Origin of the sequence: Rhizobium sp. CB3060, from assembly GCF_025200735.1 — a bacterium.
Taxonomy (GTDB): Bacteria; Pseudomonadota; Alphaproteobacteria; order Rhizobiales; family Rhizobiaceae; genus Rhizobium.
In genome coordinates, this window is sequence record NZ_CP104159.1 from 403,700 (window position 1) to 460,758 (window position 57,059).

Annotated in this window: 53 protein-coding genes and 1 riboswitch (2 of these 54 running past the window's edge); of the genes, 24 read left to right on the plus strand and 29 right to left on the minus strand. The window is 59.2% G+C overall.

Annotated features, from left to right (window positions below; all coding sequences use genetic code 11):
- Positions 1-85, plus strand: the 3' end of a protein-coding gene (locus tag N2601_RS21340) for a response regulator (RefSeq protein WP_260304803.1). It extends 308 nt beyond the left edge of the window; the window shows 85 of its 393 coding nt (coding positions 309-393); its start codon lies beyond the left edge, outside the window; the stop codon is at positions 83-85.
- A 50-nt stretch (positions 86-135) separates the two neighbouring features.
- Here the strand turns inward: N2601_RS21340 and soxR are convergent, their stop codons facing one another.
- Positions 136-570, minus strand: a complete 435-nt coding sequence (soxR, locus tag N2601_RS21345; protein ID WP_104826265.1) for a redox-sensitive transcriptional activator SoxR — start codon at positions 568-570, stop codon at positions 136-138.
- 86 nt (positions 571-656) lie between these two features.
- On the opposite strand from soxR, the gene N2601_RS21350 reads away from it, so the two are divergent.
- Both N2601_RS21350 and N2601_RS21355 read left to right on the plus strand, forming a co-directional pair.
- Entirely contained in the window at positions 657-1,379 is a 723-nt protein-coding gene (locus tag N2601_RS21350) for an SDR family NAD(P)-dependent oxidoreductase (RefSeq protein WP_260304804.1), read from the plus strand.
- Entirely contained in the window at positions 1,376-2,428 is a 1,053-nt protein-coding gene (locus tag N2601_RS21355) for an S-adenosylmethionine:tRNA ribosyltransferase-isomerase (RefSeq protein ID WP_260304805.1), read from the plus strand. The genes N2601_RS21350 and N2601_RS21355 overlap by 4 nt, the downstream gene beginning before the upstream one ends.
- Positions 2,429-2,499: 71 nt before the next feature.
- Here the strand turns inward: N2601_RS21355 and N2601_RS21360 are convergent, their stop codons facing one another.
- The 13 genes from N2601_RS21360 to N2601_RS21420 all read right to left on the minus strand — a co-directional run bounded on the left by N2601_RS21360 (position 2,500) and on the right by N2601_RS21420 (position 16,920).
- A complete protein-coding gene (locus N2601_RS21360) occupies positions 2,500-3,951 on the minus strand; it encodes a CYTH and CHAD domain-containing protein (protein WP_260304807.1) in 1,452 nt (483 codons plus the stop codon).
- Positions 3,952-4,165: 214 nt separating this feature from the next.
- On the minus strand, positions 4,166-5,512 hold the full coding sequence (locus N2601_RS21365) for an NAD(P)/FAD-dependent oxidoreductase (RefSeq protein WP_260305286.1): 1,347 nt from the start codon (positions 5,510-5,512) through the stop codon (positions 4,166-4,168).
- A 2-nt stretch (positions 5,513-5,514) separates the two neighbouring features.
- Entirely contained in the window at positions 5,515-6,402 is an 888-nt protein-coding gene (locus N2601_RS21370) for a dihydrodipicolinate synthase family protein (protein WP_260304808.1), read from the minus strand.
- A gap of 151 nt (positions 6,403-6,553) precedes the next feature.
- On the minus strand, positions 6,554-7,249 hold the full coding sequence (locus tag N2601_RS21375; RefSeq protein WP_260305287.1) for a GntR family transcriptional regulator: 696 nt from the start codon (positions 7,247-7,249) through the stop codon (positions 6,554-6,556).
- A gap of 354 nt (positions 7,250-7,603) precedes the next feature.
- Positions 7,604-8,689, minus strand: a complete 1,086-nt coding sequence (locus N2601_RS21380) for a hybrid-cluster NAD(P)-dependent oxidoreductase (RefSeq protein ID WP_260304809.1) — start codon at positions 8,687-8,689, stop codon at positions 7,604-7,606.
- Positions 8,679-9,932: an aromatic ring-hydroxylating oxygenase subunit alpha gene (locus N2601_RS21385; protein ID WP_260304810.1), complete on the minus strand. Its 1,254-nt coding sequence runs from the start codon at positions 9,930-9,932 to the stop codon at positions 8,679-8,681. Before N2601_RS21385 ends, N2601_RS21380 begins: the two co-directional genes overlap by 11 nt.
- 237 nt (positions 9,933-10,169) lie before the next feature.
- Entirely contained in the window at positions 10,170-10,754 is a 585-nt protein-coding gene (locus N2601_RS21390; RefSeq protein WP_260304811.1) for a TadE/TadG family type IV pilus assembly protein, read from the minus strand.
- A 1-nt stretch (position 10,755) separates the two neighbouring features.
- Complete coding sequence (locus N2601_RS21395) at positions 10,756-11,286, minus strand: TadE/TadG family type IV pilus assembly protein (RefSeq protein ID WP_260304812.1); 531 nt, start codon at positions 11,284-11,286, stop codon at positions 10,756-10,758.
- Positions 11,283-12,644 carry a TadE/TadG family type IV pilus assembly protein gene (locus tag N2601_RS21400; RefSeq protein WP_260304813.1) on the minus strand — a complete coding sequence of 454 codons (1,362 nt, stop codon included), beginning with the start codon at positions 12,642-12,644 and terminating at the stop codon, positions 11,283-11,285. The genes N2601_RS21395 and N2601_RS21400 overlap by 4 nt, the downstream gene beginning before the upstream one ends.
- Before the next feature lie 315 nt (positions 12,645-12,959).
- Entirely contained in the window at positions 12,960-14,435 is a 1,476-nt protein-coding gene (gene mctP, locus N2601_RS21405) for a monocarboxylate uptake permease MctP (protein ID WP_260304814.1), read from the minus strand.
- Positions 14,425-14,622, minus strand: coding sequence for a DUF3311 domain-containing protein (locus N2601_RS21410; protein WP_260304815.1), 198 nt, complete (start codon positions 14,620-14,622; stop codon positions 14,425-14,427). The genes mctP and N2601_RS21410 overlap by 11 nt, the downstream gene beginning before the upstream one ends.
- A gap of 271 nt (positions 14,623-14,893) precedes the next feature.
- Positions 14,894-15,538 carry a response regulator transcription factor gene (locus N2601_RS21415; RefSeq protein WP_260304816.1) on the minus strand — a complete coding sequence of 215 codons (645 nt, stop codon included), beginning with the start codon at positions 15,536-15,538 and terminating at the stop codon, positions 14,894-14,896.
- Positions 15,535-16,920: a cache domain-containing protein gene (locus N2601_RS21420; protein WP_260304817.1), complete on the minus strand. Its 1,386-nt coding sequence runs from the start codon at positions 16,918-16,920 to the stop codon at positions 15,535-15,537. Before N2601_RS21420 ends, N2601_RS21415 begins: the two co-directional genes overlap by 4 nt.
- Before the next feature lie 560 nt (positions 16,921-17,480).
- Here N2601_RS21420 and N2601_RS21425 point away from each other — a divergent pair.
- Entirely contained in the window at positions 17,481-17,711 is a 231-nt protein-coding gene (locus tag N2601_RS21425) for a DUF1127 domain-containing protein (protein WP_260304818.1), read from the plus strand.
- Between the two features lie 120 nt (positions 17,712-17,831).
- Here the strand turns inward: N2601_RS21425 and ribB are convergent, their stop codons facing one another.
- The 7 genes from ribB to N2601_RS21460 form a co-directional block, all read right to left on the minus strand.
- Positions 17,832-18,473 carry a 3,4-dihydroxy-2-butanone-4-phosphate synthase gene (ribB, locus tag N2601_RS21430; RefSeq protein WP_260304819.1) on the minus strand — a complete coding sequence of 214 codons (642 nt, stop codon included), beginning with the start codon at positions 18,471-18,473 and terminating at the stop codon, positions 17,832-17,834.
- 119 nt (positions 18,474-18,592) lie between these two features.
- Positions 18,593-18,738: riboswitch (FMN riboswitch) on the minus strand.
- Between the two features lie 107 nt (positions 18,739-18,845).
- A complete protein-coding gene (locus tag N2601_RS21435) occupies positions 18,846-19,628 on the minus strand; it encodes a glucose 1-dehydrogenase (RefSeq protein ID WP_260304820.1) in 783 nt (260 codons plus the stop codon).
- Between the two features lie 105 nt (positions 19,629-19,733).
- A complete protein-coding gene (tpiA, locus tag N2601_RS21440; RefSeq protein WP_445945026.1) occupies positions 19,734-20,474 on the minus strand; it encodes a triose-phosphate isomerase in 741 nt (246 codons plus the stop codon).
- A gap of 5 nt (positions 20,475-20,479) precedes the next feature.
- The gene (locus tag N2601_RS21445) at positions 20,480-21,268 is read right to left on the minus strand and encodes an SDR family oxidoreductase (protein WP_260304822.1); all 789 of its coding nucleotides are present in this window, start codon (positions 21,266-21,268) and stop codon (positions 20,480-20,482) included.
- Positions 21,269-21,292: 24 nt separating this feature from the next.
- Positions 21,293-22,771, minus strand: a complete 1,479-nt coding sequence (locus N2601_RS21450; RefSeq protein ID WP_260304823.1) for a sugar ABC transporter ATP-binding protein — start codon at positions 22,769-22,771, stop codon at positions 21,293-21,295.
- A 22-nt stretch (positions 22,772-22,793) separates the two neighbouring features.
- Positions 22,794-23,723 carry a sugar ABC transporter substrate-binding protein gene (locus tag N2601_RS21455; RefSeq protein WP_260304824.1) on the minus strand — a complete coding sequence of 310 codons (930 nt, stop codon included), beginning with the start codon at positions 23,721-23,723 and terminating at the stop codon, positions 22,794-22,796.
- Between the two features lie 115 nt (positions 23,724-23,838).
- Positions 23,839-24,819, minus strand: a complete 981-nt coding sequence (locus tag N2601_RS21460) for an ABC transporter permease (RefSeq protein WP_104826370.1) — start codon at positions 24,817-24,819, stop codon at positions 23,839-23,841.
- Positions 24,820-25,044: 225 nt separating this feature from the next.
- On the opposite strand from N2601_RS21460, the gene N2601_RS21465 reads away from it, so the two are divergent.
- The 4 genes from N2601_RS21465 (at position 25,045) to N2601_RS21480 (ending at position 29,332) form a co-directional block, all read left to right on the plus strand.
- Entirely contained in the window at positions 25,045-25,854 is an 810-nt protein-coding gene (locus tag N2601_RS21465) for a transketolase (protein ID WP_260304826.1), read from the plus strand.
- Complete coding sequence (locus N2601_RS21470) at positions 25,854-26,810, plus strand: transketolase family protein (RefSeq protein ID WP_260304827.1); 957 nt, start codon at positions 25,854-25,856, stop codon at positions 26,808-26,810. Before N2601_RS21465 ends, N2601_RS21470 begins: the two co-directional genes overlap by 1 nt.
- Before the next feature lie 71 nt (positions 26,811-26,881).
- Entirely contained in the window at positions 26,882-28,351 is a 1,470-nt protein-coding gene (locus N2601_RS21475) for an FGGY family carbohydrate kinase (protein WP_260304828.1), read from the plus strand.
- 21 nt (positions 28,352-28,372) lie between these two features.
- Entirely contained in the window at positions 28,373-29,332 is a 960-nt protein-coding gene (locus N2601_RS21480) for a sugar-binding transcriptional regulator (RefSeq protein ID WP_260304829.1), read from the plus strand.
- 54 nt (positions 29,333-29,386) lie between these two features.
- On the opposite strand, the gene N2601_RS21485 is transcribed toward N2601_RS21480, so the two are convergent.
- Positions 29,387-31,513: a bifunctional diguanylate cyclase/phosphodiesterase gene (locus N2601_RS21485; protein ID WP_260304830.1), complete on the minus strand. Its 2,127-nt coding sequence runs from the start codon at positions 31,511-31,513 to the stop codon at positions 29,387-29,389.
- A 372-nt stretch (positions 31,514-31,885) separates the two neighbouring features.
- On the opposite strand from N2601_RS21485, the gene N2601_RS21490 reads away from it, so the two are divergent.
- The 12 genes from N2601_RS21490 to N2601_RS21545 all read left to right on the plus strand — a co-directional run bounded on the left by N2601_RS21490 (position 31,886) and on the right by N2601_RS21545 (position 43,701).
- Positions 31,886-32,581 (plus strand): GntR family transcriptional regulator, encoded by a 696-nt coding sequence (locus N2601_RS21490; RefSeq protein WP_260304831.1) that lies wholly within the window; start codon positions 31,886-31,888, stop codon positions 32,579-32,581.
- A gap of 502 nt (positions 32,582-33,083) precedes the next feature.
- A complete protein-coding gene (locus tag N2601_RS21495; protein WP_260304832.1) occupies positions 33,084-33,686 on the plus strand; it encodes an amino acid synthesis family protein in 603 nt (200 codons plus the stop codon).
- A gap of 16 nt (positions 33,687-33,702) precedes the next feature.
- Positions 33,703-34,545 (plus strand): alpha/beta fold hydrolase, encoded by an 843-nt coding sequence (locus N2601_RS21500; RefSeq protein ID WP_260304833.1) that lies wholly within the window; start codon positions 33,703-33,705, stop codon positions 34,543-34,545.
- On the plus strand, positions 34,542-35,477 hold the full coding sequence (locus N2601_RS21505; protein WP_260304834.1) for a flavin reductase family protein: 936 nt from the start codon (positions 34,542-34,544) through the stop codon (positions 35,475-35,477). The genes N2601_RS21500 and N2601_RS21505 overlap by 4 nt, the downstream gene beginning before the upstream one ends.
- Positions 35,474-36,514: an LLM class flavin-dependent oxidoreductase gene (locus N2601_RS21510; protein WP_260304835.1), complete on the plus strand. Its 1,041-nt coding sequence runs from the start codon at positions 35,474-35,476 to the stop codon at positions 36,512-36,514. Before N2601_RS21505 ends, N2601_RS21510 begins: the two co-directional genes overlap by 4 nt.
- Before the next feature lie 6 nt (positions 36,515-36,520).
- Positions 36,521-37,984, plus strand: coding sequence for an aldehyde dehydrogenase (locus N2601_RS21515; RefSeq protein ID WP_260304836.1), 1,464 nt, complete (start codon positions 36,521-36,523; stop codon positions 37,982-37,984).
- A gap of 5 nt (positions 37,985-37,989) precedes the next feature.
- Positions 37,990-38,322 carry an NIPSNAP family protein gene (locus tag N2601_RS21520; RefSeq protein ID WP_104826382.1) on the plus strand — a complete coding sequence of 111 codons (333 nt, stop codon included), beginning with the start codon at positions 37,990-37,992 and terminating at the stop codon, positions 38,320-38,322.
- Between the two features lie 39 nt (positions 38,323-38,361).
- Entirely contained in the window at positions 38,362-39,372 is a 1,011-nt protein-coding gene (locus N2601_RS21525; RefSeq protein WP_260304837.1) for a polyamine ABC transporter substrate-binding protein, read from the plus strand.
- Between the two features lie 119 nt (positions 39,373-39,491).
- Positions 39,492-40,364, plus strand: a complete 873-nt coding sequence (locus N2601_RS21530; protein WP_260304838.1) for an ABC transporter permease — start codon at positions 39,492-39,494, stop codon at positions 40,362-40,364.
- 1 nt (position 40,365) lies between these two features.
- On the plus strand, positions 40,366-41,166 hold the full coding sequence (locus N2601_RS21535; protein WP_260304839.1) for an ABC transporter permease: 801 nt from the start codon (positions 40,366-40,368) through the stop codon (positions 41,164-41,166).
- Complete coding sequence (locus tag N2601_RS21540; protein ID WP_104826386.1) at positions 41,163-42,239, plus strand: ABC transporter ATP-binding protein; 1,077 nt, start codon at positions 41,163-41,165, stop codon at positions 42,237-42,239. The genes N2601_RS21535 and N2601_RS21540 overlap by 4 nt, the downstream gene beginning before the upstream one ends.
- Positions 42,240-42,249: 10 nt before the next feature.
- Positions 42,250-43,701, plus strand: a complete 1,452-nt coding sequence (locus N2601_RS21545) for an NAD-dependent succinate-semialdehyde dehydrogenase (protein WP_260304840.1) — start codon at positions 42,250-42,252, stop codon at positions 43,699-43,701.
- A gap of 92 nt (positions 43,702-43,793) precedes the next feature.
- Here N2601_RS21545 and mug read toward each other — a convergent pair whose 3' ends face one another.
- A complete protein-coding gene (gene mug, locus N2601_RS21550; RefSeq protein WP_260305222.1) occupies positions 43,794-44,300 on the minus strand; it encodes a G/U mismatch-specific DNA glycosylase in 507 nt (168 codons plus the stop codon).
- 282 nt (positions 44,301-44,582) lie between these two features.
- Between mug and N2601_RS21555 the strand changes: the two genes are divergently transcribed.
- The gene (locus N2601_RS21555) at positions 44,583-46,229 is read left to right on the plus strand and encodes an acetolactate synthase large subunit (RefSeq protein WP_104826388.1); all 1,647 of its coding nucleotides are present in this window, start codon (positions 44,583-44,585) and stop codon (positions 46,227-46,229) included.
- Between the two features lie 33 nt (positions 46,230-46,262).
- On the opposite strand, the gene N2601_RS21560 is transcribed toward N2601_RS21555, so the two are convergent.
- Together N2601_RS21560 and N2601_RS21565 are read right to left on the minus strand one after the other, a co-directional pair.
- The gene (locus tag N2601_RS21560) at positions 46,263-47,639 is read right to left on the minus strand and encodes an ATP-binding protein (protein WP_104826389.1); all 1,377 of its coding nucleotides are present in this window, start codon (positions 47,637-47,639) and stop codon (positions 46,263-46,265) included.
- On the minus strand, positions 47,636-48,358 hold the full coding sequence (locus N2601_RS21565; protein WP_104826390.1) for a response regulator: 723 nt from the start codon (positions 48,356-48,358) through the stop codon (positions 47,636-47,638). Before N2601_RS21565 ends, N2601_RS21560 begins: the two co-directional genes overlap by 4 nt.
- A 452-nt stretch (positions 48,359-48,810) precedes the next feature.
- On the opposite strand from N2601_RS21565, the gene N2601_RS21570 reads away from it, so the two are divergent.
- The gene (locus tag N2601_RS21570; RefSeq protein WP_260304841.1) at positions 48,811-49,428 is read left to right on the plus strand and encodes an outer membrane protein; all 618 of its coding nucleotides are present in this window, start codon (positions 48,811-48,813) and stop codon (positions 49,426-49,428) included.
- 202 nt (positions 49,429-49,630) lie between these two features.
- Here the strand turns inward: N2601_RS21570 and N2601_RS21575 are convergent, their stop codons facing one another.
- The gene (locus N2601_RS21575; RefSeq protein ID WP_260304842.1) at positions 49,631-50,440 is read right to left on the minus strand and encodes an EF-hand domain-containing protein; all 810 of its coding nucleotides are present in this window, start codon (positions 50,438-50,440) and stop codon (positions 49,631-49,633) included.
- Between the two features lie 470 nt (positions 50,441-50,910).
- Between N2601_RS21575 and N2601_RS21580 the strand changes: the two genes are divergently transcribed.
- Entirely contained in the window at positions 50,911-51,669 is a 759-nt protein-coding gene (locus N2601_RS21580; protein WP_104826394.1) for a hypothetical protein, read from the plus strand.
- 72 nt (positions 51,670-51,741) lie between these two features.
- Here the strand turns inward: N2601_RS21580 and fhuB are convergent, their stop codons facing one another.
- Genes fhuB through N2601_RS21595 form a run of 3 tightly spaced genes read right to left on the minus strand, consistent with a single transcriptional unit; the run spans position 51,742 to position 55,416 of the window.
- A complete protein-coding gene (fhuB, locus tag N2601_RS21585) occupies positions 51,742-53,712 on the minus strand; it encodes a Fe(3+)-hydroxamate ABC transporter permease FhuB (RefSeq protein WP_260304843.1) in 1,971 nt (656 codons plus the stop codon).
- Complete coding sequence (locus tag N2601_RS21590; protein ID WP_260304844.1) at positions 53,709-54,557, minus strand: iron-siderophore ABC transporter substrate-binding protein; 849 nt, start codon at positions 54,555-54,557, stop codon at positions 53,709-53,711. The genes fhuB and N2601_RS21590 overlap by 4 nt, the downstream gene beginning before the upstream one ends.
- A gap of 46 nt (positions 54,558-54,603) precedes the next feature.
- Complete coding sequence (locus N2601_RS21595) at positions 54,604-55,416, minus strand: ABC transporter ATP-binding protein (RefSeq protein WP_445945027.1); 813 nt, start codon at positions 55,414-55,416, stop codon at positions 54,604-54,606.
- Between the two features lie 242 nt (positions 55,417-55,658).
- Between N2601_RS21595 and N2601_RS21600 the strand changes: the two genes are divergently transcribed.
- Positions 55,659-57,059, plus strand: the 5' portion of a protein-coding gene (locus tag N2601_RS21600) for a TonB-dependent siderophore receptor (RefSeq protein WP_104826397.1). 759 nt of this gene lie beyond the right edge of the window; only the first 1,401 of its 2,160 coding nucleotides appear in the window; its start codon is at positions 55,659-55,661; its stop codon lies off the right edge, out of view.

A 57,059-nucleotide genomic window follows, 5' to 3' on the forward strand; every position in this document is an offset into this window, starting at 1 on the left:
TGCAATCCTTGCCAATGCTGTCAACGTGGGAAAGCCGACCGATATGAAAGGCCTGCTCGGTGTGATCCAGGCTCTCACGATGTAGGCCTGCAGCCGAATGCCGTCACGCATCGCTCCGGGGATGCGGCCGCCTATTCACCCCAGCCAATATCTCGGCCCTGGCCCCTTGCGTCCCGCCACATCGGCAGGGTTGGCGAGGCTGCATCGGTCGATCGACAGGCAGCCGCAGCCGATGCATTCGGTAAGCCCCGACCGCAGCCGCTGCAGCTCGGCAATGCGCTCATCGATGCGCTTTGCCCATTCGCCCGATAACTCCGACCAATCCCGACGCGATGGCATACGGTCGGCCGGCAGCTTGTCGAGTTCCGCGCCGATCTCCTCAAGCGTCAGCCCGATCCGCTGCGCAAAGATGATGAAGGCGATCCGGCGCAATATGGATCGGTGATAGCGCCGGTGCCCCGAGCCGGCGCGCTCTGAGGCGATCAGCCCGCGCTCCTCGTAGAAACGCAAGGCAGATGAGGCAACGCCGCTGCGCCGCGATACGTCCGTGATGGTGAGCATCGGATCCATGCGTAAACAAGAGCACGATTCCCGCTTGACTTCAAGTTAACTTGAACTTGTAGCAGTTGTTGGTACCCATTGAAGGAGCACCAGCAATGCAGATGAATATCGATCTTCAGGGACTTCGCGTGGCGATCACGGGCGGCACGTCGGGGTTGGGACTGGCCCTCGTGCGCCAGCTTGCGGCGAAGGGGGCGCGTGTCGCCTTCGTCGCTCGCACGGCAGCGAATGTCGAACGCATCGCAGCCGAGACGGGCGCGCACGGCATCGTGGCCGACATCGGCAAGAAGGGCGATATCTATCCGGCCGCGATGCAGGTCACCGCCAGCCTGGACGGGGTCGATGTCCTGATCAACAATGCGTCGAGCCTCGGCCCTGTCCCACTGGCGCTTCTGGCCGATACCGAGTGCGAGGAGCTGGAGGCGGCGCTTGCGGTCAATCTCCTTGGTGCGTTCCGGCTGACGAAGGCGCTGTTCGGCGCGCTTGCCGCGTCTGCACGCGAGGGCCGCGGCTCACTGGTGATCAACATCTCCAGCGATGCGGCGGTCAATGCCTATCCCGGCTGGGGAGTGTATGGCGCGAGCAAGGCCGCTCTTGCCCATCTGACGGCGATTTGGGACGAGGAAGCGAAGCCCGACGGTATAAGGTTCCTCGCGCTTGACCCTGGCGATATGGACACCCCGCTTCACGCACTGGCACTTCCCGACGCCGATCCGTCGACCTTGAAGGCTCCCGAGCTCGCCGCTGCCGAGATCATCGAGAAGATGCTCACCGCGTTGCCGGTCCGTGCCGCGCTTATAGCCGGAGGACAGGCATGATCGCCGATGACCAATCCGACCGCCACTCCGCCAAGCTGCTTGTCATCGAGGCGGATGGCACGATGCGCGACATGCCGCGCAGCAAGCTCGCGGCGCTGTTCAATCCCGGCGATCTTGTTGTCGCCAATGATGCCGCGACCTTGCCTGCCAGCTTGCACGGAATCCATGCGCCAAGCGGGAAGGCGGTCGAGATCCGCCTCGCCGGCTGGCTATCACCTCCCGATCCTACTCGCTTCGTGGCAATCGCCTTCGGCTCGGGCGATCATCGGGCACGCACGGAAGACCGGCCGGCACCGCCACCGCTGTCGCCGGGCGATCAGCTTCGGCTCGGCCCGCTCGAGGTCGTCATAGAGCGCCTTTTCGACCATCCTCGCCTTCTTGAACTGCGTTTCCTCAGCAACCAAGCGGCGGTGTTTGCCGGTCTGGCGCAATATGGCCGGCCGATCCAATATGCGCATGTTCCCGAACCGTTGGCGCTGTGGGATGTATGGACGAAGATTGCAGCCCGACCGTTCGCCTTCGAGGCGCCGTCGGCAGGCTTTGCGCTCGACTGGCGCACGCTTCAGGCATGGCGCCGGCGCGACATTGGCTTCGCGTCGCTCACGCATGCTGCGGGCATTTCCTCGACCGGCGATCCCGCACTCGACTCACGTCTTCCCTTCGACGAGCCTTACAGCATCCCCGAGCGCACCGCAGAGCAGATCGCGCGGGCGAAGCTCCAGGGCAGGCGCATCATCGCGATCGGCACGAGCGTCGTGCGCGCCCTCGAGGCGGCGGCCAATCCCGACGGCAGCGTTCGCGCCGGAAATGGCGTTGCGACGGGGCGCATCGCCCAGGGCACGCCGCTCCGCGTGGTCGATACGATTTTGACGGGCGTCCACCAGCCCGGAGAAAGCCATTTCGAGCTTCTGCGCGCCTTTGCGGATGATGCCCTGCTCGCCAAGGCTTCCGCAGCGCTTACCGCAGGGCGATATCGCACGCATGAATTCGGCGATTCCGTGCTGTATAATTTGCCAGCCGCCGCTGCGGCCGGTTCGGACAGAACCTGACCGAAACGCTCACGACGAAGCCCCCGGGGAGATCGCCATGATCCTCGGGCATCCCTGCTGTAAAATAATATTCAGCGCCAGAACTTCTTCGCGTCCAGCACCTCGTCAAGCGAAACCTGCGCGTCGTCTATCAGCGCATCCTTGTCCGCATGGGAAATAACGCTGTCGGCAGCCGGATGGTTGGTCAGACCATGCTTGCTCAGTACGTTGGGCCCGGTTGCAAGATCGTTCAGCAATCCAAGATGGTCCTGAAGCCTCCCCATTGCGCCGATAAAACGCCGGTGAAGGCGCACGCCGCGCTTGTTGTCGAACAGTGACCCGAAGAACTCGGCCGCATAACGCAGCTTCTTCGCGTCCTTGCGAGCCTCGTGGCGTTGACGATCGTCGACCTTGGCGAGCGCCTGCCCGTGCTTCTTCAGCTTCTTGCGCATTCGGTTGAGCGCCATTTCGGCAAACTCCAACGCCGACAGGCCCCGCACGTCCTCAGTCTCGGGAAGCGAAAGATATTCGCCGCACCGAAGCCATTCGTTAAAATCCAGCATGAGCGCGCGGGCACGACTGGAGTTCAATCCCTCAACCACGTCGTCGTATGCAGCCTCCCGGGCATCCGTCAGCCGGCTCCGCAGGTCTGAGTCCGTCGCCTTTGTCAGCAGCACATCCAGATTGCGCGCCTCTCCGAGGACCCCGGCCAGCCAGCGCAGCTCGTCCTTCAGTCGTTGCGGCTCATCGCCCGGAAGCATTCGCTTGAACAGCGAGAAGTCGGAGCGCAGGCGACGCAGCCCTACGCGGGCCTGGTGCAGCGTTTCAGCATTTCGCTGCCGCAGCAGGACATCCTCGTTCAAACGAAACTGCCGGAAGCACGAGGCGGCAATTGTTTGAAAGGCATCGGATGCGTGCATATTCTGATCGAGGCGAATATCCTCCGCCTTGAAAACGGACTTCTGCTGCTCGATCAGCGCGAAGCCCCTTTCCGCCTTGGAGCGAACGCCAAAACGAATGGGCGCGACCGCTTCGATCTTGCGTGCGAATACGAATAGGTCCTTCTGATTGCCATCCTTCAGCTCAAGCTCGGCTTCCCGCACGGCGGTGTTCCGGTCACCAGAGACGACCGATCCCTGGTCGATGACCACCTCAATCAGGGAACCGTTTTCCTTCACGGTCCAAACGCGCCTCTCGATTTCCACGTTGAAGGCGGGCGACACGGCAAGTTCCTCACCGAACTCGGTTTTGAGCGGATTGGAATCGTCGACGACCGGCTTGTCCCCTTCGATGGGCGTCTCCCATTCCGAACGGGCAAAAAGAGATTGGCTCTGGCCCACCGCTTTCACGGTCTGGACATGAACATCGCCGGTCTGACGGACACGGAGGGTGAACCCGTTCTGAAAAAGCTTGTGATCGTCGGTATCAAAATAGGTTGAAGTTTGTTTCAGGACCTTTTCAGGGTTGGTAAGGGGGGTGAACCGCGACAGCCGTTTTGCGGCCTCCGTGGAAAGCTCAAGCTTCAGTTCGACTTCGGGTGACATCGAAGACCTCCGGCGCGTACGCGTATTAGACTACCCCATAAGACATTATAACGCCTCAAGGGTCTGATGGTTCGGTCCAATCACCCCCTATGAAACAATAATGATGTCAGCCTGCGACATGGGTTTGCGGATGCCTGCGCGAGAGGTCGCTTCGGCGGTATGGGCTCGCCTCGCCACTATCATCTTCGCCGGCGGCGCAGATAAAATTCGCGTCTCATTCGGCCCCGGCACTCCATTCCCGGTAGGCCAGATGGAGCTTCGCTCCGATCGTGGTCAGCGGCTGCGGCGGCAGCGCAACCGGTGCTGCCAGGCGATTATAGACACGGCCGAGTTCGGACTCGTGCCCGAGCACGCGCTCGGCCGCGGCTATGCCGGCAGCGGTCGAATTCGACGCGCCTAGTCCGTTGCAGCCGCAGGCTGCGAAGACACCTCGTTCGATTTCTCCGAAGGCCGGCACATGGTTCCGCGTCAGCGCCATCGCGCCTCCCCAGCGGTACTGCATGCCGACGCCGGCAAGCGTGGGGAAACGATGTGAGAACTTGCCGTCATGCAGGCGGCCGGCGCTGCGGATCGCGGCATCGCTGATCTCAATGCTCGGATTGTAGCTGTAGCGCGAACGTATCAGAATGCGGTCGCCGCCGCGGGTATTGATGCGCCGCACCGTCGTTCCCATCGGCAGCGCAGGTGTCGCCGCCCACTTTCTTTCTCCGCCTAGCCTTGCCGGATCGAATTCCTCCGTCAGCGATGCATAGGTGAAGACGTGAAGGAGGCGTCCGCGGAAAAAGCCGAAGCTTTCCGCATGGCCGTTATTGGCCATGATGATCCTGCCCGCCTGCACCGAGCCCTTCGGCGTTTTCACCAGCCAGCCGCCGCCGAAGCGCTCGAAGGAAAGAGCAGGTGTCTGCTCGAAAAGCCTCACCGGCTCCTTCAGACAGTCGGCCACTCCGCGGATATAAGCGGCCGGCTGGATGATGATCGTGCCGGGCGAGAACAGGCCGGAGGTGAAGGCCTTCGATCCCGTCACCGCTTCGATCTCGCTGGCTTTGAGGAGCCGATGGGCTTCGCCCATTTTCGAAAGCTGCAGCGAATAGGCTTCGAGATGCTTGTCGCCTTCGGCGCTCATCGCGACGCTGTAGCGGCCGCAGGGATCGAACAGCTCCTGTCCCCAGCCGTTCTCTGCAGCGAGTTTGGTCGCGAGCGCGATTGCCGAACGCTGCAGGAGCACGGAGTCGCGGAACTTGCCCTCCGACTCGCCGCTGAAATCGTTCGAGGAGACCTCGTGCGGAAGATCGATGATGAAGCCGGAATTGGCGCCGGCCGGACCTTCGCCGACGATACCCGCTTCGAGAACAGCCACCCGGACGGTCGGGTCGAGCTGCGAGAGACGATGCGCCGCGGAGAGACCGGCAAAACCGCCGCCGATGATCGCGACGTCGACGTTGATCGCTTCGCCCAAGGCCGGGCGCGGCGTGCGCGGCGGAAGTGTCGCCACCCATCCCGACACGCCCGCGCGCTTGGGAAGCTTCGATGCGACGAAGACGTTCTTTGCGGCCTGGGTCACGGTCAAATCGCTTCCCGTTCCATAAGCGCTTCGAGGGAGCGGCGGAGAGCGGGAAGCTTTTCCGGAGCAAGCGCGCGCAGCGGCTTACGCGGCACTCCCGCCCCGTAACCGGTCAGTTCGGCGGCCGCATAGACGGACTGCACGTAGTCTCCTTCCCAGATCAGCCCCATGGACGGCTCCAGAATCTTCCAGAGCTCACGGACCTCGTCCCACCTGCGCTTCGATGCTGCCTCGACGAGCGCGACCGAGGTTCGTGGAGCGAAGTTCGCACCACCCCAGATCAAACCGTCACATCCCGCATAAAGCGCATAGGGAACGAGAGGGTCGGCGCCGTTCATCACGAACCGGCCGGTACGAATGAGTGCCGCCTGCTTTCCAAGATCGCCGCTGCTGTCCTTGACGGCACAGAATCCGGGAATTTCGTTCAGCTTCTCCAGAAGTTCGGGCGTGATCGCAACACCGACCGCCTGCGGTACGTTGTAACCGATGACCGGCAGACCCGCCTTCGCAACCTCGCTGTAGAAATCAAGGATTCCCTGATCGTCCGTCGGTCCTTCGAAGAAAGGTGGAAGAATCATAACGCCTTCGGCGCCGGCATCGCGGGCGCGCACCGTGCGCTCGACCACGTCCTCCACCAGGAGAGCCGATGTCTGAGCGATCACCTTCGCCCGACCGTTGACGATGCGCGCACCGCGCCTGACGAGCTCCTCCGATTCCTCCTTGGAAAGATAGACATGCATCCCGGTGCCGGAGCTGAACAGGAAGCTCCTGACGCCGGCTGCAAGGTAGCGCTCGACATTGTGTTCGAGACGCCCGTAGTCGATGCGGCCGGCATCGTCGAAGGGAGTGGCGATGGCAAGGTTTAGGCCTGGAAATTGAAAGTTAGACATTCTTGTCATGTCCCCCGAGGTTAGGTGAAAGGTCGAGGCATTTGGCAGGCAACAAAGGGCTCTTCTTTACCCGGCTATGTTCCTGCTTGCTTGGAAGTTCGCTCATCGGCCTCTCCAGCGATGGTTTTGGTTTGTTCTTCGAGATGCCGTCCTAGAGGGTCGGCGTTTCCATACCCTCGGGGGCCGCATACATGGCCATGTTTCGACGAGAGAGTTCGATGTGCAGGCGCGCCAGCTCGGCCGAGGCATCGGCGTCGTGTCGTTCGATGGCCTCGATCATTTCGTCATGCTGCCGGGATGCAAGCTCCAGTTCTTCCTGCATGCGCGGCGTGTTCGGATGCTTGTAGAAGATCTTCCCGATACGGGCGTGGTCGATCTGCAGGCGCCGGAGACTGGGAACGAGATAGACGTTGTGCGCCATCTCGCCTATCTGTCGGTGGAACTGGTCGTTATAGAAGACGCGACCCTCGGCGTCGCAATTGTCGACCGCCTTCTGAAAGGTCCGCTGAATCTGCTTCAGAGCGTCGAGTTCTGCCCGAGTACGGTTCTCGGCCGCCAGTCTATTCGCGGTGATGTAGATCATCGGCGCCATCAGAAAGTAGTCCCGTAGCGACTGGTAGCTCATCGAGCTGACCCGAGCGGCTCGGTTCGCTTCCAGCTCGATGTAACCTTCGCCAGCCATCTGGCGCATCAGCTCCCGAACCGGCGGGCGGGATAGGCCGAACTCCTCGCTCAGCGCCACTTCGTCCAGAACTGAGCCAGGCGGCAATTCCATGGTGAGGATCCGTCTGCGCAGGGCAAGACTAAGGCTGGCCTTGCGGTCGGGGCTCGCGATGTCGGTCGTCATATCATCGTCGCTCATGTCATTATCCTTTTAGAAGACATTAAGTAGACATAAGATAGACGTCAAGTCTTTCATGGAAATTGCGGCGTCTTTCGCAGCGGTCTGTGCCGCCTGACACGCGAGATTTCAGGATTAGAAAGTGTGGACTTGGATCGCTGCCCACATCCGGCCGGGCAGTCGGCCGCGGCCCGCCAAAGCATCTTCGGGAACGGAAGGTGCTTTGGCAGCCGACGTCCATGGCCGCCCCATAATTGATGCCTTGGTGTGCGTAAGAAGGCGCGCCCCCACGCTTCAGACGGATCCTCTGGCAACCGAACGACAGAGGTAGCGATGCCGGCGTCACCTAAAGCGACTGATTTACCGCTCTATGACGAGATCACTCAGAGGCTTGGAGCAGCAGGGAAGAAACAGCCCCGCGTCGATCTCGCGCTGGCGGATACCACCATTGTGTTTCATATCCACGGAGCCCGACACCAGCTTCGACTTGCAGGTGCCGCAGACGCCGTTGGCGCAGGAGGAGGGAATCCTTATGCCGGCTTTCTTAGCGCAGCTCAGCACCGTCTGCTCGTCGGCTACCTCGATCTTGCGAGCCTGCTTCGAGAATTCGACCTGATATACCTTTCCAACCGGCACTTCCGGCGCGGCGATCTCGTTTTCGTCGATTACCGCGGCGTCGAAGCTCTCCTCGATATAGCCCGACGACGGTACTCCGAGACCCCCGGCGATCGTGCGGGCTGCGGCCATGAAGGGCGCCGGGCCGCAGCACATCACGGTCCGTTCGGCAATGTCCGGAACGGCAAGCTTCATGAATTCGGCGGAGATCCGGCCCGTCAGGCCGGACCAGGATGGCTCTCCGGTCACGACCTCAGGAAGGAAATGCAGCCTGACGTTCTTCATCCTTATGGCAAGGTTCGAAAGCTCTTCACGAAAGATGAGATCCCGTGGGGTGCGGGCCGCGTGCATGAAGACGATATCGGTGGGGCGGCATGTGTCGCCGAAATCCCGGAGGATGGACATGACCGGGGTGATGCCCGAGCCGCCGGATAGCAGCAGGAACTTCCTGGCTGTGCCGGGGCGGACGAAGTGCCCCAGCGGCCCTTGTGCCTTGACGGTGGTTCCGACGGCCATGTTGTCGTGAAGCCAGTTCGAAACCTTGCCGTTCGCAACCCGCTTCACTGTCACGGTGAAAGCGTTTGTCCGCTGCGGCGAGGACGAGATGCTGTAACAGCGGCTTTCGGTCTCCGCACCCATGGCAAAGTCGAAGAGAAAGTACTGACCCGCCTGGAAGGCGAAATGCTTTCCCTCGGGAGACGCGAACGTGAAACTTTTCACGTCATGCGTCTCCTGATGAACGTCCAGGCACACGAGTGTGTCATCGCGCTCGATATCCCAGAACTCCGCCCTCTGCGGAGCCAACGAAGTCTGCATCGCGTTAGTATCCATTTGCGCGCATCCGATCGATGTACCAGGTTGCGAATTTGTCGAGGGTGGTCTCCGAGAAGCGCGAGTAGGGGCCGGGAAGATAGGCCGGATCAAGAGCGCCTGCATGCGCCCTGCCTACGAGTTCGGAGTCCTGATCGGTCGTTGCGACCCAGACGTCGGTCAGCTTTTGCAGATCGTAGTCCACACCCTCGACGGCATCCTTGTGAACCAGCCATTTGGTGCGAACCAGCGTCTTTCCGGCCGAAAGCGGAATGACGATAGACACAACGGCGTGGTCGCCCATGAAGTGGTTCCAGCTATTGTGACCCCAAAGATGGGTGTCGCCGAGATCCTTTCGCGTCATGCTGCCGAGCAGCTTCGAGCACGCAGCCGTCGCGTCAGGCGTCTGGGATTCGCCGGCGCCGGCGATGATGAGGCGCTGGGTTCTGAAGTTGGTGGCGCAGTCCACGAGCTGTTCAACGGCGGCGGACGGAAAACCGTCTGCTTCCCAGCTTTTGGTGCGTTCGGCATAGAGCGCTTCGTGCTGCCTGGCCTCCTCCAGATCTTCCGGGCTCAGCGCCTCCGGATCGAAGCCGAAATCGAGATCGACGAACGACACGCACAGCTCCGGATGGTTGGCGGAGCAGTGATAGCACTCGCGATTGTTTTCCATCGTGAGCTTCCAGTTGCCGTTCTCAATGACGTCGGTCTGGTAGGCGACCTTCGCATTGCGGATATCGTATGGAGCCAAGCGCTCGGTCATAACCTGCTCGAGCCGGTCGATGTCTTCGGGAGGATTGTCGGAAAGGCAGGCGTAGATCAGTCCGCCGATCGACTTGAAGTTCACCGGTCGGAGGCTCTTGCAGCTCTTGTCGAAGTCGATGCCCATATGGGGCGCGTGCGCTAGCGTGCCGTCGAGCTCATAGGTCCATTGATGGTAGGGACAGACCAGCTTCGAAATGACCGTCGATCCTGCGTCCAGGATACGGGCGCCGCGATGGCGGCAGACGTTGTGGACGACGCGGATCTGGTTGTCGTCGTCACGCAGAATGATCAGGCTGCTGTTGCCGATGTCGACGACCGTAGCGTCGCCCGGTTCCGGAACGTCGCAGTCGAGGCCGATGCAGATCCAATGCTTCCTGAAAAAGACATCGAGGTCAGCCTCGAAGACATCGTCTCTAATGTAGAGTCCGGCGGGAAGCGAATGACCGTCGGCGCGGCTGTCGAGCAGCGAGGAAATCGACGAAGCGAATGTCTGTAGCATGAACTGACCTCATGAATTGGATGTCCAATTCTTCGCCCAACTGGCCGACCCTTCAACGGCATAAATTTGCTGCTTTCGCATAACTTATAGTAATGCCAAAAGTAGCCGGCGGAACGTCGCCGTGAGAGCTCACGATGCGGCTCTTGCAATTCATTGAGTGGCTTAAAGCGGAGGATGGCGGACCGGGGACGAGATGATCTCAGCGGTGCCCGAAATGCTTAGAGCTGACCTTCCGGCCTATTTGTAAGTAATCTTGTCGCTGGCTCTTGGACGATTGAAGAAATAGCGGTCGAAGCTATAGCCATCCGTGCCGGTAAAGGTTGCAAAAAAGGCCGAGACGGGGGTTGTAAATGTATATTTCACCCGCGTCAGCACGACCTGCACGCCGTCTTCCTGTATCTGCGATGGTATCGTGACTGAGCTTGCCACGCCGGAGCTGAGGGCGGATGTATTGAACGCGGCAGACCAGTTGACCGTCGCACTGCCAGTGCTGCTGATATCGTTCACCGAGACCGTGATCGTCAGCCCTGTGGTGTTATAAGGCTGCAGGATGAAGCTCGCGCCGGTAAGAAGCTTTGCGACGTCGGACTGTGTCCAGGTGCCCTGCTGCGAAATCATATCGCCCGTGGTGGAGGCGATCTCGTCTATTTTCCGGCTGACCGTGAGCGCATGGCCGAGATCGACGGCGCCAAACAGGAGAGCTGTCAGGAGCGGCAACAGGAGAGCGAATTCCACGCCCGAAGCACCCGACCGATCGCGCGCCAGATAACGAACGGAGAATTTGGTCAGCCGGCAAAAGGACAGGTTCCGTTTCGGGATCATGTTAGAAAGGCTCGTTGCGGAACAGAACGGAAGATCCGAGCAGATAGCGGCCATCGGAAAGCTCAGCGCTCGACAAGGTGAGAAAATTGACGACGGCGGTCCAGGGCAGAAACGCCTGGACGAGGATGTAATCGCTGCCCTTGCCGATATTATAAGTCTCGGTGACGGTGAGATTGCCGCTGCTGTCGATGGGATCGGTGCTAGCGACGGTCGATATGTCGGAAAGTACGTCGACCTTTACCAAAAGACTATCGGAGCATTCGAACGACAGGAGCATGTCGGCACAAATTTTTGCCTTGAAATCGGCCAATGTGAGGTTGGAGGATGCGACCTCGCCGGTACGGATCATTCGCGAGATCTTTTGCACCGAAGCGTCCAGTGCGGAGTTCACGAAAAACATCAGCGACACTTCGATGGTCGCAAATATGAACATAAACAGCGGTATGGCCAGGATCGCGAATTCGATCGCGGCGACGCCGTGGCGATCAGCGAGGAAGCGGCACAGGAGTGCAAACGGTTTCGCTCGCCTCATTGGGTCAGCCGCACGGATGAGAGATATTGCGTAAAGAGCGCTGACAAACCCGTCGTGATGTCCGTCGACGACGAGGCAGAAATGAACAGGCTCTTGGAAGATGCGCAGTCGGCAAGCGCATAGGGGATGTAGTCGCGTCTCGTGATGCTTGTCGATACGCCGCTATCCATGGTGCCGCCCCAGGTGCTCTTCCAGCTGGCGCTCGCCATGGTCGAACCGACGGTTGCGTTATAACCCCAGTCCGTGGTGATCGGCAGATATTCGGTATAGAGAACCGCCATGGTGGCGGACTGGTTCTTGACGTAGCCGCACCAATCCGGATTCAGCGGCGCTACCTTTTTCCAGTATAGCCCTGAAACAGCCTTGTTACCGCTCCATGTCACCCCGTTGATTACCCATTCGCGCTGCGACTGGACGCCGTCCGTCAGCAGGAGAACCAGTTTGAGTGGTTTTGCCGAAGAGGTGCCGTCCCCACCGGTACCGACCATCTTCTTCAGCGCCGTCAAGGAGACGTCAAAATAAGTATAGGTCGTCGACGTTGCGCTTGTGAGACCGTAGCTGTTGTCTGAAAGGCGTTTGCGCGCGGTCGTGGTATCGAGGGTCGGAGCCAGAACTTCCGTGGCCGTGTCACCCAAGCTGTATAGTCCGACTTTGATACGTTCATGATTGCTGTCGGACTCATCGATCATATCGAGCACTTCGCTGACGGCGTCTACGGCGACGTCGGCGCGCAACTTTATACTTTTCGCGGTGCTATATTCGTAGTTGTTGGCGTAAGATTTACCGCTGACCGTATGTGCATCGCCCGTGTGGCAGGCGAACTGGCATCCGATGCCGGAGTACATGGTCTGCTGTCCCGCAGTCGTTGCCGCCAGAAGCATCGAAGGGGATTTGTCGATGACGACGTACACGTTGAGATAGGACGTGGCCGGCCCTTTGACGGCACTTGCCACGCTGACGGGAACGGTAGTGATATTCGCGAGCTGCATCAAAGTCGTCGGAACGGTGCCGCTTGCCGTTGCCGTTATGCGATGGTTGCTCGTATCGATTTCGATGTCGCCAAGCGTATAGCTGCTTTCCACCTGCGCATGGAACCAGTCGGAAACCTTTTCCTTGAGAGCGTCGGTGTCTTCGGTGTCGATCTGTTTGACGGCGGCGATCAAGGCCGCGTCAAGATCGCTTTGCATGCTCTGCCTGACATTGTAGGCCCGGATATAGTCGAAACTCGCTCCGACAGCGAGGAGCATGGGCACCATGGCGAGGGCAGTGACGATGGCGACGTTGCCGCCTCTGTCCTTTCGCAGACGGCGAAGGATTTTAAAGAGCCGACTAAGTGAATATGAAAAATCCGAGCTCAAAAACCACCATCACTTATTTCATAAAAATAGTGATGACGATAACGTGTCGAAGAAGGTTAACCCTCTGTGCATTCTTACGTGTTCCGGAGGCAAGCGCCGCCGTCAATCGGATATTCCTTTCGCTTATTGTATAAGTCTGCGTATTCTGGATATTAGTATGATAATTCCGCGCGTCCTAAAGTGAGGTGCGGGAAGTGGTGAAACGGTCGTTTTGTGCCGCTTTTCTAGGAGCAGGATAGGGGTTCCGATCGCATGCCCTCCCTAGATGGTGTTCATCCGAAGGACCGCATTGTTGCGGTCCTTCGGCTTTTTGCTTCAAGCCCGCGCCGCGGTCCTTGCCGGCACGACGGCGTTGATCACCACCGCTACGGCGATGTTTGCCGCAAGAGCAAGCAGGCCGGTATAGATGGTGAACGGTTCTCCGCCGAGGCTGATCAGGTGCAGCGGCTTCCAGCCGGCATCCCAGACGAGGAAGGTGCCGCCGATGAAGCCGACGAACCAGCCAGCAAGCAGGCCCGGCGCACGGAACCAATTGGTGTAGAGGCCGAAGACCAGGGCAGGAAGCGTCTGCAGGATCCAGATGCCGCCCAGCAATTGCAGGTCGAGCGCAAACTGCGTCGGCAGGAAGATGATGACGAGCAGGGCACCCACCTTAACCACGAGCGAGGTCAGTTTGGCGACCTTGGCTTCGCCCGCGCTGCTTACCTCCGGATTGACATAGGCCTTCCAGAAATTGCGGGTGAAAAGGTTTGCCGCGCCAATGCTCATCACCGCCGCCGGAACCAGGGCGCCGATCGCAATCGCCGCGAAGGCAAAGCCGGAGAACCAGCCTGAAAACAGCGTCTTGAAAAGCGCCGGCACCACATCATTGGGGCTTTCGAGCTTCAGGCCAGCGGCGTGGCCCATATAGCCGAGCAGGGCAAGAAGACCCAGCAGCAGCGTATAGGCTGGCAGCAAGACGGCATTCTTGCGGATCGTCTTGCCGCTATTGGAGGCGAAGATGCCCGTCAAAGTATGCGGATACATGAAGGCCGCGAGCGCCGAGCCCAAGGCGAGCGTCGCATAGGCGACATACTGGTTGCCGCCGAGGAGTAGGTTGCCGGATCCCTTGGCCTGGAATGCGGCATCGGCTGCAGCGAATACGTTGGCATAGCCGCCGAGCTTTGAGGGAATGAGTGCCACAGCAGTGATCACCACGATGTAGATCATGATGTCCTTGACGAAGGCGATCAAAGCTGGAGCGCGCAGACCCGCCGAATAGGTGTAGAGCGCCAGCACAATGAAGGCGATCGCCAGCGGCAGTTCGCCATGCAGGCCGAGAGCCTTCAGAACGGTCGTCATGCCGACGAGCTGCAGCGCGATATAGGGCATGGTGGCGATGACGCCGGTCGCCGCCACGGCGAGTTCGAGTGGGCGCGAACCGTACTGGCCATGCACGACGTCACCGGCGGTCACGTAGCCGAAATCCCTTGCCCGCTTCCAGAGAACCGGCATCACCATGAAGACGAAGGGATAAACGACGATCGTATAGGGCAGAGCGAAGAAGCCATAAGCGCCGACCGTGTAGACAAGCGCCGGAACGGCAATCACCGTATAGGCCGTATAGAAATCGCCACCAACCAGGAACCAGGTGATCCAGGTGCCGAAGCTCCGGCCGCCGAGGCCCCATTCGTCGATATGGGCAAGCGTGGCTGGTTTGCGCCAGCGGGAGGCGACGAAGCCCAAGATTGTTACGAGCGCGAAAAAGAAGAGGAAGACGGCGAGCGCCGTGCTGTCGATCTCAGTCGTCATGGCGCGTGCTCCGATAGGCGATAAAGGTCAGCGCCGCGGTAATCGGCACCCAGAGAAGCTGGTACCAATAGAAGAAGGGAAAACCGAACAAGGCCGGCTCGCGCATGTTATAGAGGGATGGCCAGAGCAGGCCGATGTAGGGAATGACGAGCAGCCAAAGCGCTGCCTTGCTCCGTGATTTTTCCATGTCAGATACCTTCCGGGCGCCACACGTGGCGGCAAGTTGCGGTTGTCAGCGTGGAAGGCGAGCCTGTCAGTCGCCAGCCGAGGCCAGCTTGGCTCGTGCCGTTGCAACAGGTTCCCCGGTTGAACGGCAGCAGACGCAATGCATTTGAATTCCTCCCAACGGCTCGCCCTGAAGCCAGCCGCAGTAAAGTCCTATGGTGACGATTTTCGTCAGACAAGATGGCTACGGAGTGAAATGGTCGGGCCTACCCAGAAGTGGGTAGAACGTCGATTCATCGCGTTTTGACGCTGATGCCGTGATCGAGCGCATAGCGGATGAGGCCTGCGGTCGTTGCAATGTTGAGCTTCTTCTTGACGTTCTTGCGGTGCGTCTCGGCCGTGGCGGGCGTAATGCCAAGGGCCTCGGCCATCTCCTTGTTGCTCCTTCCGGAAACAATGAGGCCGAGGATGTCGCGCTCGCGCGGTGTCAGGGAATCCGTGTCGTTTCCGCTCTTCCGCTCCATCAGCACGTCAACAACACCGGACGAGAAATATGTTCCACCCTCAGCCACCGTCTCGATGGCCAAAACGATTTCGTCGGTCGAGACATCCTTGAGGATATAGCCGGCGGCACCGCGCATCACGGAGGAGGAGATGTATTCCCGGCTGTCATGCATGGAGAGCATGACGACGCGCGCCTCGGGCAATTCGTTTCGAAAGAGTTCGATGGCGTCGATCCCATTTAGCTTCGGCATGTTGATATCCATCAGCACGACCTCGGGCCGCGTGTCGCGGCCGATGTCCAGGCCGGACTGTGCCAGCCCTGCCGTTCCTACGACCTCTATATGATCGTAGGTTTCGAGCACGGCTTTCAGCCCATCGATCACCAGCGGGTGGTTGTCGATCAGCAGTACCTTGATCTTGGGACGCGCTGTCATGCGGCTTTGACCTGATCGCGGGGCTGCGTATTGGCTGATTTCGGCATCATCGCTGTCAATGTCGTGCCAGCGGCCGTGCTGTCGATCAGAAGCAGGCCGCGGAAATGCGCCATTCGCTCCTGCATGTTGCGCAGACCTAGACCGTGCCCGCCGACGGCTGCCGTTCTGGCGTCGCCGAAGCCCGTGCCGTTGTCGGAGATGGTCATGCGCGCCCGCCCACCGTCGCTCCAAAGTTTTACCGCGAGGCGGCTCGCACCGGAATGCCGCTCGACATTGTTGAATGCCTCCTGAGCAACGCGATAGAGAGCCGTGCTGGCCTCGGGTTTTAGCCGATCGACGAAACCGGTCGCTTCGATTTCGGTCGTGATCCCGCTCCGCTCCTCGAAGTTATGGCACAAAGCCTCGAGCGCTGCGGTGAGACCCATGTCGTCGAGCACACGCGGGCGCAGATCGTGGGACAGCCGCCGGATCTCCTTGATCGCGCCATTCAGCGCCTCCACGCCGCGCTCGATAGTGCGCGCCGCATCGTTGACGTCGGTCCTGACTTTGCGGCCGGCAAGATCCATGGCGTAGCGGACGCCGAGTAGATTTTGCGAAATGCCGTCATGCAGTTCTCGGGCAAGCCGGGCGCGTTCTTCCTCCTGCGTGTCGATCACCCGCTGGGTCAGTGCCTTGAGCCTGCCGTCGGCCATGCGCCGCTCGTGAAAAGTAAGCAGCATGCAGGTCGTGAAGACGACGATAACAGCGGGAACGGCAATCAGCGCCACGATCACAAAGGTGCTTTTGATACTGGCGCGCATGCTCGCATTTGCCGCCGCCGTCTGCGCGTAAACGTCGTCGAGATAGACGCCAGTTCCGACGACCCAGCGCCACTTGTCGAGCCCGACGACGAAGGACAGCTTGTCGGCCACCTGGCCGCTGGATGGCTTTTGCCACTTGTATTGGTGCAGGCCGCCGCCCGCCTTTGCAGTCGCGATCAGCTCGGCGATGACCTTGTCGCCGTTGGGATCAGTCAGATCGAGCCAATTGCGGCCATGCCGGAAGATTTGGCGCGGATGGACGATATTGTTGCCGTCATAGTCATAGACAAAGAAATATCCGTCCTTGCCGTAGTCGAGCGAAGTCAGGATCGCCGCTACCTTTTCCTTGGCCGCCTGATCGTCCGCGGCCGCATCTCCGTAGGTCGCCTGGATCGCCGAAAGGGCAAGATTGGTCAGGTTGAGGATTTCGGTTTCCTTGGCTTTCAGCATGTTCTGCTCGAATGTCGCGATATTGACTTGAGTAAGGTTCGCCGACTGCCAAGTGATGAAACTCGTGATCGCCAGAATCGCGACCACGAGCGGAATGATCGCCAGCGCAATGATCTGATGTCTTAGCGACAAGAGATGGTCCTCCGAAGGTTTCGCGGCCAATTGCGTCCGTGTCTCTCCCTTCACGGACCGCCGAAACATTTTTCACTAAAGCGGCAAGGGCAATGCGCGGTCAAGTGTGACGCCTGCCAAACGGGGGCGACATGTCACTCGATGAATGACCGAATAATAGCGAGCAGAGAGGCGAGCGGGTCGGCGCAGTGTTGCATTTCCGCAACGAATCTCGCTCCATTTCCTGCAATGTGAAATTGCATGCTTGCCGATTGACCGATCTCGTGTACCATACGCGCATCCGCAATCAAATCAGAGGAGGCGTGAAATGAAATCAATTGTCATGTTTAGACGCTTCTCTGGCGGAATGGCCGTGGTGGTGTCGATGCGCTGCGCTTCGAGCCCAAGCCGACATTGGCACCTGGCTTTCTAAGCCCTCGGATTCTCTGCCGTTTAGCATTTTCCCTGTTATCTTGACGTGACCGGCTACCGGACGAACGTTCGTATTTTCGCGTCCGTTATCCCCGCGTCTTTTGACCTTCGAAAGGACCTGGTTGCGTCGTTGCGCCGGGAAAGACACTATGCGCGAAGCACAATCTTTGGTTGCTGATACCCTTTCGGCAACGGTTAATGAACTCTGCCTGAAATTCGGCGCTCGGAAGACCGCGTTTGCGTTGTTTCTCGCCGTCTGGCGGCGCCATCAAGAGGCAAACCAAACCTCTCATCTGTCCAATCGCATGCGCCAGGATATCGGCCTTCCGGACGGTGAGGATGTGTCCAAACTTCCGGTTTGGAATTTCAAGGCTTGGTGATGGACCGGAGTGCACAAGCGAGCGCGAGGGGTGTCAAAGACTCCTCGCGCTCCAATCTCTGCAGCTCGGCGTGGATTTGGAACTGTGGGCAGGCGCCGGCCACCGGGCGCGCGCCTACTGTCAGGCTGCCGACATTTCCGGTGTCGCCAGATCGCGCTGATGCGCCAGATAAGCGATCAGATCTTCAATCGTCACCAGGAGCAGGCCGTGCCGCTCGGCAAACTTCTCAAGATCGGGAAGGCGAGCCATGGTGCCGTCATCATTGGCGACTTCGCAAATCACGCCAGATCCGGAGCGCCCCGCAAGCTTTGCGAGATCGACGGCTGCCTCGGTATGGCCGGGACGTCCAAGCACGCCAGCCGGGTGAGCGCGCAGTGGAAAAATGTGCCCTGGGCGGGCAAAGTCGTCTGGCCGCGTGCCCTTGGTAACGAGGGCACGAACCGTCGCGGCGCGATCGGCTGCAGAAATCCCTGTCGTCGTTTCGGGAATATAGTCGACGGACACCGTGAAGGCGGTCTTCAGAACCTCGGTATTGCGTGGAACCATCAGGGGAATGTCGAGCTCATCCAGCCTTTCACCTTCCACGGCCACACAGATCAGACCGCGCGCATGATTCATCATGAAGGTAATTGCCGCAGGCGTCACAGCATCGGACGCAATCACAAGGTCGCCCTCGTTTTCTCTATCCTGGTCATCAACAACAACAACGATCTCGCCGCGTGAAATCGCCGCGATTGCGTCTTCGATTTTGGAAATTGCCATGCACTTTGCCTTTCAAGGGTTAGCCGCTTTTGCGGCATCCAAGACCTCTTTCGAAGTCACTGTTTATCCCTTGGGCGAACAAGCCTGCGGACACACCACAACACTGGTGGTGCTCGCACGGTTGCTCTCTTCCATCCGGACTTTAACCGTCGGCCCCGGCCTCTCACCGGGTCTGCTGACCCTCCGCAATTTGCGGAAGCGCTCGCGGGCTCCGAGTTTCCTCGATACCGCCGGTGGGGAGTTTCACCCCGCCCTGAGAACGCTGATAAGATAGGCGATCGATATGGCCTCCCGCAAGAGGGCAGTTTTCCTCTCACTGTCTTTTCTGCGACACAACCGGTGAACAGATTGTTTTCTCATGCCTGACGGAACTCAGGACATGATGAGACCGCCGTCGACATTGATCGTCTGACCTGTGATGTAGGCCGCATCATCGCTCGCGAGGAAGGTGACGAGACCGGCGACGTCTTCGCCGGAACCGGCGCGCTTCATCGGAATGCCTGCGACCCACTCCTTCATCAACTCGCCCGGACCGTAGTTGCCAAGGAGCTTACCCCAGGCCTGATCATTATAGGCCCACATGTCCGTCTCGATGATGCCCGGGCAGAACGCATTGACGGTTATATTTTCGGTGGCGACTTCCTTTGCGAGGCTCTGAGTGATCCCGACCACTCCCATCTTCGAGGCGGCATAGTGCGGCGTATAAATGAAGCCGTCTCGTGCCTGTCCCGATGCGGTATTGATGATGCGTCCGCCGCGGCCGTGTTTGCGCATGCGCAGGATCGCTTCCTGTGCGCACAGGAAAACACCCTTGGTGTTGACTGCCATGACCTTGTCCCACTCGCCTTCGGTCATGTCTTCAATCCGCGCGATTGTAATGACGCCGGCATTCTGGATCGAGACATCGACAGTATCGAAGGCATCTTCCGCAGCATCGTAAAGGGCCTTCACGCTTGCCTTATCCGTGACGTCGCCGACGAAGGAGATCGCTTTGCCGCCATTCTTCTTGATCTCTTCAGCGACGGAGTGCACCGACTCCTCATTGGCGGAAACGACGAGATTTGCGCCCTCTTTCGCAAAGCGCCGTGCGATGGCGGCACCAATACCCCGGCTGGCTCCAGTGATGACGACGGTCTTGTTTTCGAAGCGGTTCATTCGGATTTCTCCCGGTCCACCGCCGTGCTTCCTGGCAAACGGCGCTTAGCAAAATAAATCTTCAAGGCCGTCCCGTCGGCGGTCCAACAACCATCGGCCTGGCCTTCAAGGAACAGCGCGAAGTATCGCTGAAAAATCCGCTGCCTTCAGCGAGGCTCCCCCGATAAGCGCGCCGTCGACACCGGCAATGGCAAATAGCGAGGCCGCGTTCGATGGCTTCACGGAACCACCGTAAAGGAGCCGTATCTCATTGCCGTCAGCGCCAAATCGCTTGATCAGGGCTCCGTGCAGGGCGGCGTGAACTTCGGCGATCTCGGCCTCCGTCGGAACGCGGCCGGTTCCAATCGCCCATACCGGCTCGTAGGCGATAACGGTGTTGGCAGCGCAAGCACTGTCCGGAACGGACGCCGAAAGCTGGCTTTCGACGACCGCAAGCGTCATGCCGCTGGTCCTCTCATCGCCCGTTTCGCCGACGCAGACGATGGCCGTCAGTCCGGCGCGGTAAGCCGCCGCCGCTTTTGCGGCGACGAGAGCGCTGGTCTCACCATGGTTTGCCCGACGCTCCGAATGGCCGAGGATCACACGGGTTGCTCCGAGATCGGCCAGCATGTTCGCGGAAACATCGCCCGTGTGGGCGCCCGACGGCGAGGCGTTACAATCCTGCCCGCCGATCCGCAATTTTGAGCCGCGCGCTATCGACGCGGCGCGGTCGATAAGGGTGGCGGGTGGGCAAATGATGGCTTCGGCCTTGGCGTCATCGGCGGCGGCCGCGATGGCGACAATCTCGTTTAGGTCCGAGAGCAGCCCGTTCATTTTCCAGTTTCCGGCGATCAACTTGTGCGGCATCGTCATCACCAGCAGCAGAAACCGCCATCGACCAGCAGGTCGACACCCGTGACAAAGCTTGCCGCGTTGGAAAGCAGAAATACGGCGGGACCAACCATCTCATCGACCGTCGCCATGCGCTGCATCGGTGTCTGCTCTTCAAACAGCTTCGTCTGGTGGACCATCTCCGGCCGGGTGTTCATCGGTGTCGCCGTATAGCCGGGGGAGATCGTATTGACGCGAATTCCGCGGCCGACCCATTCCATTGCCAGGGACTTCGACATGTGGATGACGCCGGCCTTGGACGCGTTGTAATGGCATTGGTTCAGGCCGCGATTGACGATGACGCCCGACATGGACGCGATGTTCACGATCGATCCCTTGCCCCTCTTCAGCATCGAGCGCGCTTCGGCCTGGCAGGACAGAAAAACCCCCTTGAGGTTGATGTCCATCAGCGTCTGATATTGCTCTTCTTCCATCTCCTCGGCAGGGTTGGCATTCGCGATGCCTGCGGCATTGAGGGCGAGGGAGAGGGGACCAAGTTCGACATCCGCCCGTTCCACCGCTTCGGCAAGCGCTGCCTTGTTGGTCACATCGGCGGCAATCTGGATCGAATGGCGTCCAGCCTTGCGAACGAATTCGGCGGTCTGCGACAGGCCATCGTCGTTGCGGCGGTCAAGCAATGCGACATCTGCGCCGCATTGAGCCAGACCGATCGCGATGCGCTGGCCGATACCGCTACCGGCGCCGGTCACAAAGGCAACCTGGCCGGAGAGGTCGAAAAGCTTGGGAGCATTCAGAGTGATGTCGGGCATCGCTCTTCCTTTCTTGATGTCATTTTAGATTGTAGCCAATTCCATGACGGAGACGTCGTTCGCCTGGTCGCGCTCCAGAATTCCCGCTTGTTTGCCTTGCGCAAGGACAAGGATGCGGTTTGATACACCGAGAACCTCTTCCAGATCAGAGCTGACCACGATGACGGCCACGCCCCTGTTCGCGAGGCCGACAATGATGTCGTAGATGCCGGCGCGAGCCCCGACATCGATGCCTCGGGTCGGTTCATCGAGCACGACCACTTTGGGATCGCGCATCAGCCATTTTGCGATGACGATCTTCTGCTGGTTGCCGCCGGAGAGATCGGAGGCCAGTTGATCAGCACGGCCCTTGATACCAAATGTCGAAATGGCTCTTTTTGCGAAATCCCGCTTCATCGAGGACGTAATCCAGCGGCTTTCGAACCGATCGAGGTTTGGGTAAACGATATTTTCCGCGATGCGGTGGTTGACGACCAATCCCTGAAGCTTGCGGTCTTCCGGCACCATAACGATGCCTCTCGCTACCGCGTCAGCCGGACTATGCAGTTTTAACGCTTCGCCATTGAGGCGCACAGCGCCGGACCTTACGGGATCCGCTCCGGAGATGGCCCGCACCAATTCCGTTCGCCCCGCGCCGACCAGGCCGGCTATACCCAGAATTTCTCCGGCCCTGACCTCGAAGCTAATATCGCGGAATGAATCGTCCACCGAGGTCAGAGCGTCGACCTGCAACACCGGACGATCCTGCGGCACCGGCAATGTCGGGAACATTCTATCGAGCGAACGGCCGACCATGCTTTCAACGATCGTGCGCACAGGGGTCGAGCTATCGGCAAATTCCTGAACACGTTCGCCGTCGCGAAGAACGACAATGCGGTCGGTGATCTGCTTGATCTCTTCCATCCGGTGCGAAATGTAGATGATCCCGACGCCTTCGGAGCGCAATTTCCTGACCTGCTCGAAGAGCGCCTCGGTTTCCGCACCGCCGAGTGCGGCCGTCGGTTCGTCGAGGATCAGCAGCTTCGCATCGAGCGCCAGGGCCTTGGCAATTTCAATGAGCTGTTGGTTGGCGGTCGACAGTCCCGCCACCTTGCGCGTCGCAGGAATATGCAGGTTCAGGCGCGAGAGCTGTTCTTGAGCGCGTTTGACCATTTGTGTCCGGTCGACGACGCCGTTCTTCATCGGCCAGCGACCGATGAAGACATTTTCGGCGATCGTCAGCTCGGGAAGCAGTTGAAGCTCCTGGTGGATCAGGACCACGCCCTTGTCGATCGCCTCTCTCGGATTGGCAGGGGCATAGGGCTGCCCCTGCCATGTCATGGTACCTTCGGAAGGCGTGCGTGATCCGGCGATGATGCCCGATAGGGTCGATTTGCCCGCGCCGTTTTCGCCGAGCAAGGCGACGACCTCGCCCGGGAAGACATCGAGACTGACGTTCTTCAGGACTTCCAGAGGGCCGTAGCGCTTGGAAATACCTCTGAGTGTGAGCACCGGATCAGTCATCGCACCGCTCCCTTGGTTATGCTTACGGATGGTTGGCGATAAAGCCGGCCACGTTATCCTTTGTGGTCAGGGTCGCATCCATAAGCTGGACCGGCGGCGCTTTCTCGCCGCCGACGATTTTTACAGCATTGGCAACGGCATCGCGGCCCATTTTCTGGGTCTGCTGCGTCGCGGTCACGTCGAAGACGCCGTTTTTCAGCGCTTCGAGCGCCGCGGTGTCGCCATCGAAGCCGCCGAGAGCAATCTTTTGCGAGGGGTTTGCGACCTTGATGGCCTGTGCAGCGCCGAGGGCGAGCGCATCAGCCTGCGCGAAGACGATCGAAACGTCCGGATTGGCCTGGAGCATGTTCTGCATGATCTGGAAGCCTTCATCCTGGCTCCAGATGTTCGACCACTGCTCCGAGACGATCTTCACGCCGGGATTTGCCTTGACGGCATCCATGCAGCCCTTCGTGCGATCGACTTCCGGCGTCGTGCCCTTCTGGCCATGGATGATCACCATGTTGCCCTTACCGCCGGCCTTCTCGATGATGTACTTGCAGACGGCGTTTGCCGATGCGACGGAATCCGTAGCCAGGAAGGTGTCGCCAGGTGCACCGTCGGCGTTGCGGTCGACGTTGATGACCGGCACGTTCGACTGATGGGCGAGCTTCACCGGAATGGTTGCGGCGGCGGCACCGGCGGGAATGTAGATGAGCGCGTCGATGTTCTGCGTGAGAAGATCCTGGACCTGGTTGACCTGCGTCGGACCGTCGCCCTTCGCGTCAACGGTGATGACTTCGATGCCGCGGGTCTTGGCCTCAGCTTCGACAGCCTGCTTGATCTGGTTGAAGAAGTTTGCCTGAAGGTTGGCGACCGCGAGGCCGAGTTTCTTGACTTCCTTGGCCTGAACCGAGCCCAGCGACAGTGCGAGTATGGCTGCCGTGGTCAAGAGAGTACGGGAAAGTTTCATGAGTTCCTCCTTTGGTTTCAATCCGCCCTTGGATACGTCCTCCGCCCTCGGGCTTTCACAATCCCCGTCCGTGCAGCGGAAGGGGAATTCTGGCTATCGGCCTTAGTGGCTCGTCTTATGCCTTCCTCCGGCGCAGCGTTTCAGCGCCGACCGCAAGAACGATGACGACGCCGATGATCACTTGTTGCAGGAATGGGGAGACGTTGAGCAGGTTCAGGCCGTTGCGCAAAACGCCGATGATGAGCACGCCGATCAGCGTTCCACCGATGCCGCCAGCACCGCCCGATAGAGACGTTCCCCCGATGACGACGGCCGCAATGGTGTCGAGCTCGTAGCCAAAGCCGCTTGAAGGTTGGACGGCATCCAGGCGCGCAGCAAGGACGATCCCGGCAACGCCCGCCAATATGGCGCACACGACGTAAACGCCGATCGTGACCACCGGCACATTGATACCGGCCAGGCGGGCGACTTCGGGATTGCCACCGATTGCGTATAGCATGCGGCCTTCGGAGCGGTATTTGAGAAAGAGCCACGAGACGATGACGATCGCCAGCATCAGGAAGACCGTCGCGGTCAGGACGCCGAAGTGACGGTCGATCGCCAGCATCGTAAACCAGTCGGGAAAGCCGACAATCTGCTGGCCATCGGTAATCATATTGGCAATGCCACGGGCGACCGACATCATCGCAAGGGTAGCGATGAAGGCGGGCACACGGAAGCTCGTGACCATCAAGCCGACAATCAGGCCGCTGAAAGCTGAAGCCAGGAGCGCCAAGGGGATTGCGACGGCCATCGGCAAGCCCGCAACATTGGCAACCCAGCCCATCACCATCATCGACAGCGCAAGGACCGAGCCGACGGAAAGATCAATGCCGCCGATCAGAATGACGAAGGTCATACCCACGGACATGACGCCGAGCACGGTGATTTGATCGAGGATGTTGAGCGCGTTGCGCACCGAAAGAAACCGGTCCGTCGCAACGCTCAGGAAAACGCAGAGTATCAGCAAGCCGATCAGCGGACCCGTGGCCCCGCTAAGCCATGCAAGTGAGGTTCGCGGCTGGCGGCTTTGCTCGTTAACGCCCAAGGCTGACATGGCTCCTCCACTCCTTATGCTTGCTTCAGGTGATTTTCCTTCAAGCTTGCATATTTATGCATTCATGTTGGAAAATTCATTATCAACTCATATTTGGCCTGTCAAGCGCTGAAAAAGGCGCATAGCTTTCTGCCAAAGCGGCATGCAATCAATAAATGGGCTTGACTGAATGGTCTTTTGTGCAAAAATATCTGTGATTGAATATTTATGCAACGAGGGAGCATCATGCAAGTTAAGGAACTTGAGCGCGTCGCGCGTCAGATACGCCTGCGTGACCTGCAAGCGGTCTATGACGCAGGTGCGGGACATATTGGCGGTGAGATGTCGGCGATCGACATCCTGACGGCTCTCTATTTTCGCGTTCTGAAAATCTATCCCAGCGAACCGAAGCGGCCCGATCGTGATCGGTTCATTCTGTCAAAGGGCCACACGGCCTGCGCGCTGTACGTTACCTTGGCAAAGCGCGGGTTCATTTCGGAAGAGGAGATCTCGACGTTTTTGCAGCCGCATTCACGGCTCAACGGCCATCCCAATTGCAACAAGGTGCCGGGTGTCGAAACCAACACCGGTCCGTTGGGGCACGGATTGCCTGTGTCCGTCGGCATTGCCAAGGCCGGCAAGATGAATGGCGCCGGCTATCACACCTATGTCATGACCGGGGACGGCGAGATGCAAGAGGGATCGAACTGGGAGGCCATCATGGCGGCATCGCAGTTCAATCTGGACAATCTGACCCTGATCATCGATCACAATCGCTTCCAGCAAGGCGCGGCACTCGCCGATACCAATAATGTCGCCCCGCTCAGACCGAAACTCGAAGCATTCGGCTGGGAAGTCAGCGAAATCAACGGCAACGAAATGACGCAAATCGTTCCCGCATTGGAACATCGCGGCCCGCGTCCGCACTGCATCATCGCCCACACCAACAAGGGCCATGGCATCTCCTTCATGCAGGACCGGGTGGAGTGGCATCATAAGGTGCCGAACAAGGAACAATACGAACAAGCAGTCGCAGAACTGTCGGAGGCACTCTAATGGACGCGCCCAACTCGAACATCAATCTTCACGATTGCCGTGATGCTTTCGCTGCGACTTTGGAGGCGTTGGCGGGTAGCGAGCAGACGATCATTGCGGTCTGCAACGATTCCGTCGGCTCATCCAAGCTCGGCGGGTTCAAATTCAAATTCCCGGAACGACTGGTCAATGTCGGCATTGCCGAACAAAACATGGTCGGCGTCGGAGCGGGGCTGGCGAACGGCGGACAGATCCCATTCGTCTGTGGGGCCGCGTGCTTCCTGACCGGCCGTGCTCTGGAGCAGATCAAGGCCGATATTTCCTATTCGAATGCGAACGTCAAACTGATCGGCATTTCCTCCGGCATGGCCTATGGCGAACTCGGCCCGACGCATCATTCCATCGAGGATTTCGCTTGGACGCGTGTCCTGCCAAATCTTCCGGTTATTGCGCCATGCGACCGCATTGAAACGGCTGCTGCTGTAAAATGGGCGGCAAGCTATGCCGGACCCTGCTTCCTGCGCCTGTCGCGCGTCGGCGTTCCGGACCTGCTGCCGGACGATCATAAGTTCGAGCTCGGCAAAGCCAACGTGCTGCGCGAGGGCAGGGACGTGACGCTGATTGCCAACGGCACGCTGACGCATCGCATCGTCAAGGCCGCAGAAATCCTCGCAAGCCAGGGGATCGACGCCCGTGTTCTCAACATGGCAACCGTGCGGCCGATCGATGAGCAGGCTATCATTGCCGCCGCAAAGGAAACGGGCGCCATCGTGACAGCCGAAGAGCATTCGATTTACGGCGGTCTCGGCTCTGCGGTCGCCGAAGTGGTCGTCGATAATGCGCCTGTTCCGATGAAGCGTCTGGGCGTTCCTGGTATCTATGCTCCGACAGGCTCGGCGGAATTCCTTCTGGATGAATTCGGAATGGCTCCGGACGCCATTGCGCAGGCGGCGTCGGCGCTTCTCAAGAGGAAGTGATCTGACGCTGACAGCGCGTTCGCTGGGGCATTGCTCTGAATGCCCCGGTCCATTTTGGGAGGAAACATTTTATGCGAGCCATCCTGGCAATCGATCAGGGCACGACGAATTCCAAGGCCATTCTGGTATCGGAAAAGGGCGAGCTGATTTCTCGCGGTGCTGCGCCCGTTGGCATTAGCTATCCGCAACCAGGCTGGGTCGAGCAGGATCCAAATCGCATCTGGCAATCGGTATGCGAGGCGATACGTGCTTGTATCGAAGCTGCGCCGGAAAAGGTTGCGATCGAAGCGGTTGCGATTTCCAACCAGCGGGAATCGGTAACGATGTGGGATGGCGATACCGGCGAGGCGCTCGGTCCCGTCGTGAGCTGGCAGTGCCGCCGTACGGCCGGCGATTGCGAAAAGCTGATTGGGCTCGGGCATTCGCAGTGGGTCGAGGAGACTACTGGCCTGCCGATCGACCCGATGTTTCCCGGCTCGAAGATGAAATGGTTGCTGGATCGCGCCCCGGCCGGGCGCGCAGTGCGAATCGGCACCGTGGATAGCTGGCTTATCCACTGCCTGACGGGTGGTAAGAAGCATGTCTGCGACGCATCGAATGCAGCCCGCAGCCAACTCTTCGACCTGAAAGCCCAGCGTTGGAGCGACGAGCTTTGCACATTGTTTGGCGTAGACAAAGGCCTGCTTCCCGAAGTTCTTGACAGCGCCGGGCAATTCGGAACGACCACGAGCCTCCCGGGCGTGCCGGACGGAACGTCCATTTGCGCTGCCATCGGCGATAGCCACGCCGCTCTCTTCGGGCATGGGGCCCATAAGGCGGGAGACGGCAAAGTGACGTTCGGCACGGGTTCGTCGGTCATGACGACACTGCCGCACTTTATCGCACCGCAACATGGGATCACGACGACCGTTGCCTGGCGCATTGCGGGAAAACCGACCTTCGCTTTCGAAGGCAATATCCTCGTCTCAGCGGCAAGCCTGCCGTGGATGACAGAAATTCTCGGGCTTTCCGACGTCACCGCACTCGTCGAGCTGGCGGCGACCGCCGAGCCGGGTGGGCCCGGCTTCGTTCCCGCGTTTGTCGGCCTCGGGGCGCCCCATTGGAATTCGGATGCTCGCGCGCTGTTTTCCCAAATCAACTTCAGCACCACCCGCGCGCAGTTGGCGAGGGCCGTTACCGATTCCATTGCGCTGCAGGTGCATGATGTCTTCCAGGCGATGCAGAAGCAGAATGGAGGAAACATCGGCTCGCTCTATGTCGACGGTGGACCCAGTCAGAATACGTTTCTCATGCAGTGTGTCGCGGATCTATTGGAGCACGCTGTTATTCAATGCGCAGCGCCGGAGGCGTCGGCGCTGGGTGCCGCCTATCTGGCCGGCCTGTCGTTGGGCATGTGGGCGGATCTTGACGCTATCGGTCGCCTTCCTCGACAGAACACAATCATCAAGCCGCGGGCAAACGACAACGCGGAAAGGTTTAAAACGTGGAATGATGCGATTGCACGCTCGACGTTCGAACCGCCGCCCGCTATTGGTGAATAAAAATTCACTGATGGAACAAGCATGGGACGGATCAACGAGCTTCGCCTGATTTCTCGTGTCGCACAGATGTATCACATCGAGCACAAGAGACAGGCTGATATTGCCCAGCACCTGAGGCTGTCGCAGGCGACCGTCTCTCGAATGCTCAAGCGGGCGGAAGCCGAAGACATCGTGCGGACCACCGTTATCCCACCTGTCGGAACCTATACCGAACTCGAAACCGCGCTCCGGGAACGTTTCAATCTTCCCGAAGCGATCGTCGTGGAATGTTCCGAAGACCGGGAAGGCGCCATCATGGCGCGGATCGGCGAAGCCGCCGCTCACCTTCTCGAAGTCACCCTTTCCGAGGGCGAAATTATCGGCGTTTCAAGCTGGAGCCAGACGATTTTCAAGATGGTGGAGAATATCCACCCGCAAAAAAGCGCCCAGGCAAAATATATCGTTCAGACCCTCGGTGGCATGGGCGACCCTTCCGTTCAGACCCATGCGACGCAGCTAACCACAAGGCTCGCCCGTTTGACTGGCGCCGAACCCAAACTCCTTCCGGTCCAAGGCGTGACAAGTTCAAGGGAGGCCAAGCTGCTTATGATGGCCGATCCGTTCGTGCGGGAAACGATCGAGCTTTTCGGGGCGATCAGCGTCGCAATCGTCGGCATCGGCGCGGTCGAACCGTCCGAGCTTCTGGCCCGGTCCGGCAATATCTTCTCGTCGCGCGAATTAGCGGACTTGGCCGATGCTGGAGCGGTCGGCGATATTTCCTTGCGTTTCTTCGACGGCAAGGGAAAACCGGTCAAAACGCCCCTGGACGAGAGGGTGATCGGTATCTCGCTTGATGAGCTTGCCAAGGTTGACCGGGTGATTGCGCTTGCGGGAGGCGAAAAGAAGACCGCCGCTATCGCCGGCGCACTGCGTATAGGTGTGATTGATACCTTGGTGACCGACAAATTCACCGCGCAGCGGCTGATCGATCAACCGGCATAGGTCCAATGCCGCAGCCTGTATCTCGACGGCTCGATTAGCTCAGAGGCTGATAGATCACGCGGCTGAGTTGCGCTGACGGAGCTTTTCGCCGATTTCACTGGACGACATAGGCTTGCCGACTAGGTAGCCCTGCAATTGGTCGCAGCCGGAGGCTCGCAGTATTTCCGCCTGGCGAAGATTCTCGATCCCCTCGGCCGTCACCGGAATTTCAAGCGCCGTTGCCAAAGCGACCGTGGCGCGCAGAATATCGATGCCGTTGGCGTTCTCTTCCAGGCCCAACACCAGCGACCGGTCGATCTTCATGCGATCGAATCCGAATTGCCGCAAGGCGCCGATACTTGCATAGCCGCAGCCGAAGTCATCGAGCGCGAATTTGATGCCGATGCGCCGGAGCACATCGATTGATCGGCGCGCCTGGTCAGGATTGGTCATCAGGACGCCCTCGGTTATTTCCAGCGTCAGGCGAGTGGGATCGAAAGCGGATTCATCAAGGACTGCCGTGACTTGTGCGGCAAAGTCCGGATTGCAGAGCTGGATGGGCGAGACATTGACCGAAAGCGCCAGGTACGGCCAGGCCTTCGCATGCTGGATCGACGTCCGTAGCATATGAACGCCCAATGCATCGATAAGGCCGGACTTTTCGGCAAGCGGAATAAAAACTTCCGGGCTGATGCTTCCAGCCGCACTTCGCCAGCGTGCGAGAGCCTCAAGACCAATGATTGCACCCGTTGATGCCGACACGAGCGGCTGGAAAACCGGTTCGATCGCGCCGCTATTGATAGCGTTTCTCAGCTCGCCTTCCAGTTCGGCGATACGCTGGCGCTCGCGATCCAGTTCGAGATCGTAGGTAACGGCCTGGCCCTTGCCATTTTCTTTGGCGCGGTAAAGAGCGATATCGGCTCTGCGCAGAAGCTCCAGTGGCGCGATATTGCCGATGCGGCCCGCCACGCCAATGCTCGTCCCGACTTCGATCGTGCGCCCGCCAATTTTGAAGGGATTGCGAAAAAGTTTGAGAATGGATTCTTCTATATCTCGATGTGGAGCGGATCCGACCTGCACCAACGCGAACTCGTCACCGCCTAACCTTGCAGAATCATGGATTTCGGGATGACAGCCCTGCAGCGCTTTTGCGACAATCCGGATCAGTTCGTCTCCGACTGCATGTCCCCACGCATCGTTGACAGCTTTGAAACCGTCGAGATCGATCATGTAGAGCGATGCTGGCAAGCTGGTATTGTCCAGTTGATCCAGCATCCCAAGAAGGCCGTGTCTGTTCAGCAGGCCGCTCAAACTGTCATGACCTGCTTCAAATCTGGCCGCCTCGGCCAAACGGCGGAGACGCCCGGCTTCGGACGCGCCTGCAAGCAGGACGGCTGCCAGAAAAAGGGCGAGGATGCTGGCGGCGGCAGTCACATAGGGATAGACCTTGTCAAAAATGGCGTTCCCCGGAGCCTTGCTAGGCCAAACGAGATAGCCGATGACCGTGCCACCCATGTCCTTGATCGGGGAATTCAACTGGTTCGGTTCGGGCGTCGCCTGGAGCCGCAGACCGTCAAGCTCGTGCTCATCCGAGAGTGCATCGATGACCTCTGGGGTCAGCTCTTTAAAGAAAGTCAAAACGCTGAGCTTCGGAAGCTCGCCCTTCGCTTCGAAGGGTTGTATTGCCTGTGATGCCACAAGCAGGATTCCCGCCTCAGTCTTGAAGAAATTGAGCAAGGGTGCTGGCTGCGGGGTGGCGGCAGCTTCAATCTGGCGGTCGAAGCCGGCTCCGAAATAGTCGCGCGGCTGAAAGGGTTTGCCCTTCAGATAGGCGGAAACCGCATTGCCATCGGGCCCGATTACAACGGCACCATCATAGAGTGAATAATCCGCGCTAGTTTTGCCCCAATTCTCAAAGGCCCAATCCGCAGCGGCAGCCGAGCCAATAGCAGCATAGGCATCATCCCAGACGGCATTGTCTTTCATCGTGCCGCTGAGCTTGGCCATGAACGAAATGATCGCGGCACGCGCAGCGCGGTCTGCCCGCGCATCGTCGATTTCGTTCGCTGACCGTGTCATCGTCGCGACCACATGCGCCACGAGGCCGGTCAACACCAACGCGACGGCGATGAAGCACACCGTTATCGCGATCACGGAAGAAGTTTGGGCACGGAAATGGCGGGGCGTCGGATTGGAAGACATGAGGATACGCAAACTCAGATTGACAGGTCATGCCTTGGGGGACGGCAGGAGACATCATGTCCGCTATGCGCTGCCTTTGAATTCTACCGTCTGAAGCCATAAACCATTATTAACAACGCGTAGCGCAGCGTAGTCTTCACGAAAAATCCTGCGCGAATCGGCTAGGCGCAGCGCAATTTGCTCGGTCTGCTCGATAGAGGCGGATTGGCCGGCAGGAAGCCTAAGCATCCGAACGCATGGGCGGACAGTCTTGCACACTGGTTGAATTGCCAACCGCCGACAGTGTGTGGTACGCCATAATACGATTCTAATAAAGTCGATTGCCGAACGGAAGTCGAGCGTGCGAAACACGTCCAATACTGAGGTGCAAGAATGAGCGGTGCTCTAAAGGACGCGGCGATCAGAGTGGAGCGTCCCGCAAAAACGCTGCGAGAGCTCGCGCTCGATAAGGTCCGCGAAGCCATCGTGAGCGGATATTTTCGCCCGGGAGATCGACTTGTCGAACGCGACATGTGTGCTCAGCTCGGCGTGAGCCGGACGATTGTGCGCGAGGTTCTGCGGCATCTGGAATCGGAAGGGCTGGTCGCCAATCTGCCAAACAAGGGCCCGATCGTCGCCCAGCTCGATCTCGACGAGGCCAAGCAGATCTACGAGATCCGCGGTGTGCTCGAAGGTATGGCGGCGCGACTGTGCGCGCAGCGCGGAAGTCCGGAGATCGTCGCAGCGCTGGAGGCGTCGCTGCAGGGTATCCGCGATAGCTACCGCGACAAGGACATGCCCGGAGTGCTCGCGCACACATCTTCTTTCTATCAGACGCTGTTCACGATGGTCGACAGGCATGTCGCCTGGGGCGTCGTCAATCTCCTCACCGTGCGCATAAATCATCTTCGGTCGATGACGATCAAGACGGAAAATCGCGACATCGAGGGCCCGCGCCAAATGGCGAAGATCGTGGACGCGATCCGCCGTGGTGACGGGGAGGGTGCCTACAAGGCCGCCATGGACCATGTTGCCGCCGCCAGCGCCATTGCGGAAGCGGTTCTCTCCGCTAAGGAATCCGCCGATTAGGCCTGTAAACGCTCCCTGCATGCAGTCCGGGAGCGATTGGAACCTCTTTCGATCTTCAATTTCGATCTGATTGGGCCCGCGAGTCTCCTCGCGGGCGCTCCCGCGACTCCGCAAAATACGGCAAACCCCACATTGCAAGCTTGACACCCAACTTTGCTCAATGTGATGGTATGCCATAATAAGTAATAAGGTGGAGCGTCATATGAAATGCATTGCCGTGCCTGCCCAACGCTCGTCTAACATTCATCGACACCGCTGAAGCGCTGCAGGCCTGTCGCGACGAACCTAGCCTAGCCACTACTCGTTCGAAGGCCCAAGTGGCCGACTCTGAGCGATCTGGGAAGTTCGTTGTAGATGGCATAGCGCGAGCGCTAATCTAATTATTTGTTTTCACATAATTTTTTCCGACATTCACCTTGAATCTTCTTAGCCGGGAGAAATCGGCTTGACACTTTAATATTATGGCATACCATAATACACAACGTCAGAATTGAGGTGTTCGATGACTATCCAAATTCGTAAGACCGGGCTGCAGATCGAGACGACGCTGATCGAGGGCGGTAAGCCGGCGCAGGTTCCCCTGAAGCTGTTTTCCGCCTACGCCGTTGTGAAAAATCCCTGGGCCGGACGTGGCTTCGTCGAAGACTTGAAGCCCGAAATTCACGCGGTCGCTCCGATCCTTGGCGAGCTGCTGACGAAGATGATCATCGAGGCCGTTGGCTCCGGCGATGCCGTCGAAGCATACGGAAAATCAGCGGTGGTCGGCCTGGATGGCGAGCTCGAGCATGCATCGGCACTGATTCACACGCTTCGCTTCGGCAATCATTATCGCCATGCGGTCGGCGCCAAATCCTATCTCGCCTTCTGCAATACGCGCGGCCCCGCCAATTCTCCGATCATGATCCCGCTGATGGACAAGAACGATGAAGGGCGCCGCTCGCATTACCTGACGATCCAGACCGCAATTCCAGATGCACCGGCCGCCGACGAAATTGTCGTCGCGCTTGGTGCGTCCGTGGGCGGGCGTCCGCATCATCGCATTGGCGATCGCTACCAGGATCTCAAGGATCTGGGCCAAGACGTCGCCAACCCCGCCGGCGTTTGAAAGGCTGGGCGCTGATATGCTGACCGTTGGATCAAACACGCAAGGCGCCTCCCGAAAGATCGACTGGGTCTTCGCGAGGAACAAGACTGCCCGCGGAACGGCTTATTACGAAGCCGGAAGCGGTGAGCCGCTTGTCCTGATCCACGGTGTCGGCATGCGGCTTGAAGCGTGGGCGCCGCAGATATCAGCCTTTGCTGGAAGCCATCGCGTAATCGCCGTCGACATGCCCGGGCATGGTGAAAGTGCCGGATTGCCGGTCGGAAGCCACCTTGAGGAATTCGTCGCCTGGTTTGGGCATTTCCTAGACGAGATGGCGATTGAGACCGCAAATGTTGCCGGCCACTCGATGGGTGCATTGGTGTCCGGAGGGGCGGCTGCAACGTTCGGCAGCCGTATCAAGCGTGTGGCATATCTCAACGGCGTCTACCGGCGTGACCCGGAGGCAAAGGCGGCGGTGCTCGCGCGCGCGGCTGCCATTCCCCTGACGGGTGTGGACAAGGAAGGCCCGCTACTTCGATGGTTCGGCGACGATCCCGACAGTGTCGTTGCGCGCGACCTGACGCGGCAATGGCTGAGCCTTGTCGATCCGCAGGGCTATGCCGTCGCTTATTCGGCATTTGCCGAAGGGGACGAGACCTATGCGGATCGCTGGAAGGACGTCAAGGGACCGGCGTTGTTTCTGACGGGATCGGATGACCCCAATTCGACGCCGCTGATGGCGACCCAAATGGCGGCACTTGCGCCCCATGGTTGGGCGCGGATCGTCGAAGGCCATCGCCATATGGTCAATCTGACCGCACCCGACACCGTAAATGCGCTGCTCGCCGAATGGCTTTCAGAGGGGGAGGATGTGAAATGACCCTACAGCTTGCGGACCCAAGAGCGCTTCGCGATGCTTTCGGCGCCTTCGCGACAGGGGTAACGGTCGTGACCGCCCAGGATGCGGACGGAAAGCCTATCGGCTTCACGGCAAATTCCTTTACGTCGGTGTCGCTCGATCCACCTCTTTTGCTTGTTTGCCTGGCTAAGACCTCCCGTAACTACGCGACCATGACGAGCGCGAAGCATTTCGCCATCAATGTTCTGTCGGAAAGCCAGAAGGATGTGTCCAATACCTTCGCGCGCCCGGTCGAAGATCGGTTCGCGCTGGTCGATTGGCAGGCGGGCGCCGCAGGCTGCCCAATCTTGGCGAACGTTGCGGCGTGGTTCGAGTGCGCCCTGGAAAAATTGGTCGAAGCCGGTGACCACGTCATCCTGATGGGGCGGATCGAAGCCTTCGAAAACAGCGGGCTGAACGGATTGGGTTATGCCCGCGGCGGCTACTTTACGCCGATCCTCGCCAGCAAGGCCGTTTCGGCTGCAGCCGAAGGGAATATCGAACTCGCAGCCGTTCTGGAGCATCATGGCGAGGTTCTTCTCATCGGCGATGAGATCCTTTCGCTGCCGAGCTGTGATGGCAAGGAGGGAAGCCCTGCCGACATACTTCGCGATTATCTGGAAGAACTCACGGGGCTTTCGGTGACGATCGGCTTCCTCTACTCGGTTTACGAAGGCAAGAGCGATGGAAAGCAACACATCGTCTACCGCGCCTTCGCCTCGGAAGGCGAGCCGCGCAATGGCAGGTTCCTGAAACCCGACACGTTGGCCAAGGCCCATTTCAAGACAAGTTCGACCGCCGACATCGTTGCGCGCTTCGCGGTTGAGAGCCAGCTCGGCAATTTTGGCGTTTATTTCGGCGACGAGACCGTCGGCACGGTCCGTTCGGTTCCAGCAAAGGCAGCACAGCCATGAAATTCTCTCTCTTTGTTCATATGGAGCGTCTCGACGCCGGCCAGAGCCACAAGAGCCTCTATGACGAGTTCGTGGCTCTCTGTGAAATCGCCGATAAGGGTGGCATGCATGCCATATGGACGGGCGAACATCACGGCATGGATTTCACCATCGCGCCCAATCCTTTCGTGACCATCGCCGATCTGGCGCGCCGCACATCGCGGGCAAGGCTTGGGACGGGAACGGTGATCGCGCCGTTCTGGCATCCGATCAAGCTCGCCGGCGAGGCGGCCATGACCGACATCATCTGTGACGGGCGGCTCGATATCGGCATTGCGCGCGGCGCCTATTCCTTCGAATACGAGCGCCTGCTTCCCGGCCTCGACGCCTGGGGCGCCGGCCAGCGGATGCGCGAGCTCATTCCAGCGGTCAAGGGCATATGGAACGGCGACTATGCCCATGACGGGGAGTTTTTCAAATTCCCTTCGACCACTTCGGCGCCGAAACCGCTGCAGCAGCCGAACCCGCCGATCTGGGTTGCTGCGCGCGACCCGAATTCGCATGAGTTCGCCGTTGCCAATGGCTGCAACGTCCAGGTGACGCCGCTCTGGCAGGGCGATGACGAAGTCGTGGCGCTGATGGGCCGCTTCAACGATGCCTGCGCCAAGAATCCCGATATCGACCGACCCAAGATCATGCTGCTGCGCCATACCTATGTCGGCTCATCCGAGGAGGACATCGCGCAGGCAGCCCACGAACTGAGCGTTTATTACAACTACTTCTTCGCCTGGTTCAAAAACGAGAAGCCTGTCAAGCAGGGCCTGATCGAGCGGATCCCGGAGGAGGAGATCAGCGCGAACCCGATGCTTTCCGATGCGGTCATGCGCACCAACAACGTCGTCGGCAATGCCGAGACCGTTATCGCCCGCCTGAAGACCTACGAATCCATGGGCTATGACGAATATTCCTTCTGGATCGACACGGGCATGTCCTTCGAGCGCAAGAAGGCTTCGCTCGAACGCTTCATTGCCGAGGTCATGCCGGCATTTGCGGAGTAAACCCCCATGCAACGCTTCCAGTCCTACATCGACGGCGAATTCGTAGACGGAGAGGCCCGGTTTGCAAGCGTCGATCCGGCGACCGGCGAAATCTGGGCCGAGATGCCGGAGGCGCGCGAGAAGGATGTCGATCGTGCCGTAGATGCGGCGGAGAAGGCGCTCTATGACGGACCCTGGTCGAAATTGACGGCCACCCAGCGCGGCAAGCTCCTTTACAAGCTTGCTGATCTGGTTGCAGCCAATGCGCAGAAGCTGGCCGAGCTGGAGACCCGCGATACCGGCAAGATCATTCGCGAGACTTCGGCGCAGATCGCCTATGTTGCCGATTATTATCGCTATTATGCCGGGATCGCCGACAAGATCGAGGGTTCCTATCTTCCGATCGACAAGCCTGACATGGATGTCTGGCTGCGCCGCGAACCGATCGGCGTCGTCGCCATGGTCGTGCCCTGGAACAGCCAGCTCTTCCTGTCGGCCGTCAAAATCGGCCCGGCGCTGGCCGCCGGCTGCACCATGGTCGTCAAGGCATCGGAGGACGGACCGGCGCCGCTTCTGGAGTTTGCGCGCCTCGTCGACGAGGCAGGCTTTCCCGCCGGCGTCGTCAATATCATTACCGGTTTCGGCCCCGCCTGCGGCTCCGCTCTCAGCCGGCACCCGAAGGTCGCCCATATCGCATTCACCGGCGGGCCGGAAACGGCGCGTCATATCGTGCGCAATTCGGCGGAAAATCTCGCCTCCACCTCGCTTGAGCTCGGCGGCAAGTCGCCCTTCATCGTCTTTGCCGATGCCGATCTCGAAAGTGCCGCTAATGCGCAGGTTGCCGGTATCTTCGCGGCAACCGGACAAAGCTGCGTCGCCGGCTCGCGGCTAATCGTCGAGCGAAGCGTCAAGGAACGCTTCCTGGCGATGCTGAAGGCCAAGGCGGAGGCGATCCGCATCGGCTCGCCGCTGGACATGGCGACGGAAGTGGGGCCGCTGGCAACGAAACGTCAGCAGGATCATGTTGCGGCGCTCGTCGAACGATCCGTGCAGAGCGGCGCCCGCCTTGTCACCGGCGGCGAACGGCCTGACGGCGCGGGTTATTATTTCCGGCCGACGATCCTCGATTGCGACGATGTCGCCTCGCCATCGCTTGCCGAGGAGTTCTTCGGCCCGGTTCTGTCGGTGGTATCGTTCGAAACTGAAGCAGAAGCGCTGAAGATCGCCAACGATACGCGCTATGGTCTTGCCTCGGGCGTTTTCACCCAGAATCTCACGCGAGCCCACCGCCTGATGAAGGGCATCCGGGCGGGTATCGTCTGGGTCAATACCTATCGCGCCGTATCGCCGATTGCACCTTTCGGCGGCTTTGGCCTTTCCGGCCATGGCCGGGAAGGCGGCTTGGCCGCGGCCCTCGATTTTACCCGCACGAAGACAATCTGGCTCAGGACGTCGGACGATCCGATCCCCGATCCTTTCGTCATGAGGTGACGCCGATGTTCTATGAAATCCGGACTTATCGGCTGAAGAACGGTGCAATCCCGCAATATCTGAAGGTCGTCGAGGAAGAAGGGATCGCCATTCAGAAAGCTCATCTCGGCAATCTGGTCGGCTATTTCTTTTCGGAGATCGGGACCATCAACGAGATCGTTCACATCTGGGCCTATGAAAGCCTCGATGATCGCGAGGCAAGGCGCCAGAGATTGGCGACCGACCCGCAATGGCAGGCCTTCCTGCCGAAGATACGCGACCTGATCGAAGTGGCCGAGAACAAGATTATGAAGCCGGCAGGTTTCTCCCCTCTGGGGAAGAGCCCGCCAGCCGCATAAGGCATGCCTGTAAGACACCAAGTATAAGGACAAGGGAACATGAAACGTACAATCGCACTGGCGGCTTTCGCCGCAATAATGGCTGTGTCCGGGGCCGCAAAGGCCGAAACGATGGTCTTCACGAGCTGGGGAGGAACCACGCAGGACGCACAGAAGGTCGCCTGGGCCAATCCGTTTGCAGACAAGACCGGCACCGTCGTCGCACAGGATGGACCTACCGATTACGGCAAGCTGAAAGCCATGGTCGAAGCGGGCCAGGTCAGTTGGGATGTCGTCGACGTCGAGGGCGACTATGCCGCCCAGGCGGGCAAGGACGGGCTGCTGGAAAAACTGGATTTCTCCGTTATCGACAAGTCCAAGCTCGACCCTCGTTTCGTCACGGACTATTCGGTCGGCAGCTTCTACTATTCCTTCGTGATCGGCTGCAATGCGGACGCCGTGAGCGCCTGCCCCAAGACCTGGGCCGATCTCTTCGACACGGCGAAATTTCCCGGTAAGCGTACCTTCTACAAATGGTCGGCCCCGGGCGTGATCGAGGCGGCGTTGCTGGCCGATGGCGTTCCTGCCGACAAGCTCTACCCGCTGGATCTCGATCGGGCATTCAAGAAGCTGGATACGATCAAATCTGACATCATCTGGTGGTCCAGCGGCGCCCAGTCGCAGCAGCTTCTCGCATCCGCCGAGGCCCCGTTCGGCAGCCTGTGGAATGGCCGCATGACCGCGCTCGCCGCCAGCGGCATCAAGACGGAAACCTCTTGGGAGCAGAACATCACGGCGGCCGACTCGCTGGTCATTCCGAAGGGTGCACCGAACCTTGAAACCGCGATGAAGTTCATTGCGCTTGCAACGTCGGCCCAGCCGCAGGCCGATCTTGCCAAGGCGACCGGCTACGCACCCATCAACATCGACTCGGCCAAGCTGATGGACCCGGCAATAGCCAAGACCTTGCCGGACCAGCAGACCGCCAGCCAAGTCAATGCAAGCATGAAGTATTGGGCCGAAAATCGCGATGAAATCGGCAAGCGGTGGTATGCTTGGCAGGCCAAATAAGTTGAAGAAACTCCGAGGCTTCACCGCGGGCGTCGTTCCGCCCGCGGTGTCTGACGCAGGTTCGAAATCTTCCTCGGAGCTGGCGCCGTTGTCTGATCCTACGGCGGGAAAGGATTGCCATGTCGACTTACATTGACGTCGCCAGTGAAACTGCGACTACGTCCAAGGCCGTCAGGCCTGCGGGCTTAGGCGAAATTATGCCGGCGCTGATTTTTGTTGGGATCTTCTTCATTGTACCGGTCGTCGCCCTTTTGCTGCGAAGCGTGCTGGAACCGGTTGTGGGCTTCGGCAACTATGCTGAACTCCTGGGTTCGGCGACGTATCTGAAGATATTCGCCAACACCTTCATTGTCTCCGGCCTTGTGACGGCAATTTCGCTGCTGATCGGCTTTCCCGTCGCCTGGACGCTGGCAATCATGCCGACAAGGCTGGCTTCGGTGATTTTCGCAGTCTTGCTGCTGTCGATGTGGACCAATCTGCTAGCACGAACCTATGCCTGGATGGTCCTGCTTCAGCGTACCGGGCTGATCAACAAGATGTTGATTGGAATGGGACTGATCGACCGGCCGCTGCCGCTCGTCAACAATCTGACCGGTGTAACGATCGGCATGACCTATATCATGCTGCCTTTCATCATCCTGCCCCTCTATGGCGTCATCAAGAAGATCGACCCGGCCATCCTGCAGGCGGCGGCACTTTGCGGCGCGAACCGCTGGCAATGTCTTACGCGCGTCCTTCTGCCTTTGGCTGCGCGAGGCATGGTCGCGGGTGCCTTGATGGTCTTCGTCATGTCCCTCGGCTATTACGTTACCCCGTCGCTTCTCGGCGGCACGGCGAACATGATGCTGGCCGAACTGATCGCCCAGTTCGTGCAGTCCCTGGTCAACTGGGGAATGGGCGGTGCCGCGGCCCTGGTTCTCCTCGTCGTCACGCTTTCGCTCTATGCGGTCCAATTGCGGCTGTTCGGCGTGCAGAACACGGGAGGGCGCTGACATGCTGCTCAATTTCGATCGCCTCGGCTGGTGGAAATATGTGCTTGTGGCGGTGACCGTCTTGACGGCAGCCTTCTTGCTGCTGCCGATCCTCTTCATCGCGGCGCTTTCCTTCGGATCTTCGCAGTGGCTGATCTTTCCGCCTCCGGGCTGGACGCTACAATGGTACAGCCAGCTTTTCGCCGATCCGCAATGGCTGGGATCCGCCTGGACGAGCTTCAGGATCGCCTCGATCGTCACGGTTCTTTCCGTGCTGCTTGGGCTGATTACTTCATTCGGTCTGGTGCGTGGAACTTTCTTGTTCCGCGACGCGCTGAAGGCGCTTTTCCTGACGCCGATGATCCTGCCTGTCGTCGTCCTCGCCGTTGCTCTCTATGCCTTCTTCCTGAGGATGGGTCTCGGCGGCACCATGATTGGCTTTGTCATTTCGCATCTCGTGCTGGCACTGCCCTTCTCCATCCTTTCGATATCCAATGCGCTCGAAGGGTTCGACAAATCCATCGAGGATGCCGCGGTGCTGTGCGGTGCGTCGCCTCTTGAGGCGAAGATCAGGGTGACCCTGCCGGCCATCAGCCATGGACTGTTTTCCGCGGCTGTCTTCTCGTTCCTGACATCCTGGGATGAAGTGGTGGTGGCGATCTTCATGGCGAGCCCCACACTGCAGACGCTGCCGGTGAAGGTATGGTCCACCCTCAGGCAAGATCTGACGCCGGTCATCGCTGCGGCATCGTCCCTTCTCATCCTCTTGACGATCACTTTGATGGCGCTTGTCGCGATCGCACGCAAGGTACTGAAATCATGAACGAATCTTTCCTACAGATCAGAGGCATCCGCAAGGAATACGGTCCTGTCGTCGCGGTGCAAGATGTCAATCTCGAGGTCCAGCGTGGCGAGTTCCTGACCTTTCTCGGGCCGTCCGGTTCGGGCAAAAGCACGACCCTCTACATATTGGCGGGCTTCGAAAACCCGACGAAAGGCGACATAAGCCTCAACGGGCAAACGCTGCTTTCGACCCCGTCGCATAAGCGCAATATCGGCATGGTCTTCCAGCGGTACACCTTGTTTCCGCATTTGACGGTCGGTGAAAACATCGCTTTTCCGCTCAAGGTACGGCGCAAGTCCAAGGCGGAAGTCGATAGCAAGGTCAAGGAAATGCTGCGGCTTGTCAGGCTTGAGGGATTTGAGGATCGCAAGCCCGCGCAGATGTCGGGCGGCCAGCAGCAGCGCGTCGCGCTCGCCAGGGCTCTCGCCTATGATCCGCCGGTGCTTTTGATGGACGAGCCGCTTTCGGCACTCGACAAGAAGCTTCGCGAAGAAATCCAGCACGAGATACGCCGGATTCACCAACAGACCGAGGTGACGATCCTCTACGTCACGCACGATCAGGAGGAGGCCCTGCGTCTCTCCGATCGCATTGCGGTGTTCTCCAAGGGCGTCATCGACCAGATCGGAACCGGACCGGAACTCTACGCCAATCCACGCACCCGCTTTGTTGCCGAATTCATCGGCGACAGCGACTTCATTTCCTGCGATCTGCTGTCATCGACGGATGGACACGCGACGATCTCGCTTGGTGGCGACGCGGTCTTCAGAATTCCGGTGCATGGCCAGGCCATCTCCGGAAAGAGGGGAGCGTTGATGCTGAGGCCCGAACGCATTCGCTTGTCGCGAAACCGAGTGCAGAAAGGCAGCCTTGCGGCGACTGTCAGCGATATCACTTTCCTCGGCAATAACGTTCATGTTGCCACCGAAACCGCCGCAGGCGAGGCCCTGGCCGTGCGCCTTCCCTTCGGCCATGAAGCAATTACCGGGCTCAGCCGTGGCGAACAGGTGCATCTGGATTTCGATCCGGATGCCGCTCACGTATTTTGCTGAAAGTCGTCACATGAAGCTCCATGATTTGTCACTGTTTCGTCAGGCCTGTCCGGTTGCGGGCAATTGGATAGAGGCGAAGGACCATCAGGCGACAACCATCCGCAATCCGGCCACGGGCGAGGCACTCGGCTTGGTTCCGGATCTGGGTGCTGCCGAAACCGAGGACGCCATCCGCGCCGCCGTCATCGCTCAGAAGCTCTGGGCAAAGAAGACCGCGGGGGAGCGCGCCACCATATTGAAGGCGTGGTACCGCCTGATGATCGAAAATCTCGATGACCTGGCGATGATCCTGACATTGGAGCAGGGAAAACCCCTGGCCGAGGCCAAGGGGGAAATCGCCTATGGCGCGAGCTTCATCGAATGGTTCGCCGAAGAGGCGAGGCGCATCAACGGCGAGACCATACCCGGCCATCAGCAGGACAAGCGGATCCTTGTCCTACGCCAGCCTGCAGGTGTTGTCGCTGCCATCACGCCCTGGAACTTTCCAAATGCCATGGTGACCCGCAAGGTCGGCCCGGCGCTTGCCGCTGGCTGCGCGGTCGTGCTCAAGCCGGCGCCGCAGACGCCTTTTTCCGCGATCGCGCTTGCCGTTCTTGCTGAGCGCGCGGGTCTGCCGTCGGGCCTCCTCAACATCGTCACCGGTGATGCCGCCGCAATTGGCGGGACGTTGACTGCAAGCCCAGCCATCAGGGTTCTGACCTTCACCGGTTCCACGCGCACGGGTGAACTGCTTTACCGGCAATGCGCGCCGACGATCAAGAAGCTCGGTCTCGAGCTTGGCGGTAATGCACCTTTCATCGTGTTTGACGACGCGGATCTCGACGCAGCGGTCGAGGGCGCGATCATCGCCAAGTTCCGCAACAATGGGCAAACCTGCGTTTGCGCCAACCGGCTGTATGTGCAGGATGGTGTCTATGAAGCTTTTGCAGCCAAGCTCGCCGACGCGGTTGAAAAACTGAAGGTTGGCAACGGGCTGGATCAAGGTGTCGTCCTTGGCCCGCTGATCGACCGGAACGCCGTCCTCAAGGTTGAGGCGCATATTCGCGACGCGTTGGATAAGGGTGCTGAGGTCCTCTCAGGCGGCAATCGTCATACTCTTGGCGGCAATTTCTTTGAGCCGACAGTCCTTCGCAACGTCGACGGCAGCATGCAGCTTGCCAGCGAGGAGACCTTTGGGCCAGTCGCGCCGCTCTTCCGCTTCCGCGACGAGAGCGACGTCATCGAACTGGCAAATGACACCGAGTTCGGGCTCGCCTCCTATTTCTATGCACGAGATTTGTCGCGCGTATTCCGGGTGGCGGAAGCGTTGGAATACGGGATGGTCGGCGTCAACACCGGTCTGATTTCCACCGCTGAGGCGCCTTTTGGCGGCGTGAAAATGTCCGGTTTGGGTCGGGAGGGCTCACGCCACGGCATCGACGAATATACCGAGCTGAAATACGTCTGTTTGGGCGGCATATAGTCTCTTTTGCAGGAAGCGGAGGCCCCTGTTCCACAGGGAAGGTTCCTCAGCGTTGCACTACGGCGGCTCGATGGAATTGATTGTCATGCCAGCTAAAGCGTCAATTTCAGCTCGCGGTAGTGTTCCGTCAATCTCGCCAGGTTGAAGGCCCTGTTGAGCCCGCTTGGATTTGGAAGCACCCAGATTGAAACGCCCGCAAATTCGTCCGGCTGCCTGCCCCATTCGACATGCGTTCGGAGGCTGATCGCCGCGTATGCTGCCTTTCCCAGAAAGGCGAGATTTGCCGGTGCGAAGTTTCTTATCTTGCTTTCCAGTGCAGGAGCCGCGTTGACGTAATCGTGGTTCTTAAGCTCACTGGCGCTTTTGGTGGGCCGTGAGACCGCCGATGTCAGGCCCAGGCCATATGTCAGCATCTCGCGCTCTTCGTCCGCCCGCAGCAGGCGGGGTGTAAATCCGGCGAGATGCAATACACGCCAAAAGCGGTTGCTTCGGTTCGAGAAGTTATGGCCGTCCCGAGCAGCGGAAAGGGCTGGATTCAACCCGCAGAAAACCACGGAGAGGCAAGGCGCAAGGATTTCCGCCAGCCCGCCCGCCTGCATTGCGGCGTCGACTGGATCATGCGTGTCCTTGGCTGAAGTATTTTCTTGCATACCAAACTTCGCTTTGGAAATGACGGTGGAGACGGGGGTGCGTGCGGCGCCGTCAGCAAGTCTACCGGCAAATTGTCGTCATTGTGGCAGGCAGCGGTGTCTGGCATTGCCCTTCAAGCCTGGCGTCAAACTACGATTGGACAGCTTCCCAAAAGAAGCTATCTTCAAGGTCTTCTTCCAATTCGGTAAGCCCCGACCGGTCGATCCGCCAACCAGCACGGACGTTCATCCATGACCAAAGGCTCTGATCTCTTAGTGGCCGCACTTGAGAATGAAGGTGTCGACCGCATTTTTGGCATTCCCGGCGAAGAGAACCTTGACGTTGTCGAGTCCATCCGCAAATCGTCAATCCAGTTGGTACTCACCCGGCATGAACAGGCAGCCGCCTTCATGGCAGCGACCTACGGCCGCCTGACGGGAAAGCCGGGAGTGTGCCTGACGACGCTTGGACCGGGTGCCCTGAACCTTTCGACGGGGGCGGCATATGCGTTGCTCGGTGCGATGCCGATGGTGATGATCACGGGTCAGAAGGGTGTCCTCTCGTCTCGTCAGGCGCGATTCCAGGTGGTCGACGTCGTTGCGTCGATGAAACCGCTTACCAAGCTGGCGCGGCAGATCGTGTCACCGCAGATGATCCCCACGATGGTCAGGGAAGCGTTCAGGATCGCGCAGGAAGAAAGACCAGGACCCGTTCATCTCGAGCTTCCAGAAGACATCGCAGCCGAAGAATGCCCGGAAATGGCACTCATCGCGCCGCATCAGCTCGAACTGCCGACCGCAAGCGACGCGGCGCTGGACCGCGCCGCCGCTCTCATCACTGCAGCCAAGCGTCCGCTTCTGATGTTTGGAGCTGCAGCCTCGCGCCCCCGCTCGACGTCAGACATCGCGCAATTTGTGATACGAACCCGCATCCCCTTCTTCACGACGCAGATGGGGAAGGGAACGGTTCCGGGCGGTACCGAGCTCTACATGGGCACCGCCGCGCTTTCTGAACGCGATTATGTGCACGAGGCGATCGAACAGGCCGATCTCATCATCACCATCGGCCATGACACAATCGAAAAACCGCCGTTCATCATGGGCAAGGACGGTCCGCATGTGGTCCATGTCGGATATCAGCCCGCCACCGTCGAACAGGTCTATTTCCCGCAAGCAGAAGTTATCGGAGATATCGGCCCATCGCTCAAGGCGCTGGCGGATCGCCTCGAGGGCAAACTGCCGAACGCAGAGGCTCTTCTTCATCTGCGGGAGCGCATTCTCGAACGCATCGCGGCGCGGGCGACGGAAGATCGTTTTACGCCCCAGCGCTTGGTCCATGATATCCGGGAAGTGATGCCGCATGATGGTATCCTTGCGCTCGACAACGGCATGTACAAGATATGGTTTGCCCGCAACTACCGGACGCGGATGGCGAACACGCTGTTGCTGGACAACGCTCTTGCAACCATGGGGGCTGGACTTCCATCGGCGATGGTTGCCTCGATGCTTTATCCCGAGCGGCGCGTCATGGCGATCTGTGGCGACGGCGGCTTCATGATGAACTCCCAGGAACTGGAGACTGCCGTCCGGTTGAAGCTCAACCTCGTCATCCTCGTGATCGAGGACAATGCCTACGGAATGATCCGCTGGAAGCAGGCCGTGGACGAGTTCCCGGATTTCGGAATGACGTTCGGCAATCCGGACTTCGTGAAATATGCCGAATCCTACGGTGCCAAGGGAATCAGGGTAGATGACATCGACCAGTTCAAACAGGCTCTCGAAGATGCATTCTCTGGATCTGGCGTTCATCTGGTGAACGTCCCGGTCGACTACTCGGAAAATGAGCGTGTGCTGGTTAAGGAGCTTCGCGAACGGCTCCCTGCAATATTGGAGGGATGAAATGTCGCTCACCTGAGGGGCGTCAGGCAGACTTCAGGTGATCGAAAATGTGGGGCCGGAGGTTACCGAAAGGCCGCCGGAGCCACTTTCGGGGACAAGAGGAAGAACGATTTCCGCCACCAGACCATTCGGCACTCGATCCAGCAAGGTTAGTTTCCCGCCATGTCCTTTCCTGATGATGCCTTCCGCTGTCGGGAGGCCGAGGCCAAAACCGCCTCCCGCTCCGGTCGTGCGAGCCTCGTCCGCTTTGAAAAAGGGCTCCAGCACCCGGGTCTTGAGCTCATCCGTCAAGCCCGGACCATTGTCGCTCACCCTTATAAATATCCCGTCATCGCCGGCATCCTGCAATTCGATGTCGATTTGCGTCGCATAGCGGGAAGCGTTTTCAACCAGATTGGATATTGCTCTCGTAAACGAGGGTCTGCACATATATTTTAGCCGCCGTGGCCCGGAGAACCGGACATCGATGCCGGTTTCCGAGAAATCCGTTGCAATCGTTTGCAGCAGGCTGGACAGGTCCACTTTTCGAGACGGTACGTTGTGGATCGCGTTTGTGAGAAACGCCAGACTCTCATCTATCATGCCATCCAGGACCGTCAGATCATGGAGCATCTTGTGCTGAAGCTCGGGCTGCTCGCAGCGCTCCACGCGCATTCGCAATCGCGTCAGTGGTGTCCTCAGATCATGGCTGATCGATGTGAGCATTCGCGTTCGACTTTCCGCCATCTGCAAGATCCGGCTTCGCATAATGTTCAGCGATGCGGCAAGGCTTCGAATTTCAGCGCTGCCTTCCGCTACGAACGGCTTTTCCAGGCTATCATCGGTACTTGCGCGTTCCGCCGCCGCCGTGAAGCGGCCCATGGGCCTGGTGATCAGCCAACTGCTGACATAGGCAAGCACGATCAAGGGAATGACAATTTTCAGAACTCCGCTTGCGACCGCGGGAAAGAACCACAAGGATCTTGGGAAGACCGGCATATGGAAAACAAGAGCCCGCTCCTTATCGACCATCACGATGAGAGGAACGGATTTTTCCTTGTCAAAGAGGTGGCGCAGACTTCCGAGGAAATCATCTTCCAGAGCGCGGCGCGTCCTCTGCAGAATGTCGGCCGATGTCGCTTCTGTCTCATCACGCGGAGAGATCTGGCTTACCGGCAGTTTTTCCACCGGGATCTGCAATCTCGCAGCCAAGCTCAAGGCTGCCTCTTCCTCTGCAGGAGATCGTGCGTCTCGGAATTGGTCGACCACACGCTCGATTCGCCCCGCCAGCAAACCAATCGCGATGCCCTTGTCATGACGGCCGTAGATGAACGGCTCGGTCGTCGCAGCAACCACCGAGACGAGAACGATCAGCAAGAGCGCCAGCACGAGAATCTGACTGCGGATGGAAGCCATGCGGAGACTTTTCACGGCAATTTCTCCACCATTGCTGCGAACAGGTAGCCTCCCAGCCGCACCGTCTTGATGAAAGCCGGGTCCTTGAGGTTCGGTTCGATCTTCTGTCGTATCCGGCTGATATGGACATCGATGCTGCGTTCGACCGGACCGGCCGATCCTGCGTGCGTCATGGACAGAAGCTGGTCGCGGGTCAGCACCTTGTTGGGATTGGTGCAGAACGCCCAGAGAAGGTCGAACTCGGCCGTTGTCATCGACACTTCATCGCCTTCAGCGTCGAAGAGCTGCCGGCTGTTGGGATCGATGCGCCAGCCGGCAAAAGTTAGCGGCCCGGACATCTCTTCCTCTCGCCGGGAAAACGATGCTCGGCGCAAAATGCTTTTGATGCGGGCGATTAGTTCTCGGGAGTTGAAGGGCTTGGTGACGTAGTCGTCAGCACCCAATTCAAGTCCAAGGACGCGATCGATATCCTCCCGCCGTGCGGTTAACATCAAAATGGGGATAGACCTCGTTGCCCGCAGACGCATGCAAATGCTAAATCCATCCTCGCCCGGCAGCATGCCGTCAAGAACGATCAGATCGAACCTGTATTGACGGAGCATTTGATCCATCTCGGCGCCATTTGCCACCGCTAAGGCATTGAAGCCGTTGTCTTTGATCAGCTCGACCAGCATAGCTGCGATATCGGCATCGTCTTCAACGATCAGGATATTGGATTGCTCGGAAGGCGCCATTTCAGATACCTTCCCACGGATTCGAGTGAGTGCCTCGAGTCATTTCCGTTTCAGCAATCATTCTGTCTGCGTGGGTCACGCCAACACTCCAACTAAACATTGCCCTCTCGTGGACTGCCGCGATGACGGCACCGTCAATCGCAATATTGATACAGCTCACCGAGTTCCGATGACCGGAAGTTCATAAAGATAGCAAAGGAATTTATGGAGCTGTGTGTGGAAATATTGAGATATGTTACGGAGCTTGCTGATCTCGGTGCCAATCCGTGCGAAATCGCGATCCGGTTCCACATGGTCGAGAAGCGATCGGATAGCCTCTGGATGCGGCCTCGCAACATAACTTAACATCAAAAGACACTCCGCAATATCGGCCTGGAGCATGGTGCATCGTCACGAGCGGGTCGAGCGTTTCGCATCGCCCTCTCTCTTGCAAAATAAGATGGGGCATCTCCATGCATTTCAGAATATTCGCTTTCGGCGCCGTCGTTCTCTCCCTGGCCACGCCGGCCATGGCTGCCGATATGACCTTGCAGCAGTCTGCGCCGCAGCCGGAGCAGCAGAACTATTCGACCTTTAACTGGTCCGGTTTCTATATTGGCGCCCAGGGAGGATATACTTGGAATAAAGCGACCTATTTGGGCTTGGACCAGAATATCAACAGCGGATCGGCTGGAGCTCATGCCGGCTATAATTTTCAGCACGGAAACATAGTTTACGGCATCGAGAACGACTTCAACTACAACTTCGAAAAAGGCAAGGAAGCAAATCTCGAATGGGATGCCTCCGGCCGTGCCCGTGTGGGCTACGCGCTGGATCAAAATCTGGTTTTCGCGACGGCTGGTCTTGCGGCTGCGGGCGGCAAGGTCGACGTCCCCGGAGCCGGCAAAAAGGATGATATCCTGATCGGCTGGACGGCAGGTGGCGGCATCGAGCACGCGTTCACCGACAATATCCTCGTCCGCGCCGAATACCGTTATTCTGATTTCGGGAACAAGGATTTTGGCTCTGAAATCGGAAAAGTCAGCGCCGACCAGCAAAAGATTACCTTCGGTGCAAGCTACAAGTTCTGAGAGAACTGCTCGGAACACTTTCTAGCCGCTGCTTCGCCCATTTGCCGTGGGCGAAGACGGTAGAAATCAAGCTGCCGGTTAAAGGCCCGCAAGCGTTCATAAAAGAACGGCCGGCAAACTTGAGCGCGAAGGTGATAACCTCACTGCTCAAGTTGCCGACAGATAGAAACGACCGAGTTTAAACCGCTGCCGTCATTTTTGATCAGACGGTAAGCAGGTCGCTCGTCGTATCATCCTGGTAGTTTGAGCCAAACAGCGAGCCGAAATCGGGAAGCTGCGGTGGCTGCGCCTTCATCGAGCTCTCAAGCTGGCTCTCCGTCAGCGACCCCGAGCTTGTCGTATCCAGACTATCGAACAGGGTCGTCGCTTGCTCTTCGCTCACGTCGGACGGACGTGCGGCGACGAATTCCGCTTCGCTGACGCTGCCGTCACCATCCGTATCCATTGAGGTGAACATGCTGGAGATCTCGCTGTCATCAGGCGTTTCCCCGGAAGGCGGTGGCGGCGGCGGTTCATTGGACTGCATTGCGCTTGCCAACTGGTCTTCCGTCAACGATCCGGTGTTGCTGGTATCAAAGCTTTTAAACAGTGTCGTCGCCTGATCCTCGCTTACATCGGATGGTCTTGCGGCGACGAATTCGGCTTCGCTGATGCTGCCGTCACCATCCGTATCCATCGCGCTGATCATGTCGTTCTGGCTGCCATTCGGGCCGGCAGACTGTTGAGTAGCCGAGGAGGTGCTGCTGGAGCTGTCATCCGAGTCCGACGAGGAATCGTCGCCGGAAGCGCCCGACTGCAGGTTGAGCATCATGTTCATGAGCTGCGCAACCAGTTGCTCGGCCGACGATGTCAGGGACTGATCATCCGTCGAAGAAGAAGAGGACGACGAGCTTTTGCTGGACGAACTGCTGCCCAGAATCGACGCGATCGAATCGTCCGACGAGGACGATGTCGAGCCGGATTTTTGATATTGGTAATAACTATTTGATAAGACGGATGTAATGCTCGTCAAGGGGGCCTCCAGATGCGAGCGTTGACATAGACTCCTGGTTTTTACGCTTACTGATGCTACTCTTGGCGCCGTGCTGCGTTCGATGAACGCGGTAGCGCATCTTTCGAGATCAATGCAGACGGATACCAAATACTGGAGGCTAAACTTGTTCAGGGTCCTCGTTTGCGCGACTGCGCGACCGGAAGACGGATGAAAAGATAAGCCACGACAGTTGCCGCCATCATGGCGTCTTTGGCAGTCCACGTTCTCGTCTGGTACTCCCCAACGGCCTGAACCTGCACAGGAAAACTTGCGCGAACCTTGTAAAGTCCCGCCGGCACGCCCGTTTCCACCGCCACGAGAGCGAGCACCACATCAGATTGCCAAGCCGAGTTTTCGGGAAACAAATTTCAATAATTCGGTACACACAGAAACATCGAATCTCCCTAGATTCCGTGCGGCATGCGCGGCGGAAAAGGGATATTTGGCGAATGACGGAAAATCGGCTTGTCTTCATAGCCACCCCTTGTTTCGGGGGCATGGTCGCCAAGGACTATATGCAATCCATCATTTCCCTGATGCAGGTTGGCGGGCAGTTTGGCGTGCAATTGACGCTGGCGCTGCTCGGCAACGATGCGCTGATCACCCGCAGCCGCAACACGCTCGTCTCGCATTTTCTCAATGATACTGCGGCGACTCATATGCTGTTCATCGATGCGGACATCAGCTTCGAACCGGAGCAGGTAATGCGGCTGCTGGATGCCGACAAGGATGTGGTCGCCGCCATGTATCCGATCAAGGACTACGACTGGGGCAATGCCGCCAAGGCGCCCTTGCGGAACGCTGAAACTCTGGCGGAAGCGGCATTGCATTATGTGGGCACCCCGCTGACCGGTCCCTACGCTGAATGGGACGGCGATTTCGTCACCGCGATCTATGCCGGCACCGGCATGCTTCTCATCAAGCGCGCCGTCATCGAAAAAATGATCGCCGCCTATCCCGGCCTGCGCTACGACGCGATCCACGCCTATCCCGGCACCAAACGCTCGCCGACCACGCAATATGCGCTGTTTGAATGCCTTATCGAGGAAGAAACCGGCATCTATTTGAGCGAGGACTTTGCCTTCTGTCATCGCTGGCGTGCTCTTGGCGGAGAGATCTGGCTCGATACTGGCAGCAAGCTCAGCCACACCGGCGCCCATCGTTTCGCCGGCAATCCTCAGCCGCGCTACGAAACCCTAAAGGCCTGAAGAAGCAGGACTTGCGATAAATCGCTGAATGATCTGTCGACTAACCCCATGTCTGGCCGGCAATGAGGTCGGTCAGCTCTTTCTTCGCAGCATCATCATAAGAAAAGGCGCGCCGACGAGGGCCGAGACGAGGCCGGCGGGTATCTGGTATGGCCAGACGATGGTACGGCCGATGAAGTCGGCAAGGACCATCAGCGCGCCGCCGATGGCAGCCGCCCCCGCCATTTGTGGGAGCGCGCGGACAAGCCCCGCTTCCCGTGCCAGATGAGGCCCCATAAGGCCGACGAATGTCAGGGGACCGACGCTCAATGTTGCCGCTGCGCTCATCAGCCCGGCAAGACCAAAGAGCAGGAAACGGGACTTGCGGACCGGAATGCCGACGGCGAGCGCTGGCGATGGACCGAGCGGTAGGATATCCAGCCAGCGTCGGGCAAGGAAAGCCGCCGCGGTCAGAATTGCGGCCGCGATGGTAACGGTCGCGGCGGAACGGCCGTCGACGCCGTAGGTCGAACCGCTCATCCAGCGCATCAGGAGGACGGCGCGCGGATCGCCCGTAGAGCTCAGGACACCGACAATGGCATCGACCATGGCGCTCAGGGAGATGCCGGCAAGGAGGACACGCTCCGGCGCCAGTCCCGTGCGCATGGAGCTGAGGAGAATCACGGCCAGAACGACAAGCGCGCCAATGGCCGCGAAGGTCAATTGTCCTGCAAGTCCCGGAACGAAGATGAAGACAGCAATGGCGACGCCAAAGGTCGCGCCTGCGCTGATGCCCAACACTTCCGGGCTCGCCATCTCGTTGCCGGTGATTCTCTGCAGAATGACGCCCGCGACGGCGAGCATTGCGCCCGAGGACAGCGCCGCAAAAACCTTAGGCAGCCGCATCGGGATAATCTCGCCAAAGAGCGCCGCATGCGGGAGGCCCCAGCTTCCATCGATGCCGCGTCCGACGAACACAGCGACGACGAGCGCCACGAATAACAGGCAGAGTGCGACGGCAAGCGTGTTCGTTCCGGCCGGTGCCCATGAACGCGCGCGTTCTTTCATCTGCAACGCCCGATGCCGGACCTTCAGCCGGGGAAGCAGCAGTAAAAGCAGCGGCGAGCCGAAGATCGCCGTCACCGCGCCTGTGGGCAAGAATTCTCCCAATTCACCAGCAACGAGCTGGATGGAGGCGTCGGCAATCAGCAACAGCCCGGCGCCGATCAAAGGCGACCACAACAGCAATTGCTGCGGTCGCCGCGCCCCGGAAAGCCGGGCAATCGTCGGCGCGACCAGACCAATGAAGCCGATAACCCCGACCGCGCTGGTTACAATTGCGGCAAGCGCGACCGCACCACCAACGACGATAAAGCGCAGCCGGACAAGGCGAACCCCGAGGGCCGATGCCGTGCCTTCGCCGAGATCGAGAAGAGAGAGCGGCCGCATGACGAGCGCGCAGATAATGGCGATGATCGCCGTCTTCCAGAGAAGCGACACTGGAATGACCCAACTCTGCTGCGCAAGCGATCCCGCGCCCCAGATGAAGAGGCTGACGAGATAGCGCTCGTTCAGAAGGGTGAGGATCGCCGACAGGGCGCCGCACCAAAGACTGATGACGAGACCCGACAACACCAGCGAAAAGGGTGAGAAGCCGCGCCGCGCCCCAAGGCTCATGACGATGCAGGCGACGACCGCGCTTCCCCCGAGCGCGACCAGATCCCGGCCTAGCCCTAGCAAGCCCGGAAAGAACAAGGTCGTGACGACCAGCGCCAGATTGGCACCGGCGGAAATTCCGAGCGTTGTCGGATCGGCAAGGGGATTGCGCAGAACCTGCTGGAGGAGAGCGCCGGCCAGCGAAAGCGCCGCGCCGGCGAGCAGCGCCGTCGCAAGGCGAGGGAGCGTCGAATAGAAAAGGACCATTCTCGGCACGTCATAGCCAGCCTGGCTTTTCACTTCGAGCGAATGGATGACGAGGAGCCACGACAGGAGAGCGCCTGCGCCGAGAAGCACCAGCGCCACGATTGCGGGTCCGAATGCGAACCTTCCAAAAATCCTGTTCATTCCTTGGGATCCAAAAGGTCGGTCAACAGGCGGGCGAACCGCATCGCCTCATTGACCATGCCGAACATCAACGCAGGGGGAAGGATTGAGAGATGTCCTGGCCGGGCAAACGGCAGGCTTTGCCAAAGGGGGCTTTGCATGATTTTAGGCAGGACATCAGCAGGTATCGGCTCGAAGGCGACTAGACGCGCATCGGGATCGGCAATGCGGGAAAGGTTCTCGATCGCGATCGTCTGGAAGCCCCAATAGTTCGATTCCTCGGTCCAGGCGTTTCGCACGCCGATGCGCTCGAGAACGTTATGATAGAGACCCGGGCTCGCATAGATTCGAGCATGGCGCGCGTCCATGAAGTTGACGAGCGCTACGGGAGGAGGGGATTTCGCGGCAAGACGGGCGTGGCATTCGGCGAAGAAAGCATCCGCATGCGCGAGAAAACCTTCTGCCTCCGCTTTCCGGTCGATCGCAGTCCCGAGTTTTCTTGTCGCCGCGATGGCCGCCGGCAGTATCGGGCCAATACCGGGCGCGTAGATCTCGAGGCGGACGACCTTTGCGACCTGCTTTAGCTTCGGCAGGAGTTCGTCGAGATAGGGTGTCGTCAGAATGATATCCGGCTTGAGGGCAACAAGGAGTTCGAAGTTGACCTCCCACGAGCTGCCGAGGTTCACGACGGACGGAGGCATTGCCGGCTCGACCACCCATTTATCCCAATCGGCAAGATCGGAAACTGCCAGCGGAACGACGCCAAGCGACAGAAGCGTCGATGCGAGACCGTAGTCGAGGCTGACGATTCGCGGCGCGGATTGCGCAAGAACCGGCGCGTTGCCCGCGACCGCCGCGGCCGCCATTGCTCGCAGCAGGGCCCGACGTGAGAACGCGGAAAGAGAAATGGAATCAGCAGGCATAGGCGAGCGGATAGCCGGTCTTCGGCGCGGCGATGACATCCATGTCGATGCCGTAGATTTCCTGCAGTCGCTCACGCATCAGGATCTCGTCCGGCTTTCCGCTGGCGACGACGCGACCACGTTTTAGTGCGCAGATGCGATCGCAGAAGCGAGCAGCCATGTTGATGTCATGAAGGACGATGATCACGCTGAGGCCTTTTTCATGGGAGAGCCTGCGCACCAGCGACAGAACCTCGATCTGATGGGCAATGTCGAGAGCCGCGGTCGGTTCATCCAGCAGCAGGCACTCGGTATCCTGCGCGACCAGCATGGCGAGCCATGCTCGCTGCCGTTCGCCGCCGGAAAGCGTTGCCACGGTGCGGTCGGCCAGAGGTTCGAGATGCGTCAGGGCAAGCGCTTGCTCCACCTTTTCCCCATCTGTCCTAGAGAAGCGCCCAAGAGGGCCATGCCAAGGATAACGCCCACAGCGCACCAACTCCCGAACCGTCATGTCGGCGCTGGCGCTCACATCCTGCGGCAGATAGGCGACGGACTGCGCAAAGGCGCGTTCCGGAAATAGGCGGACGTCCCGCCCGGCATAACTCGCCGAACCCGCCGTCGGCAGGATCTGCCGGCCGAGGATTTTCAGCAGGCTGGATTTTCCCGAACCGTTATGCCCGACAAGCGCGACGAACTCACCTTTTGGAAACGACAGATCAACATCGCTTAGAATGTCGTTTCCGTCGATCGAAAGCCGAATGCGATGCGCTGCGAACGCCTCGGTCGAGGCAGTTGCGCCAGCTATGTCGTTGTGATTTTCCACGTGTCGTCCCTCGCGGCAAGGTGCTGTCGGTACTAAAGATGACTTGTGTTATCAAGTATTATTTTCTGCCTCTGCGATCCCTGCTTAACACGTCTCGCCTGCCTTTTCAGCGAAGCGTGGGGCATTGGATTTTTAAGTTGACTCTTTTGGTTATGTTTATATTTTGCGCGCAACGCAGGTGGATCGCCGGGGACCGCTGCTCCGCTGCGTGACCAGAAAATGACAGACAGGAGTGGCTTTGCATGGTGATCATCCGGCAGGCAGGATTTCGCGCGTCCTTAAACTGCGCGGATGGGCGTCGTGTAACGAAACATCTGATTGCCAGCAGTGCTTTGACAGCCGTTTCCTTGGCCTTGGCGCCGGCGGCTTGGGCGCAGGATTCCGCAACCGAACTTCCGAAGATCGTCGTGGTCGGCAAGTCCAACCGCGCAATCGGTCCTGATGCCACCATCGTTGCCAAGGAGACGACCACCGGCACCAAGACGGACACGCCGATCATCGATGTCCCGGCGGCCGTTTCGGTCGTAACGGGAAAGGAACTTGAAGAGCGCCACGTCGATAACCTGCAACAGGCCGTGGCCTACACGGCAGGCGTCCTCTCCGACGAGTTCGGCAATGACGACCGTTATGATTATTTCCGTATTCGCGGCTTCGACCAGACGGCGCTCGGCACCTATCGCGACGGTCTCGCGGCCCGCGTTCCCGCCTGGTATACGGCGAGCCGCCTGGAGCCCTATGGCCTGCAGCGCGTGGAAGTACTGAAGGGATCGACCTCGACGCTTTTTGGTCTCAACGCTCCGGGTGGTCTCATCAATGCGATCACGAAGCGGCCGCCAGAGGAAAAGCAGGGTGAAGTCTACACATCCTTCGGCGACGGAACCAAGGAGGTCGGGACCGACTTCGGCGGGCCGCTCGATGCCGACGGCGTTTGGAGTTATCGGTTTACGGCGCTCGCCAAGGATGGAGACCTTGGCTGGGATTATTCCAAGGACGATCGTCTCTATATCGCGCCGGCTCTGACCATCAAACCCGAGGAAGGAACGTCGCTCACCATTCTGACCGACTACTACAAGCGGAATGGAACCGGCGCGCGCGGTTTTCCGGCCGGTGCCAACCTCAACATCAATACCTTCCTGGGCGAACCGGATTTCAACCGCTTCAACACCCGCCAAAGCGATATCGGCTACCAGTTCGAGCATGAAATCAGCGACGGCCTGACCTTCCGCTCCAATGCCCGCTACACGCATCTCAGCCTCGACTATGCCGAGGTTTATGGAGCCTCCCTCGATCCGACTGCCGACCGTCAGGCCTTCTCGGTGGATGGCTTGTCGAACCGCTACGTGATCGACAACCAGCTTCAATACGATACGGGTTGGAATGCTTTCGACAGCAAGACGCTTGTCGGCATCGACTATGCCAACGACAACACCCGCGAAAACATCCAATATGGCACAGCCGGGCCGATCGACATCTACAATCCGGTCTACTGCGGTCTCTCCTGCATTAATCCCAATCCCTTCGTAAACTGGCGCGTCAAGCAGCAGGCCGTCGGGCTCTATGCGCAGGAGCAACTGACCTTCGACGATCGCTGGATCGCCACGCTTGGCGGGCGCTGGGACCATGTCCACACGACCGCGGATTAC

Excerpts from the sequence above, each read along its gene's own strand:
- soxR (WP_104826265.1), bottom strand. The coding sequence starts at position 570 with ATGGATCCGATGCTCACCATCACGGACGTATCGCGGCGCAGCGGCGTT.
- N2601_RS21350 (WP_260304804.1), top strand. The coding sequence starts at position 657 with ATGCAGATGAATATCGATCTTCAGGGACTTCGCGTGGCGATCACGGGC.
- N2601_RS21355 (WP_260304805.1), top strand. The coding sequence starts at position 1,376 with ATGATCGCCGATGACCAATCCGACCGCCACTCCGCCAAGCTGCTTGTC.
- N2601_RS21360 (WP_260304807.1), bottom strand. The coding sequence starts at position 3,951 with ATGTCACCCGAAGTCGAACTGAAGCTTGAGCTTTCCACGGAGGCCGCA.
- N2601_RS21370 (WP_260304808.1), bottom strand. The coding sequence starts at position 6,402 with ATGTCTAACTTTCAATTTCCAGGCCTAAACCTTGCCATCGCCACTCCC.
- N2601_RS21375 (WP_260305287.1), bottom strand. The coding sequence starts at position 7,249 with ATGACGACCGACATCGCGAGCCCCGACCGCAAGGCCAGCCTTAGTCTT.
- N2601_RS21380 (WP_260304809.1), bottom strand. The coding sequence starts at position 8,689 with ATGGATACTAACGCGATGCAGACTTCGTTGGCTCCGCAGAGGGCGGAG.
- N2601_RS21385 (WP_260304810.1), bottom strand. The coding sequence starts at position 9,932 with ATGCTACAGACATTCGCTTCGTCGATTTCCTCGCTGCTCGACAGCCGC.
- N2601_RS21390 (WP_260304811.1), bottom strand. The coding sequence starts at position 10,754 with ATGATCCCGAAACGGAACCTGTCCTTTTGCCGGCTGACCAAATTCTCC.
- N2601_RS21395 (WP_260304812.1), bottom strand. The coding sequence starts at position 11,286 with ATGAGGCGAGCGAAACCGTTTGCACTCCTGTGCCGCTTCCTCGCTGAT.
- mctP (WP_260304814.1), bottom strand. The coding sequence starts at position 14,435 with ATGACGACTGAGATCGACAGCACGGCGCTCGCCGTCTTCCTCTTCTTT.
- N2601_RS21410 (WP_260304815.1), bottom strand. The coding sequence starts at position 14,622 with ATGGAAAAATCACGGAGCAAGGCAGCGCTTTGGCTGCTCGTCATTCCC.
- N2601_RS21415 (WP_260304816.1), bottom strand. The coding sequence starts at position 15,538 with ATGACAGCGCGTCCCAAGATCAAGGTACTGCTGATCGACAACCACCCG.
- N2601_RS21425 (WP_260304818.1), top strand. The coding sequence starts at position 17,481 with ATGCGCGAAGCACAATCTTTGGTTGCTGATACCCTTTCGGCAACGGTT.
- ribB (WP_260304819.1), bottom strand. The coding sequence starts at position 18,473 with ATGGCAATTTCCAAAATCGAAGACGCAATCGCGGCGATTTCACGCGGC.
- N2601_RS21435 (WP_260304820.1), bottom strand. The coding sequence starts at position 19,628 with ATGAACCGCTTCGAAAACAAGACCGTCGTCATCACTGGAGCCAGCCGG.
- tpiA (WP_445945026.1), bottom strand. The coding sequence starts at position 20,474 with ATGCCGCACAAGTTGATCGCCGGAAACTGGAAAATGAACGGGCTGCTC.
- N2601_RS21445 (WP_260304822.1), bottom strand. The coding sequence starts at position 21,268 with ATGCCCGACATCACTCTGAATGCTCCCAAGCTTTTCGACCTCTCCGGC.
- N2601_RS21450 (WP_260304823.1), bottom strand. The coding sequence starts at position 22,771 with ATGACTGATCCGGTGCTCACACTCAGAGGTATTTCCAAGCGCTACGGC.
- N2601_RS21455 (WP_260304824.1), bottom strand. The coding sequence starts at position 23,723 with ATGAAACTTTCCCGTACTCTCTTGACCACGGCAGCCATACTCGCACTG.
- N2601_RS21460 (WP_104826370.1), bottom strand. The coding sequence starts at position 24,819 with ATGTCAGCCTTGGGCGTTAACGAGCAAAGCCGCCAGCCGCGAACCTCA.
- N2601_RS21465 (WP_260304826.1), top strand. The coding sequence starts at position 25,045 with ATGCAAGTTAAGGAACTTGAGCGCGTCGCGCGTCAGATACGCCTGCGT.
- N2601_RS21470 (WP_260304827.1), top strand. The coding sequence starts at position 25,854 with ATGGACGCGCCCAACTCGAACATCAATCTTCACGATTGCCGTGATGCT.
- N2601_RS21475 (WP_260304828.1), top strand. The coding sequence starts at position 26,882 with ATGCGAGCCATCCTGGCAATCGATCAGGGCACGACGAATTCCAAGGCC.
- N2601_RS21480 (WP_260304829.1), top strand. The coding sequence starts at position 28,373 with ATGGGACGGATCAACGAGCTTCGCCTGATTTCTCGTGTCGCACAGATG.
- N2601_RS21485 (WP_260304830.1), bottom strand. The coding sequence starts at position 31,513 with ATGTCTTCCAATCCGACGCCCCGCCATTTCCGTGCCCAAACTTCTTCC.
- N2601_RS21490 (WP_260304831.1), top strand. The coding sequence starts at position 31,886 with ATGAGCGGTGCTCTAAAGGACGCGGCGATCAGAGTGGAGCGTCCCGCA.
- N2601_RS21495 (WP_260304832.1), top strand. The coding sequence starts at position 33,084 with ATGACTATCCAAATTCGTAAGACCGGGCTGCAGATCGAGACGACGCTG.
- N2601_RS21500 (WP_260304833.1), top strand. The coding sequence starts at position 33,703 with ATGCTGACCGTTGGATCAAACACGCAAGGCGCCTCCCGAAAGATCGAC.
- N2601_RS21505 (WP_260304834.1), top strand. The coding sequence starts at position 34,542 with ATGACCCTACAGCTTGCGGACCCAAGAGCGCTTCGCGATGCTTTCGGC.
- N2601_RS21510 (WP_260304835.1), top strand. The coding sequence starts at position 35,474 with ATGAAATTCTCTCTCTTTGTTCATATGGAGCGTCTCGACGCCGGCCAG.
- N2601_RS21515 (WP_260304836.1), top strand. The coding sequence starts at position 36,521 with ATGCAACGCTTCCAGTCCTACATCGACGGCGAATTCGTAGACGGAGAG.
- N2601_RS21520 (WP_104826382.1), top strand. The coding sequence starts at position 37,990 with ATGTTCTATGAAATCCGGACTTATCGGCTGAAGAACGGTGCAATCCCG.
- N2601_RS21525 (WP_260304837.1), top strand. The coding sequence starts at position 38,362 with ATGAAACGTACAATCGCACTGGCGGCTTTCGCCGCAATAATGGCTGTG.
- N2601_RS21530 (WP_260304838.1), top strand. The coding sequence starts at position 39,492 with ATGTCGACTTACATTGACGTCGCCAGTGAAACTGCGACTACGTCCAAG.
- N2601_RS21535 (WP_260304839.1), top strand. The coding sequence starts at position 40,366 with ATGCTGCTCAATTTCGATCGCCTCGGCTGGTGGAAATATGTGCTTGTG.
- N2601_RS21540 (WP_104826386.1), top strand. The coding sequence starts at position 41,163 with ATGAACGAATCTTTCCTACAGATCAGAGGCATCCGCAAGGAATACGGT.
- N2601_RS21545 (WP_260304840.1), top strand. The coding sequence starts at position 42,250 with ATGAAGCTCCATGATTTGTCACTGTTTCGTCAGGCCTGTCCGGTTGCG.
- mug (WP_260305222.1), bottom strand. The coding sequence starts at position 44,300 with ATGCAGGCGGGCGGGCTGGCGGAAATCCTTGCGCCTTGCCTCTCCGTG.
- N2601_RS21555 (WP_104826388.1), top strand. The coding sequence starts at position 44,583 with ATGACCAAAGGCTCTGATCTCTTAGTGGCCGCACTTGAGAATGAAGGT.
- N2601_RS21565 (WP_104826390.1), bottom strand. The coding sequence starts at position 48,358 with ATGGCGCCTTCCGAGCAATCCAATATCCTGATCGTTGAAGACGATGCC.
- N2601_RS21570 (WP_260304841.1), top strand. The coding sequence starts at position 48,811 with ATGCATTTCAGAATATTCGCTTTCGGCGCCGTCGTTCTCTCCCTGGCC.
- N2601_RS21580 (WP_104826394.1), top strand. The coding sequence starts at position 50,911 with ATGACGGAAAATCGGCTTGTCTTCATAGCCACCCCTTGTTTCGGGGGC.
- fhuB (WP_260304843.1), bottom strand. The coding sequence starts at position 53,712 with ATGAACAGGATTTTTGGAAGGTTCGCATTCGGACCCGCAATCGTGGCG.
- N2601_RS21590 (WP_260304844.1), bottom strand. The coding sequence starts at position 54,557 with ATGGCGGCCGCGGCGGTCGCGGGCAACGCGCCGGTTCTTGCGCAATCC.